At 30.8% G+C, this 57,671-nt stretch carries 55 protein-coding genes; 45 read left to right on the top strand and 10 right to left on the bottom strand.

All coding sequences use genetic code 11. The features are described from left to right. Window positions 1–126: 126 nt before the first annotated feature. Window positions 127–1,728 (bottom strand): ABC-F family ATP-binding cassette domain-containing protein, encoded by a 1,602-nt coding sequence (locus tag AC5EAH_RS01290; RefSeq protein ID WP_493492937.1) that lies wholly within the window; start codon window positions 1,726–1,728, stop codon window positions 127–129. A 152-nt stretch (window positions 1,729–1,880) separates the two neighbouring features. On the opposite strand from AC5EAH_RS01290, the gene AC5EAH_RS01285 reads away from it, so the two are divergent. The 3 genes from AC5EAH_RS01285 to AC5EAH_RS01275 all read left to right on the top strand — a co-directional run bounded on the left by AC5EAH_RS01285 (window position 1,881) and on the right by AC5EAH_RS01275 (window position 3,628). Beyond that, window positions 1,881–2,357 (top strand): DUF1836 domain-containing protein, encoded by a 477-nt coding sequence (locus AC5EAH_RS01285; protein WP_493492936.1) that lies wholly within the window; start codon window positions 1,881–1,883, stop codon window positions 2,355–2,357. Continuing rightward, a complete protein-coding gene (gene trhA, locus AC5EAH_RS01280) occupies window positions 2,344–2,991 on the top strand; it encodes a PAQR family membrane homeostasis protein TrhA (protein WP_493492935.1) in 648 nt (215 codons plus the stop codon). The genes AC5EAH_RS01285 and trhA overlap by 14 nt, the downstream gene beginning before the upstream one ends. Before the next feature lie 427 nt (window positions 2,992–3,418). Beyond that, window positions 3,419–3,628 carry a hypothetical protein gene (locus tag AC5EAH_RS01275; RefSeq protein ID WP_493492934.1) on the top strand — a complete coding sequence of 70 codons (210 nt, stop codon included), beginning with the start codon at window positions 3,419–3,421 and terminating at the stop codon, window positions 3,626–3,628. 138 nt (window positions 3,629–3,766) lie between these two features. Here AC5EAH_RS01275 and AC5EAH_RS01270 read toward each other — a convergent pair whose 3' ends face one another. Then, the gene (locus tag AC5EAH_RS01270) at window positions 3,767–3,892 is read right to left on the bottom strand and encodes a hypothetical protein (RefSeq protein WP_493492933.1); all 126 of its coding nucleotides are present in this window, start codon (window positions 3,890–3,892) and stop codon (window positions 3,767–3,769) included. Between the two features lie 70 nt (window positions 3,893–3,962). Continuing rightward, window positions 3,963–5,159 (bottom strand): enoyl-ACP reductase FabV, encoded by a 1,197-nt coding sequence (gene fabV / locus AC5EAH_RS01265; RefSeq protein WP_493492932.1) that lies wholly within the window; start codon window positions 5,157–5,159, stop codon window positions 3,963–3,965. A 128-nt stretch (window positions 5,160–5,287) separates the two neighbouring features. On the opposite strand from fabV, the gene AC5EAH_RS01260 reads away from it, so the two are divergent. The 13 genes from AC5EAH_RS01260 to AC5EAH_RS01200 all read left to right on the top strand — a co-directional run bounded on the left by AC5EAH_RS01260 (window position 5,288) and on the right by AC5EAH_RS01200 (window position 18,448). Beyond that, a complete protein-coding gene (locus AC5EAH_RS01260; RefSeq protein WP_493492931.1) occupies window positions 5,288–5,719 on the top strand; it encodes an acetyl-CoA carboxylase biotin carboxyl carrier protein in 432 nt (143 codons plus the stop codon). 4 nt (window positions 5,720–5,723) lie between these two features. Continuing rightward, complete coding sequence (accC, locus tag AC5EAH_RS01255; protein WP_493492930.1) at window positions 5,724–7,070, top strand: acetyl-CoA carboxylase biotin carboxylase subunit; 1,347 nt, start codon at window positions 5,724–5,726, stop codon at window positions 7,068–7,070. 2 nt (window positions 7,071–7,072) lie between these two features. Then, the gene (accD, locus tag AC5EAH_RS01250) at window positions 7,073–7,930 is read left to right on the top strand and encodes an acetyl-CoA carboxylase, carboxyltransferase subunit beta (protein ID WP_493492929.1); all 858 of its coding nucleotides are present in this window, start codon (window positions 7,073–7,075) and stop codon (window positions 7,928–7,930) included. A gap of 3 nt (window positions 7,931–7,933) precedes the next feature. Next, on the top strand, window positions 7,934–8,716 hold the full coding sequence (locus AC5EAH_RS01245) for an acetyl-CoA carboxylase carboxyltransferase subunit alpha (protein ID WP_493492928.1): 783 nt from the start codon (window positions 7,934–7,936) through the stop codon (window positions 8,714–8,716). Window positions 8,717–8,772: 56 nt separating this feature from the next. Further along, window positions 8,773–9,753, top strand: coding sequence for a 3-oxoacyl-ACP synthase III family protein (locus tag AC5EAH_RS01240; protein WP_493492927.1), 981 nt, complete (start codon window positions 8,773–8,775; stop codon window positions 9,751–9,753). A 25-nt stretch (window positions 9,754–9,778) separates the two neighbouring features. After that, window positions 9,779–10,009, top strand: a complete 231-nt coding sequence (locus tag AC5EAH_RS01235; RefSeq protein WP_493492926.1) for an acyl carrier protein — start codon at window positions 9,779–9,781, stop codon at window positions 10,007–10,009. Window positions 10,010–10,111: 102 nt separating this feature from the next. Beyond that, on the top strand, window positions 10,112–11,041 hold the full coding sequence (locus AC5EAH_RS01230) for an ACP S-malonyltransferase (RefSeq protein ID WP_493492925.1): 930 nt from the start codon (window positions 10,112–10,114) through the stop codon (window positions 11,039–11,041). Then, window positions 11,035–11,781: a 3-oxoacyl-[acyl-carrier-protein] reductase gene (gene fabG / locus AC5EAH_RS01225; protein ID WP_493492924.1), complete on the top strand. Its 747-nt coding sequence runs from the start codon at window positions 11,035–11,037 to the stop codon at window positions 11,779–11,781. The genes AC5EAH_RS01230 and fabG overlap by 7 nt, the downstream gene beginning before the upstream one ends. Window positions 11,782–11,802: 21 nt before the next feature. Next, window positions 11,803–13,035 (top strand): beta-ketoacyl-ACP synthase II, encoded by a 1,233-nt coding sequence (gene fabF / locus AC5EAH_RS01220; RefSeq protein ID WP_493492923.1) that lies wholly within the window; start codon window positions 11,803–11,805, stop codon window positions 13,033–13,035. A 2-nt stretch (window positions 13,036–13,037) separates the two neighbouring features. Continuing rightward, entirely contained in the window at window positions 13,038–13,466 is a 429-nt protein-coding gene (fabZ, locus tag AC5EAH_RS01215) for a 3-hydroxyacyl-ACP dehydratase FabZ (RefSeq protein ID WP_493492922.1), read from the top strand. A gap of 76 nt (window positions 13,467–13,542) precedes the next feature. Further along, window positions 13,543–15,903 carry an SF1B family DNA helicase RecD2 gene (gene recD2 / locus AC5EAH_RS01210; RefSeq protein WP_493492921.1) on the top strand — a complete coding sequence of 787 codons (2,361 nt, stop codon included), beginning with the start codon at window positions 13,543–13,545 and terminating at the stop codon, window positions 15,901–15,903. A gap of 101 nt (window positions 15,904–16,004) precedes the next feature. Next, window positions 16,005–16,931 carry a 50S ribosomal protein L11 methyltransferase gene (gene prmA, locus AC5EAH_RS01205; protein ID WP_493492920.1) on the top strand — a complete coding sequence of 309 codons (927 nt, stop codon included), beginning with the start codon at window positions 16,005–16,007 and terminating at the stop codon, window positions 16,929–16,931. Between the two features lie 20 nt (window positions 16,932–16,951). After that, on the top strand, window positions 16,952–18,448 hold the full coding sequence (locus AC5EAH_RS01200; protein WP_493492919.1) for a helicase HerA-like domain-containing protein: 1,497 nt from the start codon (window positions 16,952–16,954) through the stop codon (window positions 18,446–18,448). A gap of 47 nt (window positions 18,449–18,495) precedes the next feature. Here AC5EAH_RS01200 and AC5EAH_RS01195 read toward each other — a convergent pair whose 3' ends face one another. Next, entirely contained in the window at window positions 18,496–20,664 is a 2,169-nt protein-coding gene (locus AC5EAH_RS01195; RefSeq protein WP_493492918.1) for a transglycosylase domain-containing protein, read from the bottom strand. A 200-nt stretch (window positions 20,665–20,864) separates the two neighbouring features. On the opposite strand from AC5EAH_RS01195, the gene AC5EAH_RS01190 reads away from it, so the two are divergent. The 5 genes from AC5EAH_RS01190 to AC5EAH_RS01170 all read left to right on the top strand — a co-directional run bounded on the left by AC5EAH_RS01190 (window position 20,865) and on the right by AC5EAH_RS01170 (window position 24,647). After that, window positions 20,865–22,046, top strand: coding sequence for an MFS transporter (locus AC5EAH_RS01190; RefSeq protein ID WP_493492917.1), 1,182 nt, complete (start codon window positions 20,865–20,867; stop codon window positions 22,044–22,046). Continuing rightward, window positions 22,046–22,906 (top strand): metallophosphoesterase, encoded by an 861-nt coding sequence (locus AC5EAH_RS01185; protein ID WP_493492916.1) that lies wholly within the window; start codon window positions 22,046–22,048, stop codon window positions 22,904–22,906. The genes AC5EAH_RS01190 and AC5EAH_RS01185 overlap by 1 nt, the downstream gene beginning before the upstream one ends. A gap of 4 nt (window positions 22,907–22,910) precedes the next feature. Beyond that, entirely contained in the window at window positions 22,911–23,108 is a 198-nt protein-coding gene (locus AC5EAH_RS01180; RefSeq protein WP_493492915.1) for an NETI motif-containing protein, read from the top strand. Window positions 23,109–23,166: 58 nt separating this feature from the next. Then, window positions 23,167–23,778 carry an SDR family oxidoreductase gene (locus tag AC5EAH_RS01175; protein ID WP_493492914.1) on the top strand — a complete coding sequence of 204 codons (612 nt, stop codon included), beginning with the start codon at window positions 23,167–23,169 and terminating at the stop codon, window positions 23,776–23,778. A 137-nt stretch (window positions 23,779–23,915) separates the two neighbouring features. Further along, window positions 23,916–24,647, top strand: coding sequence for a gamma-glutamyl-gamma-aminobutyrate hydrolase family protein (locus tag AC5EAH_RS01170; RefSeq protein WP_493492913.1), 732 nt, complete (start codon window positions 23,916–23,918; stop codon window positions 24,645–24,647). A 17-nt stretch (window positions 24,648–24,664) separates the two neighbouring features. Here the strand turns inward: AC5EAH_RS01170 and lplA are convergent, their stop codons facing one another. Then, window positions 24,665–25,660 carry a lipoate--protein ligase gene (gene lplA / locus AC5EAH_RS01165; RefSeq protein WP_493492912.1) on the bottom strand — a complete coding sequence of 332 codons (996 nt, stop codon included), beginning with the start codon at window positions 25,658–25,660 and terminating at the stop codon, window positions 24,665–24,667. A 173-nt stretch (window positions 25,661–25,833) separates the two neighbouring features. On the opposite strand from lplA, the gene AC5EAH_RS01160 reads away from it, so the two are divergent. The 11 genes from AC5EAH_RS01160 to AC5EAH_RS01110 all read left to right on the top strand — a co-directional run bounded on the left by AC5EAH_RS01160 (window position 25,834) and on the right by AC5EAH_RS01110 (window position 34,233). Continuing rightward, window positions 25,834–26,841, top strand: a complete 1,008-nt coding sequence (locus AC5EAH_RS01160; RefSeq protein ID WP_493492911.1) for a DUF1002 domain-containing protein — start codon at window positions 25,834–25,836, stop codon at window positions 26,839–26,841. Window positions 26,842–26,975: 134 nt separating this feature from the next. Next, window positions 26,976–27,683, top strand: coding sequence for a cytochrome c biogenesis CcdA family protein (locus AC5EAH_RS01155; protein ID WP_493492910.1), 708 nt, complete (start codon window positions 26,976–26,978; stop codon window positions 27,681–27,683). 12 nt (window positions 27,684–27,695) lie between these two features. Beyond that, window positions 27,696–27,860: a hypothetical protein gene (locus tag AC5EAH_RS01150; RefSeq protein WP_493492909.1), complete on the top strand. Its 165-nt coding sequence runs from the start codon at window positions 27,696–27,698 to the stop codon at window positions 27,858–27,860. A gap of 11 nt (window positions 27,861–27,871) precedes the next feature. Then, entirely contained in the window at window positions 27,872–28,411 is a 540-nt protein-coding gene (locus tag AC5EAH_RS01145) for a redoxin family protein (protein WP_493492908.1), read from the top strand. A 22-nt stretch (window positions 28,412–28,433) separates the two neighbouring features. Beyond that, window positions 28,434–29,543 (top strand): peptide-methionine (R)-S-oxide reductase MsrB, encoded by a 1,110-nt coding sequence (msrB, locus tag AC5EAH_RS01140; RefSeq protein ID WP_493492907.1) that lies wholly within the window; start codon window positions 28,434–28,436, stop codon window positions 29,541–29,543. Window positions 29,544–29,562: 19 nt separating this feature from the next. Then, window positions 29,563–30,321, top strand: coding sequence for a response regulator transcription factor (locus tag AC5EAH_RS01135; protein ID WP_493492906.1), 759 nt, complete (start codon window positions 29,563–29,565; stop codon window positions 30,319–30,321). Beyond that, complete coding sequence (locus AC5EAH_RS01130) at window positions 30,314–32,014, top strand: cache domain-containing sensor histidine kinase (RefSeq protein WP_493492905.1); 1,701 nt, start codon at window positions 30,314–30,316, stop codon at window positions 32,012–32,014. Before AC5EAH_RS01135 ends, AC5EAH_RS01130 begins: the two co-directional genes overlap by 8 nt. 72 nt (window positions 32,015–32,086) lie before the next feature. Further along, window positions 32,087–32,548 (top strand): low molecular weight protein-tyrosine-phosphatase, encoded by a 462-nt coding sequence (locus tag AC5EAH_RS01125; RefSeq protein WP_493492904.1) that lies wholly within the window; start codon window positions 32,087–32,089, stop codon window positions 32,546–32,548. 179 nt (window positions 32,549–32,727) lie between these two features. Further along, on the top strand, window positions 32,728–32,988 hold the full coding sequence (locus tag AC5EAH_RS01120; protein ID WP_493492903.1) for a hypothetical protein: 261 nt from the start codon (window positions 32,728–32,730) through the stop codon (window positions 32,986–32,988). Further along, window positions 32,988–33,899: a YihY/virulence factor BrkB family protein gene (locus AC5EAH_RS01115; protein ID WP_493492902.1), complete on the top strand. Its 912-nt coding sequence runs from the start codon at window positions 32,988–32,990 to the stop codon at window positions 33,897–33,899. The genes AC5EAH_RS01120 and AC5EAH_RS01115 overlap by 1 nt, the downstream gene beginning before the upstream one ends. After that, a complete protein-coding gene (locus tag AC5EAH_RS01110; RefSeq protein ID WP_493492901.1) occupies window positions 33,892–34,233 on the top strand; it encodes a phage holin family protein in 342 nt (113 codons plus the stop codon). The genes AC5EAH_RS01115 and AC5EAH_RS01110 overlap by 8 nt, the downstream gene beginning before the upstream one ends. Window positions 34,234–34,327: 94 nt before the next feature. On the opposite strand, the gene AC5EAH_RS01105 is transcribed toward AC5EAH_RS01110, so the two are convergent. Together AC5EAH_RS01105 and AC5EAH_RS01100 are read right to left on the bottom strand one after the other, a co-directional pair. Next, window positions 34,328–35,803 carry a glycoside hydrolase family 32 protein gene (locus AC5EAH_RS01105; protein WP_493492900.1) on the bottom strand — a complete coding sequence of 492 codons (1,476 nt, stop codon included), beginning with the start codon at window positions 35,801–35,803 and terminating at the stop codon, window positions 34,328–34,330. 48 nt (window positions 35,804–35,851) lie between these two features. Next, a complete protein-coding gene (locus AC5EAH_RS01100; protein WP_493492899.1) occupies window positions 35,852–37,336 on the bottom strand; it encodes a sucrose-specific PTS transporter subunit IIBC in 1,485 nt (494 codons plus the stop codon). A gap of 166 nt (window positions 37,337–37,502) precedes the next feature. Between AC5EAH_RS01100 and AC5EAH_RS01095 the strand changes: the two genes are divergently transcribed. The 10 genes from AC5EAH_RS01095 to cydC all read left to right on the top strand — a co-directional run bounded on the left by AC5EAH_RS01095 (window position 37,503) and on the right by cydC (window position 49,865). Next, window positions 37,503–38,498 carry a LacI family DNA-binding transcriptional regulator gene (locus AC5EAH_RS01095; RefSeq protein ID WP_493492898.1) on the top strand — a complete coding sequence of 332 codons (996 nt, stop codon included), beginning with the start codon at window positions 37,503–37,505 and terminating at the stop codon, window positions 38,496–38,498. A 1-nt stretch (window position 38,499) separates the two neighbouring features. Further along, window positions 38,500–39,453, top strand: coding sequence for a carbohydrate kinase family protein (locus AC5EAH_RS01090; RefSeq protein ID WP_493492897.1), 954 nt, complete (start codon window positions 38,500–38,502; stop codon window positions 39,451–39,453). Window position 39,454: 1 nt separating this feature from the next. Beyond that, the gene (locus tag AC5EAH_RS01085) at window positions 39,455–40,207 is read left to right on the top strand and encodes a metallophosphoesterase family protein (protein ID WP_493492896.1); all 753 of its coding nucleotides are present in this window, start codon (window positions 39,455–39,457) and stop codon (window positions 40,205–40,207) included. 193 nt (window positions 40,208–40,400) lie between these two features. Then, window positions 40,401–40,667, top strand: coding sequence for a phosphocarrier protein HPr (locus AC5EAH_RS01080; RefSeq protein ID WP_493492895.1), 267 nt, complete (start codon window positions 40,401–40,403; stop codon window positions 40,665–40,667). A gap of 1 nt (window position 40,668) precedes the next feature. Continuing rightward, on the top strand, window positions 40,669–42,387 hold the full coding sequence (gene ptsP, locus AC5EAH_RS01075) for a phosphoenolpyruvate--protein phosphotransferase (protein WP_493492952.1): 1,719 nt from the start codon (window positions 40,669–40,671) through the stop codon (window positions 42,385–42,387). Window positions 42,388–42,501: 114 nt separating this feature from the next. Further along, complete coding sequence (locus AC5EAH_RS01070) at window positions 42,502–43,824, top strand: MFS transporter (RefSeq protein ID WP_493492894.1); 1,323 nt, start codon at window positions 42,502–42,504, stop codon at window positions 43,822–43,824. 201 nt (window positions 43,825–44,025) lie between these two features. Continuing rightward, window positions 44,026–45,417 carry a cytochrome ubiquinol oxidase subunit I gene (locus tag AC5EAH_RS01065; RefSeq protein ID WP_493492893.1) on the top strand — a complete coding sequence of 464 codons (1,392 nt, stop codon included), beginning with the start codon at window positions 44,026–44,028 and terminating at the stop codon, window positions 45,415–45,417. Between the two features lies 1 nt (window position 45,418). Then, a complete protein-coding gene (gene cydB, locus AC5EAH_RS01060; RefSeq protein WP_493492892.1) occupies window positions 45,419–46,441 on the top strand; it encodes a cytochrome d ubiquinol oxidase subunit II in 1,023 nt (340 codons plus the stop codon). Between the two features lie 3 nt (window positions 46,442–46,444). After that, on the top strand, window positions 46,445–48,169 hold the full coding sequence (gene cydD, locus AC5EAH_RS01055; RefSeq protein ID WP_493492891.1) for a thiol reductant ABC exporter subunit CydD: 1,725 nt from the start codon (window positions 46,445–46,447) through the stop codon (window positions 48,167–48,169). Continuing rightward, window positions 48,159–49,865: a thiol reductant ABC exporter subunit CydC gene (cydC, locus tag AC5EAH_RS01050; RefSeq protein ID WP_493492890.1), complete on the top strand. Its 1,707-nt coding sequence runs from the start codon at window positions 48,159–48,161 to the stop codon at window positions 49,863–49,865. The genes cydD and cydC overlap by 11 nt, the downstream gene beginning before the upstream one ends. Before the next feature lie 39 nt (window positions 49,866–49,904). On the opposite strand, the gene AC5EAH_RS01045 is transcribed toward cydC, so the two are convergent. The 3 genes from AC5EAH_RS01045 to AC5EAH_RS01035 are packed head-to-tail and all read right to left on the bottom strand — an operon-like array spanning window position 49,905 to window position 52,227. Beyond that, entirely contained in the window at window positions 49,905–50,762 is an 858-nt protein-coding gene (locus AC5EAH_RS01045; RefSeq protein WP_493492889.1) for an RluA family pseudouridine synthase, read from the bottom strand. Between the two features lie 9 nt (window positions 50,763–50,771). Then, a complete protein-coding gene (locus tag AC5EAH_RS01040) occupies window positions 50,772–51,326 on the bottom strand; it encodes a thioredoxin domain-containing protein (protein WP_493492888.1) in 555 nt (184 codons plus the stop codon). Next, entirely contained in the window at window positions 51,316–52,227 is a 912-nt protein-coding gene (locus AC5EAH_RS01035) for a cation diffusion facilitator family transporter (protein WP_493492887.1), read from the bottom strand. The genes AC5EAH_RS01040 and AC5EAH_RS01035 overlap by 11 nt, the downstream gene beginning before the upstream one ends. A 236-nt stretch (window positions 52,228–52,463) precedes the next feature. On the opposite strand from AC5EAH_RS01035, the gene AC5EAH_RS01030 reads away from it, so the two are divergent. From AC5EAH_RS01030 to AC5EAH_RS01020, 3 genes are all read left to right on the top strand, one after another. Further along, window positions 52,464–55,463, top strand: coding sequence for a type I restriction endonuclease subunit R, EcoR124 family (locus tag AC5EAH_RS01030; protein WP_493492886.1), 3,000 nt, complete (start codon window positions 52,464–52,466; stop codon window positions 55,461–55,463). 15 nt (window positions 55,464–55,478) lie between these two features. Then, window positions 55,479–57,077, top strand: a complete 1,599-nt coding sequence (locus tag AC5EAH_RS01025) for a type I restriction-modification system subunit M (protein ID WP_493492885.1) — start codon at window positions 55,479–55,481, stop codon at window positions 57,075–57,077. Then, the coding region (locus tag AC5EAH_RS01020) for a restriction endonuclease subunit S (RefSeq protein ID WP_493492884.1) at window positions 57,074–57,671 on the top strand (598 nt) is incomplete at its 3' end. The genes AC5EAH_RS01025 and AC5EAH_RS01020, both read left to right, overlap by 4 nt.

Here is a 57,671-nt window from a genome sequence, read left to right as displayed (position 1 = left end):
GTATTGCCTGTGATTAAACCAATAGATATAAGTTTTCAAGTCAACTGTAACAAATAAAATAAGTAAGGGTAGACCCCATAGTGCTAATTGTACTAAATAAAATTTTAAAAATTTCATAAAATTCACCTATTTTAAAATACCTGACCAATGTAAGTATTCTTCATAAGTCATTTCTTTATTAATTGTTTCGCCAGCATCTTTTAATTCAATAACACGATTAGCAATTGTATTAATAAATTCAAAATCGTGAGATGTAAATAAAATAGAACCTTTAAAAGCAATTAAACCGTCATTAACTGCAGTAATTGATTCTAAATCTAAGTGGTTAGTAGGTTCATCTAATAATAATACATTAGCACCAGATAACATTAATTTAGATAGCATACAACGTACTTTTTCTCCCCCAGATAATACAGAAGCTTTTTTAAGTGCTTCTTCTCCTGAAAATAACATACGTCCTAAGAATGATCTTAAATAACTTTCTGTTTGCTCTTCTGGTGGTGCATATTGACGTAACCATTCTACAAGTGTTAACTCGCTACCTTCGAAATAGGCACTATTATCTTTTGGTAAATAGTTTTGAGACGTTGTAATACCCCATTTATAGCTACCACTATCTGGTTCTAATTCACCAGCTAAAATTTTTAATAATGTTGTTTTAGCTGCTTCTTCACCTAAGAAAATAACTTTATCATTTGGGTTAATTGTGAAGCTAACATCATCTAGTACTTTAACACCATCAATCGTTTTTGATAAGTTAGTGACTTGTAATAAATCATTTCCAATTTCACGATCAGGTTTAAAACCAACGAATGGGTAACGTCGACTAGATGGTTTAATATCATCTAATGAAATTTTATCTAACATTTTTTTACGACTTGTCGCTTGTTTTGATTTAGAGGCATTAGCAGAGAAACGTGCAATAAAGTCTTGTAATTCTTTAATTTGCTCTTCTTTTTTCTTATTAGAATCTTCTGCCATACGACGTGCAAGTTGGCTAGATTGATACCAAAAATCATAGTTACCTACATATAATTCAATTTTACCAAAATCTAAGTCGCAAATATGTGTACAAATATTATTTAAGAAATGACGGTCATGAGATACAACAATGACAGTGTTTTCAAAATTGATTAAAAAATCTTCTAACCAAGAAATTGCTTGGATATCAAGACCATTGGTAGGCTCATCTAATAGTAATACATCAGGATTACCGAATAGTGCTTGTGCTAATAATACCTTTACTTTTTGAGAGTTATCTAATTCACTCATTAATTGATCATGTAAAGTAGCATTAATACCTAAACCCTCTAATAATTGAGCGGCATCACTTTCAGCTGTCCAACCATCCATTTCTGCAAATTCACCTTCTAATTCAGCTGCACGAATACCGTCTTCATCTGTAAAAGGTTCTTTCATATAAATTGCATCTTTTTCATGCATCACTTCCCATAAACGTTCATAGCCTATTAACACAACATCCAATACTTTTTTATCTTCAAATGCAAAGTGATCTTGTTTTAATACGGCTAAACGTTCATCAGGACCCATAGATACGTGGCCATCTTGTGATTCAATATCACCAGCTAATACTTTAATAAATGTAGATTTTCCGGCACCATTGGCACCAATCAAACCGTAACAATTACCTGGTGTAAATTTAATATTAACGTTTTCAAATAGTTTACGATCACCAAATCGTAAACCTAAATTAGTTGCTTGTAACATTATTGTCCTCCATAGTTCTAAATTTCTTTCATAAGTATAACATATCTCATATATTATTTGTTGAAAGAAGATAATTATTGATAAAAAATTAATTGTATTATATAATCTAGTTATCAAGACTAGATTATATAATGATTATAAAATGGAGGGTTATGATTAAATTACCAAAATGGCAAACATTGCCAACATTAGAATTATATTTAGATCAAGTATTAATTTTTGTTAATCAACAATTAACACCTTTATTCCCACAACAGGAAACTATTTTAACTGCGTCAATGATTAATAATTATGTAAAACAAGGTTTAATTCCTAAACCAACTAAGAAAAAGTATAATCAACGACATTTAGCTTATTTAATTTCTATTACATTATTAAAAACAGCTTTTAATATTCATGATATATCGAGTGCGATGCAACATATTTCAGCACAACATGGGTCAGAACAAAGCTATAATGATTTTGTTGATTTTGTTGAATTAATTTTTAATAATCAAGAAATTACAGACATATTACCTAAAAATCAGCAATTAATTTATAATGCTTGTCGCACAGTTTATTTACATCGTCAATCTTTAATATTGTTAGACGAATTAATTAATGAGGAGAGTTATCATGAAAACATTTAAGCAAACAGTTCAACTACCTTTCGGAGAAGAAGTAGGTAATGCTGTCTCGCATGCCATAGGTGCCACTACCATGTTAGTTTTATTACCTATTTGTGCGGTATATAGTTATATTTATTACGATATAACGCAAGTAGTAGGCATTTCTATTTTCATTATTAGTTTATTTTTAATGTTTCTATCATCAACGATTTATCATACGATGGCGTACGGTTCAACACATAAATATATTTTAAGAATTATTGATCATAGTATGATTTATATCGCGATTGCTGGAAGTTATACACCTGTTGCACTGACAGTAATTGGTGGCTGGTTAGGTTATACAATTATTGTCTTGCAATGGGGAATTACTATTTTTGGTATTTTATATAAAATCTTTGCAACACATGTAAATGAAAAGTTTAGTTTAACTTTATATATTATTATGGGGTGGTTAATTATTTTTATTATGCCTAAATTAATAAAACAAACTTCTGCTATCTTTTTATTATTAATGGTTATAGGTGGTGTTTTATATACTATAGGTGCCTGGTTTTACGCACAAAAAAAACCATATTTTCATATGATTTGGCACTTATTTATTCTAGCGGCAGCTATTGTACAGTTTATTGCTATAGTGTTTTATATGCGATGATAATGTTATGTTTTAACAGAAGAACCAAGTGTAGCGCAGTAGTATGGGCACCAATAAAATATTGACACTATTAATTGATTATAAATTATTTACTAAAAAAGAATATTCTGTATAATCAAACTATTAAATAAAAGGATAGGTGTTGTTATGAAATTTAAAAATATCATGGTTTAGGTTGTTTATCATTAGTCTTAGTAGCTTGTAACAGCAGGAATGATGAATATGAGGGCGTTAAACATGAAACAAAAGTAAAAGAAACTAATAAAATTGATGAAATCGAAGATAAAAAAGAAGCAACTGTAAAACAATTAAGTTTTGAGACATTTGTAGATGAGTTTGTGACAGATATGTCGGATGTTGAAGAGGTTCATTATAATGAAGCAATAAGACATTTGTTATCAAACCTACAAACGGAGATGTAAACAATGTGCTACTTGGTATAGCAACTAAACAAGATGGAGCAAAAGAGGCATGGCAAACTATTACTGATAATGTTGTTAAAATAAGTAATCAAGTTAATGAAAATTTTGGTTCGGGTTATTCGTTTGAAGTATTAAACCCATTATCAGAAGATGAACGTGTTATTCTTCAAGTAGAAGATGGTAAAATCATTTACGATATAGCAAATGATCATTAAATAGCAGTGTAAAATGTAGATCATTTTAAAAAGACATTATTAATTTTTAATGTAGTTGTTGTAGCTTGTTATTTTTTCTGATATATAAAAAACGGCTTAATGCTAAGGACTTTACCTGTTAGTATTAAGCCGTTTGTATTATCCCCAAAAATAATAAATGATAGCACAGATAACACCTATTAAAATGACGAATTCATATAATTTAGGTTTTCTTGTTTCCCAAGTTATTGTGACATGTTCATTAGGTTTGTACATACCTTTCATTAAAGCTACCTCTATTTCACTAGAATTGATAGATTTATTTTACAATATAAATTGGATGAAACCAACTATTTTATTGTTTTAATTGTTCAATTAAAGCATCAATATCGATTTCTTTTTGATAATCAACGTCATCTAAGGCAAAACCATTTAATTGCATGAAATCTTGTTGAATACCTTTAAAGTCAGTCAATTCATGTAAATTTTCTTCGGTAATTTGATCTAAAATTTGTTGAACTTGTTGTTGGATTTGTGGTGCAAGTTCATATTTATCAATACGATAACGCAAATCATTATCTAAATCTGTTGTAGGTGATTGGGCTAGTTGTGCAAAGAAATGATACATATGTTCAATTGGTAATTCTTCTGTGCCTGCTTGGGTCATTACTTTTTTTAGAGCTGCGGCATATAATGGGAAATTAGGAATCACTGCGCTAGCTTTAGTCATTACAGCTTTACAAACAACAGTTGCTGCGCTACCACCTAATTGATTAGATAGTAGTTGATTTAAGTGATCTGCAGTTTGTTCTAAATGTGTTTTAGCACGACCGATAGTACCGTGACGATAAATTTGTTCTGTACTTTGTGCCCCAATATAAGTATAAGCTAATGTTTGTGCATTTGGTGCAAGTAATTGCTGCTCTAATAGATGATTGATCCATAGTTGCCAATCTTCACCACCCATCACCTTAACAGTATGTTCAATTTCTTGAGGTGTAGCTGGTTCAATAGTTTGTTCTGCAATTTCACCAGTTAAAATACGTACTGTTTTGCCTGTAAATGCTTGGCCAATTGGTTTAAGTGCTGAAGTGTAAATTTCTTTTGTGATTGGATCTTGGCGTTTAGGGGAAGCCAATGAATAAATAACTAAATCAATTTGGCCTAAAGTGTCTTTAATAAATTGAAGTGCTTGTGTTTTAAATTCTGGTGAAAAAGCATCACCACTTAGTTGATAAGTTGTTTTTCCTTCTGTTTTAGAAAAATTTTCAAACCATAAATTATTCCAATAACCTGCAGTACCAGTACGTTTACCACTTGGGCCATTTGAGCGACTGATTGATATGATTTCTGAATCACTACCGAAAGCTAGCGCTATACGTGAAGCTAATCCATAGCCTGTAGAACCTCCGATAATTAATACTTTTTTTGGCCCTTGAAATGTAGGTTGTTGTTTAACATAGTTGATTTGTTGTTGTATGTGTTGTCCAAGACCTACAGGGTGTGTTGTTAGTGCGATATTCATTTTAACAATGGGATTAATTTTAACCATATATTACGACTCCTTTAATAAAAAAATATGTTTTGAGTATAAAAGTATTTGACTTTATATATTAAATTATATAACATATTAATTAAAATTAATAGTTTGAATTTCCAAATATTTAAAGTGAGGTTATTATGACAAAACAATTACTACAACAAATTATGGCATTGTATGAAAAATCAAGTGCTTCTGAAATGGAAGTGACAACAAAAGATTTAACAATAAAGTTAAAAAGACAGAATAATAGTTCAACAACAAATATAAATGAAATAGTTACAACAGACAGTCAACTAGAAATTAGTGATGAAAAAATGGAAACAGAGACAATAAAAATAAAATCGCCATTAGTCGGTGTTTATTATGAAGCTAAAGCACCTGGTGAGGCACCATTTGTTAAAATAGGTGATCGTGTACAAAAAGGACAAATTTTAGCAATTGTAGAAGCTATGAAAATTATGAATCATATTACAGCGACAGATGATGGTATCGTGACTGCGATTCATGTGAATAATGGTGACATTATAGAATTTGATCAAGTGATTGTAGAATTGACAACAGAAGGGTGATAACATGAAAATTTTAGTAGCTAATCGTGGAGAAATTGCGGTAAGAATTATTCGTGCGTGTAGAGAATTAGCAATTCCTACTGTGGCTATTTTTGCTAAAGGAGAAGAACAAGCCTTACATGTGCAATTGGCAGACCAAGCCATTTGTGTCGGTGATAAATTAGCCAAAGATAGTTATTTAAATATGACTAATATTATTAGTGCAGCAATTGCTAGTCAATCGACAGCCATTCATCCAGGATTTGGTTTTTTATCAGAAAATGCTGAATTTGCTCAACGCGTGACTGAATGTGGTTTGATTTTTATAGGTCCTAAAGCAAGTATGATAGAACAACTTGGTGATAAAGCACGTGCAAGAGAAATTGCAGAACAATGTCATATTCCCATTGTTCCGGGGAGTTCTCAACAGTTTGATGATGATGAGCAATTATTAGCCACAGCACAAAATATAGGATATCCTTTATTGTTGAAAGCGGTCAGTGGTGGTGGTGGAAAAGGTATGCGTATTGTACATAATGATGAACAATTATTAACAAGTTATGCCATTGCCAGTCAAGAAGCGTTGGCTAATTTTGGAGATGAACGATTATATTTAGAAAAATTCATTGTAGAACCACATCATATTGAAGTGCAAATTATTGCTGATCAACATGGTCATATTGTGCATTTAGGTGAGCGTGAATGTTCGTTGCAACGTAATTATCAAAAAATTATTGAAGAATGTCCTTCACCTTTTATTAGTGAAGAGTTAAGACAACAATTAGGTGAAGCAGCGATTAAATTAGCGCAATATTGTCAATATGATAGTGTAGGTACGGTAGAATTTTTAGTAGATAAACATCAAAATTTTTATTTTATTGAAATGAATACACGTATTCAAGTTGAACATCCTGTTACTGAAATGGTTACAGGAATAGATATTATTAAAGAAATGATTCAAGTAGCGCATCATCATCCTTTATCTTTTACGCAACAACAAGTTCATTTACAAGGTCATGCAATTGAATGTCGTATTAATGCAGAAGATCCTGATCATCATTTTGCGCCTTGCCCAGGTTTAATTAAGCAATTAATTGTGCCAGGAGGTCCAGGGATAAGAATTGATAGTGCTGTTTATCAAGGATATAAAATTTCACCATTGTATGATGCAATGATTGCCAAAGTGATTGCTTATGGTAAAACAAGGGAAGAAGCACGCCTGAAAATGGTGAGAGCATTAGAAGAATTATTGATTATGCCAATAACGACAAATATTGATTTTCAATATGATTTAATACATCATCCTGTTTTTACATCAGGAAAATATACAACCAACTTTATTAATACATTTATTAAAGAAAGAAGTGAATAGTTGTGAAATTATTTGATTTAGCTAAACAAAGAAGAAAAAAATTTATACAAGCTACGGAAGTAGAGAAAGTAGTATTACCTGATGGTTTGTATAAACAATGTGAGCAATGTAAACAATTAATTTATTCTCGTGAGGTAGTGGAACAACAATGGTGCTGTCCACATTGTCATCATTATTTTAGAATGCATGCAAAACATCGAATTCAATTACTTGTTGATGCTGGTAGTTTTAAAGCTTTGAAATTTGATGCTTCAAAAGTAATGTGTAATCCTTTAGAATTTCCACAATACGAGGAAAAACGTTTATCTTTACAGAATAAATTACAATTAGAAGAAGCGGTTGTATGTGGTACAGCAATTATTAAAGGAAAATCTTGTGTACTCTGTGTTATGGATTCACATTTTTTAATGGGTAGTTTAAGTAGTGAAGTAGGTGAACGTTTAACACAAGCAATTGAATATGCAACCTTACACAAGCAATCCATTATTATTTTTTGTGCGTCCGGTGGTGCTAGAATGCAGGAAGGTATTTTTTCATTGATGCAAATGGCTAAAGTATCTATGGCATTAAAAAAACATTCAGATGAGGGACAATTGTACATTTCTGTTTTAACGGATCCGACTACTGGTGGTGTGACAGCGAGTTTTGCGATGTTAGGTGATATTATTATTGCTGAACCGAAGGCTTTGATTGGATTTGCTGGGCGTCGTGTCATTGAACAAACGATGCAAACAGAATTACCAGAAGATTTTCAACAAGCTGAGCAATTGATGGCACATGGTTTTATTGATTTAATCGTTGAACGTAAACAATTAAGAACAACTTTAGCCGATTTATTAATATTACACGAAAGAGAGTAAATCATGAATAAACAAGTATGGGATTATGTAACTTTAGCTAGAGAGATAGAAAGACCTACAGCTACTTATTATATTGAACAATTAATTCATCAATTTTATGAATTAAAAGGTGATAGATATTTTGCTGATGATCATGCAATTATTGGTGGTATAGGGTATTTAGGTCATCAAAAAGTAACAGTTATTGCTATTGAAAAAGGAAGAGACACTGCTGAAAGAATTCATAGAAATTTTGGTATGGTTATGCCAGAAGGCTATCGTAAGGCACTACGTTTAATGAAACAGGCTGAAAAATTTAATCGACCTATTATTATTTTGATTGATACAGCGGGTGCTTATCCAGGGGTAGAGGCTGAAGCTAGAGGTCAAGGACAAGCGATTGCTAATAATTTATTTGAAATGTGTGCGATTAAAGTGCCTATTATTTCAGTAATTATTGGGGAAGGCGGCAGTGGCGGTGCTTTAGCTTTGGCAGTAAGTAATCAAGTATGGATGCTTGAAAATGCCATTTATTCTATTTTATCACCAGAAGGTTTTGCAACAATTTTGTGGAAAGATGGTTCGCGTGCTAAAGAAGCAGCTGAATTAATGAAATTAACAGCACCTGAATTATTACAATTAGGTATTGTAGATAAAGTTTTTTATGAAAAAAATAAAGATTTTAAAAGTGTGGCGATTAGATTAGCAGATGCATTAGAACGTACACTTAAAGATGAAATGAAGAAATCACCAAAAGTAATTTTAAAACAAAGGCAACAAAGATTTAGAAAATATGGTTTATTATAAAAATCAGTTTGCATTCCAAAGTAAAAGTGGTATAATAAAAAAGGAGATGAATCAAATTGTCAATTCAACTCGTAGCATCAGCCTATCATTTAGGCGAAGTATCAGTAACTAATCAGCAATTTGCAAATATTATAGATACCAATCACGATTGGATCGTACAAAGGACAGGTATCGAACAACGTTGTTTTACTAATCAATCAGCAGCAGAACTAGCAACTATTGCAGCTCAAAAAGCATTACAACAATGTAATATGGTAGCTAATGATATTGATTTAATTATCGTTGCAACATATAGTTCAGAAGATATTATGCCTAACTGTGCGTCAATTGTAAAACGTAATTTATCCATGTTGAACCAGGCACCTACTTTTGATATCAATGTAGCTTGTTCAGGATATGTTTATGCTATTGAAATGATGACAGCTTTAATGCAATATCATAGTCACTATCGTACTGTGATGGTAATTGGTACAGAAACACAATCAAGATATTTAGATTTTTCAGACAGAAGTACAGCAATTCTTTTTGGTGATGGTGCAGCAGCTACGATTTATCAAATGAATTTAGATGACGAAACGACAGGTATACGTTATACTAAAGTAGGTAACATGATAGATGAGCAGCAAGCATTAGTATTAAAAAATACAACATTAGCACAATCACCTTTTCATGATATTGTCTCTGCATCTGGATTTATCGAAATGAAAGGTCAAGAAGTATTTAAATTTGCTGTAAGAATTTTAGTCAAATTAATTAAAGATACTTTGGAACATCTAAAATTATCGCTTGACGATATTGATTATATTGTGCCACATCAAGCCAATACACGAATTATACAAGCAGTACAACATAAATTAAATATTAGTAATGATAAAATGATTGATGATATTGCTTTATCTGCTAATACTTCAGCAGCAAGTATTCCAATTGCATTAAGTAAACATTTATCATGTACAACAAAGGCTGAACCGAAAACTTATTTATTAATTGGTTTTGGTGCAGGTTTAAATTACGGTATCAATGTTATTGATATATAAAATTATAATTTAAGGAGAAATAAAAATGACAACATTTGAACAAGTACAAGAAATTTTAATAGAGCAATTAGGTGTTTCACCAGAAGCGGTAGTAGAAAGTGCAAAATTACAAGATGATTTAGGCGTTGATTCTTTAGGTGTTATGGATATTATTATGGATATTGAAGATAAATTTAACATCACTGTGCCAGAAGAAGCAGCAAGTGAAATTATTACAGTTGCAGATTTAGTAACAAAAATTGATGCATTAAAATAATAAATGAGATAGGGATAACGATTATTTAATTATTATAGTTAAATAAAGCTATCCCTTTGCCTTAATACTATACTTTGAATATAAAACAATTAGGAGGTAAAGTTGAAAACAGCATTGTTATTTCCAGGTCAAGGTGCACAATTTATTGGTATGGGTCAAGAAATTATTAAACATAATGAAGCAGCAGCGAATATCTTTAATAAATTACCGCAACAATTACGCGAATTGATTTGTGAAGGTTCAATTGAAGAATTAAGTGATACACGTTATACACAACCTGCTATTTTTGGTGTATCTATGGCTATTTTAGCTACAGTAGATCAAACAAAATTAAATATTCGTGGTGCAGCTGGTTTAAGTTTAGGTGAGTATAGTGCTTTATGTGCAGCAGGTGCTATCTCTTTTGAACAAGGATTAACTTTAGTGACACAACGTGCCAAATTAATGCATGAATCAGTGCCTGATATTGCAACAGCAATGTTAGCAGTTATCGGTCAAGAAGCAACACAATTAGAACAAATTATTTCTGATTTTATGACGCAATATCCAAAGTGTAAAATTATGATTGCTAATTATAATACAGATAAACAACAAGTTGTCGCAGGAACAACTGATGCAATTGACTTTTTTAAAAGTTATTTAAGACAACAACGTATTAAAAGTGTTGTATTGAAGGTAAGTGGTCCTTTTCATACCTCATTACTATCACAAGCAAGTCATCAATTTTTAGGTTATTTAGAACAGATTAATTTTGAAACATTAAATTATCCAGTATATAGCAATGTTACTGCCCGTGCTTATACTGCTCATACGAATTTTAGTGAACAATTAGCCAATCAAATTTCTTATCCTGTTTATTTTTATCAAATGATTCAACAAATGATTGATGATGGTTATCAACGCTTTATAGAAATTGGGCCAGGAACAATTTTATCTAAGTTTGTTAAACAAATTTCACCAAATACTGCAGTTATAACAATTAATAATTTAGAAGATTTAAAACAACTGATAGAAGGAGACATAACATGTTAAAGAATAAAGTCGTTTTAGTAACAGGTGCTTCAAGAGGTATTGGTTTATCTATTGCACAGACACTTGTAGATCACGGTGCGCAAGTTGCATTTATTGTGAATACAGATAAATCATATCAAACAATGTTGCCAATAATTGATCGATTATCACAACAAGGTGCTAATGTATTATTGTTACAAGCGGATGTATCTCAAAAAGCACAGTGCCAAGAAGTTGTTAAGAAAGTTATTGATCAGTTTGGTCAATTAGATGTATTAGTAAATAATGCTGGTATTACTAAAGATGGTTTATTTGTAAGAATGTCAGAAGAAAATATTCATCAAGTATTACAAGTTAATTTAGTCGGTGCTATGTATATGTCACAGAGTGTACTACCAATTATGATGAAACAAAAACAAGGTAAAATTATTAATATTGCCTCAGTTGTTGGTTTAATGGGTAATGCAGGACAAGCTAATTATGCTGCATCAAAAGCTGGTTTAATTGGTTTTACTAAATCATTAGCTAAGGAATACGGTGCTAGAAATATTATGGTGAATGCTATTGCACCAGGATTTATTAAATCTGATATGACGGCACAATTATCTGAAGAGATGGCTAATCATATTCAAAGTCAATTACCGACTAAACGCTTAGGTGAACCGCAAGAAGTAGCCAATGTTGTATTATTTTTAGCAAGTTCTCTTTCATCTTATATTACTGGAGAAGTAATTAAAGTTGATGGTGGGATGTATATTTAAAGTGAGAAAGGAAGTAATATTGTGAAAAGAGTAGTTGTAACAGGTTTAGGTGTAATTAGTCCTGTAGGGAATGACGTTTCAACAATGTGGCAAAATATTTCACAAGGTCAATCTGGTATTAGTTTAATTGACAAATTCGATACGAGTGACATGAAAACAAAAGTAGGGGCTGCTGTTAAAGATTTTAAACCATTAGAGTATATGACAGCGATACAAAGTCGTCGTTTTGATTTGTTTTCTCAATATGCGTTAGCAGCAAGTAAACAAGCATTTGAAGATGCAAAATTGTCAGATGTTGAATTTGATGCAAGTCGCTTCGGTATTATGTTAGGGAGTGGTATCGGTGGTGCAGATACTTGGGAACAACAAATGCAACGCTATTATCAAAAAAATGGTAAAATGATGCCAACATTTTTAACGAAAGTATTATCAAATATGGCCTCAGGTAATGTAGCAATTGATTTAAATGCACAAGGTCATGTAGCTACAATTGTTACTGCTTGTGCCTCTGGTACGCATGCCATTGGTATGGCTATGCGTGAAATTCAAGTTGGTGCAGCAGATATTATGTTAGCGGGTGGTAGCGAAGCGGCATTAAATAAAATGGCTGTTAGTGCTTTTGAATCTATGACTGCATTAAGTTCAAGCCAAGACCCTAACTACGCTTCTATTCCGTTTAATAAAAATAGAGATGGTTTTGTTATGGGTGAAGGTTCAGGGATGTTAGTTTTAGAAGAATATGAACATGCTGTGAATCGTGGTGCAGTCATTTATGCTGAATTAGTAGGATTTGGTGCAACTTGTGATGCTTATCATATGACAACACCTAGAGAAGATGGTGTAGCAGCTGCTAATGCCATCAAACAAGCCATGGCGCAAGCAAATATTACTGCTGATAAATTAGGATATATTAATGCACATGGAACAAGTACACCATTTAATGATTTATATGAAACGAATGCAATAAAACTTGCATTACAAGATATGAGTTATCATGTACCAGTAAGTTCAACTAAATCTATGACAGGTCATTTGCTAGGTGCTAGTGGTGCATTAGAAGCTATTATTACTATTAAAAGTTTAACAGATCAGTTTGTGCCACCAACGATTAATTTAGATTGTGTTGACGAAGGCTGTGATTTAGATTATGTAGCTAATCAAGGAAGAGAAGTAACGAATATGAATTATGCTTTATCAAATTCATTAGGTTTTGGTGGGCATAATGCTTCAATTATATTTAAAAGGTGGCAATAGTAATGTTATATAATAAAGTGCAAATAGAAGAAATTTTACCGCATAGATATCCGTTTTTATTGATTGACCGCATTGAAGAAATTAATGAAACGAATCAAACAATTATTGGGACTAAATGTGTGACTGCTAATGAATATTTCTTTCAAGGTCATTTCCCTAATTATCCAGTGATGCCTGGGGTCTTGATTGTTGAGGCATTAGCACAAACAGGGGCTGTTTATTTACTATCACAATCTGAAAATAAAGGAAAATTAGCTTTATTTGCAGGTATTAATAAAGTGAGATTTAAAAAACAAGTGATACCAGGGGATGTTTTAACATTGACAGTAACAATGATAAGACAAAAAGCTTCTATTGGAGTAGCAAAAGTTGAGGCTAAAGTAGGAGAACAACTTGCTTGTCAAGGTGAGATATTATTTGCTTTACAATAATGAAAAACGAGAGTCAAGCTTAGCTTTGGCATCTCGTTCTTTTTATTATATAATAGTAAAAAAAGGGAGGCTAAAGGTGGAAAATAATTTATTTAACCAAATCTCAATTGAAGCAGAAATTGGCTACACGGTGTTTAGAAATGCAGATAATATGTATTCTATTATTAAAGTGCATTTGGATGAACCAAGCGAACATTTCGAAGATTCGACAATTACGATTACAGGCTACCTTCCAGAGTTAGATGAGGATAGTCATTATGTTTTTCGTGGTATGATTAAAACACATCCTAAATATGGTGTGCAGTTGGCAGTCGAGAGTTTTGAAAAGATTCTACCTAAAACAGAAGATGGTATCGTTCAGTATTTATCCAGTCATTTATTTAAAGGTATAGGTAAAAAAATTGCACAAAGTATCGTTGATACTTTAGGTGTAAATGCTTTGAAATTAATTGCCGCTGATCGTCAAGCATTAGATAAAGTACCAAAATTATCTACGAAGAAAAAAGATGATATCTATCATTTAATTAGACAAAATCAAGCTTTAGAGCAAGTTATGGTAAAATTAGCTGAATGGGAATTAGGTCCTAAAGTAGCAATGAGAGTTTACCAATTATATAAAGAGCAAACATTAGAAAAAATAGAAGAGAATCCTTATAGATTAATTGAAGATGTTGAAGGTATTGGTTTCCAAAGAGCTGATCAATTAGCCATGCAATTAGGGATGTCTGAAGATTCGCCGTATCGTGTGCAAGCAGCTATTTTATATATTATCAATATGTATTGTAATAGTGAAGGTCATACGTATATGAACAAAATAAATTTACAATCCATTGTATTATCACTTATTAATAAAAATCTGCATCAATCTTTACAAGAATCATTTGTCGAAGAACAATTAGATAATTTAGTATTACAAGATAAATTAATTTGTGTAGATGATAATTATTTTATACCTAGTTTGTATTATGCTGAATTGAATGTTGCAGAAAATATTGTAAAAAGACTAACTCAAGATCATCTACCAACGATTGAACAATCAGATTTTTTATTAAATCTAGGTGAAATTGAAGAACAATTATCTGTTAATTATGCTGCGAAACAACAAGAAGCTATTAAAATGGCGATAGAAAATCCTATTATGATTTTAACGGGTGGACCGGGTACGGGTAAAACGACGGTCGTCAAAGGTATTCTAGAAATGTATGCTAAAATACATGATGTATCACTCAACTATCAAGACTATCATAAACAAGATATTTTTCCTATTTTGTTGGCGGCGCCGACAGGTCGCGCAGCTAAACGTTTAAGTGAAACAACGAATATGCAAGCTACGACTATTCATCGCATGATAGGGTTAGGTCTTGGTTTAGAAGAAGTTAATACAGAGATTGACATAGAAGCTGATTTAATTATTATTGATGAAACTTCTATGGTTGATTGTTGGTTAATGAATCATTTATTGAAGATCGTGCCGATTACGACACAAATTATTTTTGTTGGAGATAAAGATCAATTACCTTCTGTTGGACCAGGTCAAATTTTAAAAGATATGATTATGAGTGAACGTATACCGACTGTTGAATTAGATACTGTTTTTAGACAAGCAGAAGGTTCTTCAATAGTTCAGTTGGCCAATCAAATCAAACATCATCAGTCTATTGATATGTTAACTAAACAATCAGATAGAGTATTTATTCCTTGTGATAATCAACAAATTCCACTAGTTATTAGTCAAGTAGTAAGCAGTGCGATTAATAAAGGTTATGATAAACAAGATATTCAAGTGTTGGCGCCAATGTATAAAGGGCCAGCAGGTATTGATTTTTTAAATCAAGAATTGCAAAAAATATTAAATCCTGATGCCAAAAAAACAATTGAATTTATGGATAAAAAATATTTTATTGGGGATAAAGTATTACAATTAGTTAATCGTCCGGAAGATAATGTATTTAATGGTGATATCGGTGAAATTATTGCGATTAGTTATGCGAAAGAAAATACAGATAAAAAAGATTTAATTTATGTAGATTATGAAGGTAATGAAGTTGTCTATAGCAAACAAGAGTTAATAGAAATTAATCATGCTTATTGTTGTTCGATACATAAATCACAAGGGTCAGAGTTTCCTATTGTTATTTTACCTATTTCAAAAAGTCATTATCGTATGTTAAGAAAAAATATTCTATATACAGCTATTACTCGAGCTAAAAAATCATTAGTTTTATGTGGTGATATTAGAGCTTTTGAACAAGGTATTGTTAATGTTGATAATATAGAACGTGCAACGCAATTGATTAATTATTTAATGACAAATCATCAAGACACGGTGAAAACATACCAACAACCAGATAATTTAACGCTTAATAATATGCATCTTATTGATCCGATGATTAATATGGGCGATATAACACCCTTTGATTTCTTAGATGAGGGCTAAAATACATTGCAATTGTCATATGCGTTTTAATTATGTTAAAATAGATGAGAATTGACGCATTGATCTTATCAATGCGTTTTAATAAAGAAGAGGTAAAGTATATGAAATGGATTGAATTAGCAGTTCACACAACACATCAATATCAAGAACTAGTTGAATTAACTTTAAATGATAATGGAACAAATGGTGTGACTATCGAGGATAGTCGTGAAATATGGATAGAAAGAGATGATCAATTCGGTACTATTTATGAATTGAAGGGTGATGATTATCCGCAAGAAGGGGTAACTATTAAAGGTTACTTAAGTGAAGTTAATTTTAATGATACGGTATTAGAAAAAATAGAGACTGAACTTGCTCACTTTATTAACGAAGAAGGTGGTTTTTCTATTACTTTTACTGAAATGGATGAAGAAGATTGGGCCAATGAATGGAAAAATTATTTCCATCCTATTCGAGTGACAGAACGTTTTACGATTGTTCCGTCATGGGAAGATTATCAAAGTGATAGTGAAGATGAAATTCAAATTGAATTAGATCCGGGTATGGCTTTTGGTACGGGTACTCATGCAACTACAAGATTATGCTTAGCTGCAATTGAAAAATATTATATGCCCTATTACTCATTAATTGATGTAGGCACAGGCTCAGGTATTTTAGCAATTGCTGCTAAGAAAATTGGTGTACCAGAAGTTGCAGCTTTAGATTTAGATAATATGGCTGTGCAAGTCGCTAAAGAAAATTTTGAAAAAAATAATGTTTTAGATAAGATTGATGTTTTTACAGGTAATTTATTACAAGGTCAAACAGAAAAAAAAGATATTATTGTTGCTAATATTTTAGCACATATTATTGAACAAATGATCGATGATACTTATCGTTTATTGAATGATAAAGGGTTGTTTATTACATCAGGTATTATAGAATCAAAAGCACCCGAAATTATTTCTCAATTAAAGCAAGTAGGTTTTACAATTATTGATACGCAAATTGAAGAAGAGTGGGTAGTTATTATTGCTCAAAAATAGTTAATAAAAGGAGAATTAGTATGATTTATTTTGCTAAAAATGATCAAAAAGCAATAGGGATGTATTTAGATAAATTAAATCGTCATGGTTTAATTGCTGGGGCAACTGGTACGGGTAAAACAATTACTTTAAAAGTTATTGTAGAACAATTGAGTCAACAAGGTATACCTGTTTTTCTTGCTGATATTAAAGGTGATTTAGCCTCATTAAGTCAACAAGGACAATTAGAAGGAAAAGTAGCGGAACGTGTCACTGAATTAGCTATTTCAGATTTTAAACCTCAAAGTTATCCGGTGCGTTTATGGGATATTTTAGGACAACAAGGTACACCAATTCGTGCAACGATTTCAGAAATGGGACCATTACTGTTAGGTCGTTTATTAGAATTGAATAACACACAAATGGATATTTTAAATATTATATTTAAAATTGCCGATGATGAAGGTATGTTGTTAATAGATATGAAAGATTTACGTGCACTAATTCAAGAAGTTGCACAAAACAGTTCAAATTATTCATTAAAATATGGTAATATCGCTAAACAATCTATTGCAGCTATTCAACGAAGTTTAACCACTTTAGAACAACAAGGTGGAGAAGACTTTTTTGGTGAACCAGCATTAGATTTAATGGATTTTATTCAAACAACACCAGATGGTTATGGCTATATTAATATTTTAATGGCGCAACAACTGTTTCAATCACCTAAATTATATTCAACATTTTTATTATGGTTATTATCTGAATTGTTTGAAGTGTTACCAGAAGTTGGTGATTTATCAAAACCAAAAATGGTATTTTTCTTTGATGAAGCACATTTATTATTTAATGATGCACCAAAAGTGTTTGTTGATAAAGTGGTTCAAGTTGTACGTTTAATTCGTTCTAAAGGTGTAGGGATTTATTTTATTACACAAAATCCATCTGACTTACCTGAAGATGTATTATCACAATTAGGTAATCGTATACAACATGCTTTACGTGCGTATACACCAAAAGAAATAAAAGCTGTTAAGATGGCAGCAACTTCATTTAGACCGAATCCACAATTAGATACAGCTCAAGTAATTACTGAATTAAAAGTAGGGGAAGCATTGATCTCTTGTTTGAATAATGAAGGGCAACCTGAAATTGTTGAACGTGCATTTATTTATCCACCACAGTCTTTAATGGGTACAGTGACTGAACAACAATTTGATCAATTAAAACAAAGTTCTTCATTAGATAATAAATATCGTCATGTAGTAGATAGAGAATCAGCCTATGAAATTTTACAACAAAAATTATTACAGCAACAACATCAAGAAGATATGTTAGCACAGCAACGTGAGTTAGAAAAACAAAGAATAGAATTAGAAAAAGAGCGTGAACGCCAGTATAAAGCAAATACATCTCGTACAACGAGAACAAGAAAAACGATGACTGAAAAAGCAACTGATAGTTTTATTTCGACAGTGACAAGAACATTAGGACGCGAAATTATTAGAAGTATTTTCGGCACAGCAAGAAAAAGATAAAAAAGATGTTGGAGGATACAATTAAGTTTTCTCCAACATCTTTTTATTTAATTATTATTACGTCCACTAAAATTATTAAATAAATTAGTCAAAATATTACCTTGTTCAGGTATTTCGTTAGAACTATCTGGATATAATTCACCATTCACTTCAACAACACTATTAGGTTGTTCGAATGCAGATGTATCTACATTTGATGATATATTTGCCATTAGTTCAGAAAAAATCATTTGTGTTTGCGTCGTATTACTTGGTGATAAATAGTCATCAGCATCGTCTATTTTATCAAAACCTTGCCATACACCAATAGTATAATTAGTAGAATAACCAATAAACCATGAATCTTTAGCAGCATCATTAATATCGAAACCGTATTTTAATGCAATATCATTGTCAAAAGTTGTTGTACCAGATTTTCCAGCTAAATCTAAACCAGGGACAGCCGCATTTGGTGCAGTACCATTATAAGATAATACGCCACGTAGCATATCTGTTAAAATATAGGCTGTTGAATCTTTCATTGCTGTATGACTATCTTTTGAACCGAAGCCTGTAATTTCTTCATCATGAATATTAACGACTTTATTAATAGCGAATGGTTGATGATATTCACCACCATTACCAAAAGATGTGAATGCAGCAGTAGCTTGTAAAATAGAGAAAATATCTTCACCACCACCAATTGCTGAAGTCACACCATCATAAGTCATATTAATACCTAATTGACTACTGAATTTATTAGCTTGTTCAAAACCAACTTGTTCAAAAGTACGAATAGCCGGTAAATTTAATGATTGTTGTAAAGCATAACGAATAGAGACATTACCATGATTTAATCTATCCCAGTTATAAATCTCAATATTTGTACCTGCAATTGTATAAGGTTCATCAGAAACTTGATGATCTGTGCCCCATGATAAATATTCTATAGCAGGACCATAATCAAGAATAGGTTTAATGGAAGAACCCATTTGTGAGTTTCCTTGAGTGGCAAAATTGAAATTACCATATTGATAATTTTTACCACCACCTAATGCCAAAATAGCACCTGTTTTAGTATCTAAAATAGCGACACTTGCTTGTGCGTTTGGATTTAATCCATAACTATCATCATTTAAAATTGTAGCAATATTTTCTTGAGCAAGCACATCTAAGTTAGTATATACTTTTAATCCTTGATTTAACACATTCGTTTCATCTTTTAAATTATCATTAGCTTGTAATTCTTTAACAACTTGATCAATATAAGCAGCGTGACGCGCATCAAATTTATTATCGGCAATAAAACGATTACTTTCATCACGTGGCACTAAGCCTGTTTCAATAGGTATGTTTTTTGCTTCTTCTGCTTGTTGTTCAGTAATTTTTCCAAATCTTACCATAGCATTAATAACTGTGTCACGTCTTGTTTTAGCATTATCTGGATAATCATAAGGGTTATAATTATTAGGACTTTGTGGAATACCAGCTAATAAGGCCATTTCAGCTAAAGATAATTCATCAACATTTTTATCGTAATAGTATTTAGCAGCTGTTTGTAAACCATAAACACCATCAGAATAATAAATTTTGTTGACATACATTGTAAAAATAGCTTGTTTACTATAATTTTGTTCTAGCTGAAAAGATAAATAAGCTTCTTGTGCTTTACGTTCTAATGATTTTTGAGTTGTTAAAAATGATAATTTAACAACTTGTTGTGTAATAGTAGAAGCACCTTCTGAACCAAAACCTTCAGTTAAATTAGAAATAGTTGCCCCAGCTAATCGTTTAAAATCCAAACCATTATGTTCAAAAAATCTTGCATCTTCAATAGAAGTAATGGCATCTACAGATAAATCAGGAATATTTTCATAATTGATCACTTCACTAGTTGTTGCACCAATTTCTGCGACTAAAGCACCATTAACATCATAAATTTGAGTTGGTCTAGCAATGTTTAATTTTTCTTCATCAAAAGTGGGCGCATTAATTGCATAGTACATGAATAAAGAAGCACCAGCAATAAATGTTGCCATAAACAGATAAAGTCCAATTAATAATAATGTTTTCCACCATACTCGTGGTCGTTTAGTAACTTTATTGTTTCGTGATGTAGAAACATTATCTATATCAGACTTATCTTTTTTAAGTTTATGTCGCCACTTTATGAATAGACGTTTAAGCTTATTTTTTTTAGCTAAACGTTTGGAACGGGAATATTGTTCTTCACTCATTTTTTCTCACTTTCTTTTATTTATGTTGAAATATTATAGCGACTATGTTATAAACAATATGCACTAAGCATATTATAACAAACAATTTCTTAAAATAAAAATAATAATTGTTACAATAGATTTTCATTATTACTATTAAAGTCATGTTTGTCTATAAATGAATTGCATAAAATTTATAGAATTAAGTATTGGAGGAAACAATGGTAAAACATCAAAATTTCATCATTTTTGTTTTTATTAGTATTATGTTCGTTGTATCTAATATGCGTGGACCTATTGCGGTATTAGGGCCATTAGCTAATCATATTCAACAACAGCTAACATTATCAAGTGGACAGATAGGCTTATTAACAAGTAGCACTTTATTTATCTTTGCCATATTTTCACCTATAGTTCCTAAAATAGTTGAGAAATATTCATTGATTACAACAATTAATTTATCTACGATATTAATAGGTGGAGGTTCTGCTTTAAGATTTGTTAATCACTTTTCAACATTATTAATAGGTACAATGATTATAGGTATGGGTATCGCGATTTGTAATGTTATTTTACCAACAATATGTAGAGAATATTTTCCAAATATAGTAGGAAAAATAAATGGTTTTTTTATTACTTTTATGGTAGCAGCTTCAGCAATTATTTCAGCTTTTGCCTTACCAATAACAGTCGCATATAGTTGGCAATTAGCTTTAGGTTATGCTGCATTTCCATCAATCATTACGTTAATATTATGGTTAATTATTCAACGTAAAACACCTGTTAAAAAGCAACAACAAGTCAAGACACAAGTAACTAATAAAATAAAAATAAATTTATTAGTGTTTGCGATGGCTGGCTTTATAGGTGCACAATCATTTGTTTTTTATGCCTTATTAACGTGGTTACCCGCAATGTTACAAGATTTTGGCTATAGTGATATTACTAGTGGTTTATATTTATCTTATTTTCAGTTAGTTTCATTACCAACCTCTTTATTGGCACCTATGATAGCAGAAAAGTATCGTCAACAAGTAGGTATTGCTAGTATTATAGGTGTTGTACTTATCGTAAGTTTATTAGGACTATTACTATTCCCACAATATGCTTTATTATGGATAATTATTTGTGGTTTAAGTTGTGGTGGTGCATTTTCATTAGCGATGTTATATTTTATTTTACGTACAACTTCTGCTTCTGAAACAACACAAGCTTCGTCAATAGGACAAGGTATTGGTTATGCGATAGCTGCTTTAGCACCATTCATTATTGGTCAACTTTATGATATGACGTCTAATTGGACAATGGCTTTATTGGTGATCATTATATTTGCAATCATCAGTATGTTATCAAGTATATATGCAGGTATGAATAAAAAAGTACAGGTAAGTGAGGATAAATGATGAATAAATTACTAGGTTTTATGGGTATAGTTATGGCAGGTGGTGCTTATTTATACCATCAAAATAAACATATTGAAATGACACATCATACAATAAGTCATCCACAAATTCCTATTGAATTTGATAATTATAAAATTTTGCAGTTTTCAGATTTTCATAATAAATTTGTAGGTTATTATCCTAGTCAATTAATAGATAAAATAAAGCAAGCGTCACCTGATATAATCGTGATTAGTGGCGATCTAGTCGACAGTTATCACCCGAATTTCGATTATGCTAAAAAAATAGTTGAACAATTATTACAAATTGCACCAGTTTATTATGTTACTGGTAATCATGAATGGCGCATGCAACAAATCACTACAGAATTTATTCATCAATTAGTAGACTTAGGTGTTGTTTTCATGGATAATCATCATGTAATATTAAACCATCGAGACGCTAATATTGATTTATATGGTGTACCTGATTTGAATTATATTATTGATGCGGAAACATCACATGATAGTGGCTATGACAAAGAATATTTGAAATATATTGAGCCATTAATTAACTCAAATGATCATTATAAAATATTATTAGCACATCGCCCTGAGATGTTTGAAGTTTATCAACAATTACCTATTCATTTAGTTTTCACTGGACATGCACATGGTGGGCAATGGCGTGTTATAGGTACAGAAGGCTTATACGCACCAAGTCAAGGAATGATGCCTAAATATACTTCAGGTAAGCATCAACAAAATGATACCACAATGATAATTAGTCGTGGTTTAGGAAGTAGTTCGTTTCCTATCAGATTGTGGAATTATCCAGAATTAATAGTCGTGACATTAAAACATCAATCTAGTAAGGAGTAAATCATTGAAAAAACGAAAAATAATTTTTGAAGTAAATGAAAATGAAAGTATTGCATCATGTTTAGAACGCATAAAAAAAGAAGGCTATCGTCCAGTAAGAAGGATTGAAGAACCAATTTTTATTGAACGTGATAATGGTGAAATCGAAGTTTATAGACAATATATTAGATTTGAAGTAGTAGCTGAACAACAAGAGAAATAAGTTTAACTAATTAGCAATATGTGTTAAATTAAGAACAAATAGAAAGGTGGTTACGTATATGAAGTTAGCAATTATAGGTGGTAGTGGTTTAGTTGGTCAAGCTTTAATTCAACAAGCAATTTCTCAAAATATTGAAGTACAGTACGTTGCAAGACATGAAGGTCAAATTAGACATCCTTTAGTTGAATATATCCAAGGAGATATTTTTGCACCTGAACAATGGGCACATCAATTAAAAGACATCACTGTTTTAATTCATTTAGTTGGCGCTATTGATCCAAGAACTGATTTATATCGAATGAATGTCGAAAGTACAATGAATGCAATTAAAGTTTGTCAGCAGTGTCAAATAAATAAAATAGTTTATTTATCAGCAGAACATGGTCCTAAAAAATATATGGCAACTGTACATCAAGGTGAAGCGATTGTTAAAGAAAGTGGTTTACAATATTTTATTATTCGCCCAGGTTTAATGTACGATGAAAGTAAAAAAACTTCTTTAATAAATTCCATTTTATTAGATAGTGTTGAACAAGTACCATTCCTTAAAGAATTTACTTATCGTGTTAAACCATTACCAGTAAAATATGTTGCTGAATACATTATGTACTGCTTATTAAATGAACCAACTAGAAAATATTTAACTTTAACACAATTAAGGGTATCATAATGTATACGGTTGGTTTAATTATTTTTATTAGTTTAGCATTAATTAGTTTTTTTAGATCAAATGATAATTATAAGAAAAAATATCATCATCAAACATCGTTTGATAGATGGTGGAATAAAAATAAGAGGTAATTAACAATGAAGCCTTTAATAGGTATAACAGGAAATGATACTTCCTTAGAAAGAAATTACGAAGAATTTCAAAAAGACTATACACCGCATGGGTTTCCATATGCTGTTAACAAAGCAGACGGCTTAGCAATGATTATTCCGATTCAAGATCATGATAGTGTGGAAGATTATATTAACAGTATTGATGGTTTATTAGTGACTGGTGGACAAGATGTTACACCTATCTTATATGGAGAAGAACCACATCCAAAATTAACGGGTAATTATATGAAACGTGATGAATGGGAAATTAAATTAATTAAAGCAGCTATGGTAGCAGGTAAGCCTATTTTAGCTATTTGTCGCGGTTTTCAATTAATTAATGTCGTTTTAGGTGGTACATTATACCAAGATGATAGTTTAAGACAAAAACGTTTTGTACAACATACACAACAAAGTCGCATGGTAAAAGGCCATCATCATGTTAAGATTAAAGAAAATAGTATTTTATATCCAATGTTTGGTGATAAGTTATTTGTCAATAGTTATCATCATCAAAGTATTAAACAAATATCAAAAGAATTATTGCCTATTGCTTGGTCTGATGATGATTTAATTGAAGCATATCAAGATCAACAAGGTACAATTTTAGGTTTACAATGGCATCCAGAAGTTATGTTATTTGATAATGATGAAATGTTACCTTGTTTTACATGGCTAATAGAACAAGCTAAAAAACAAAAAGGAAGCGAGTTGTAATTCGCTTCTTTTTTTGCTTAATAAATTAAACTGTAAAAATCTTCAGCCGTTACTTTACCGAAGTAATAGGCTAAGTCGATATCTTTTAATGCTTCTTGAATAGCTTCTTTTGTAAATGTAATATTGATTAGACGCTCTTCAATATCTTTTACTTCTCCCATACCGAAAAAGTCGCCGAATATTTTTATATCTTTGATAACACCTTTGGCAACATTTAAACGTAATTCTAATGTACCACCATTAAATCTAGCTGAACGAATTGTTTCAAAAGCAGGTGATTTACCATAATTCCAATCCCATTGCATGTAACGAGAATCAGAAATTTCTTTAATACGTTTTTTATCTTGTTCTGTTAATACATATTCCTTAACATCTTTAATATCATTGACATTAAAAATATCTAATAATAATGTTTCTTTAAATTGTTCTGTTGTGATTTTGTCTTGTAAGTGATCTGAAATGTTAACGATACGACTACGCACTGATTTAATACCTTTTGATGCCATCTTTTCTTTACGAGGTTTTAATGCATTTGTGGCATTGTCTAAATTTAAATCTAGCATTAAAGTACCATGTGAAAACATTTTACCACGTGTAGCAAATTGTGCATTACCAGAAAACTTTTTACCATCAATTAATAAGTCATTACGACCTTGTAATTGTGCATTCACACCCATTTTTTGTAAAGCATTAATAATAGGTTGAGTAAATTTAGCAAAATTATTAAAAGATTCACCATCATCTTCAGTTAAAAAGCTAAAGTTTAAATTACCTTCGTCATGATAAACTGCACCACCACCAGATAAACGGCGTACAACGGTAATATTGTTATCTTCAACAAACTGTGTATTAATTTCTTCAACTGTATTTTGATTACGTCCGATAATAATTGAAGGACGATTAATGTAAAAAAGTAAAACAGGCTCATCTAAGTTTAATTCTGTTAAAATATATTCTTCTATAGCTAAATTGATACGTGGATCAAGTTCGCCTTGGTTATTAATATAATACATGTTATTCTCCTTTTAAATAGGTAGTTATACCTCTTAATGATAGGATATTATCCTAAAGTTATTATAAATGACAGACGATACTGCTTCAAGTAATCGGCATTATATAGTATAATCAAGTTTAAGAAATTTTTAAGCACGATTTAATATATTTAATGTGACTAAAGGAGGTCAAAATGAAAAATTTATTTAAAAAAATAACAACGATGACAATGACGTTAGGGATGACGACTGCATTATTAATGCCTACAAATGCTTATGCAGAAAAATCTGATGCGACTGTCACAGAAGAAGCTTGGGCAAATGCAGTAACTGTTTATGGTGGTGCATTACAAAATAATCAACAATTACTAACACAAACGCAACAATTATTACATGGTAAAAATAGTGATAAAACTGCTTTTGTCGATGCTAATGATGTTTTAAAATATTTAAATTTGAATTCAGATACCAATGTATTATATTCATCAATTAGAATTCAAAAATTAGCACAAGGTAAAGGTTTGAGTGTAACAATTGATCAAACAGAAGGAAAAATAACAAAAGTCACAGAATTAATGTATAAAAATGCGTTGATTTCAGCTGGTGTAACAGACGCTAATGTTGAGATTGCCTCACCTGTAGATGTAACAGGAGAAAGTGCTTTAACGGGTATTTATGTAGCATTTGAACAACAAGGTGTTGCTATTGATCCAGTAGTAGCACAAGCAGCACAAGATGAATTGTCGACAGTTGCTACAATTAATGAAGAAAATAAAGCTGTTCAAGGTTATGATGAGAGTGCATTTAATAAAGCTATTGCTGAAATTAAAGCAGAATTAGCTAATAAAGATACTGCTAATTTATCAGTAGATGAAGCAACAAATATTGTGCAAGATACTATTAATAATAATGGTTTAGGCGATATTATTAATCAAGGTCAAATTAATAATTTAGTTAATGTTTATTTGAACTTAAATAATAATACTAATATTTTTAATGGTGATAATGCACAACGTGTAAAAGAAGCCACAGCAAATTTAGTGACTTCAATTACACAAAGTCCTGAATATGATAAAGCAAAAGATAAATTAATAGATTTAGGACAAAATATTTCAGATACAATTCATAGTGAAAGTTTTTGGGATAAAGTAAAATCTTTCTTTAATAGTATTATTGATTTTTTCAAAAATCTGTTCACTTAATAATGAGCGCCACAACTAATAGGTTTAGTTGTGGTGCTTTCTTGTTAAATTCAAGTTTTATCCTAGTAGATTATATATTTATTTTCATAAGCGTAGTCTATACTAAACTTATCAATCTAAATGGAGGTGATAAAATGAGTGAAAGTTTTAATTTAGTTTTTGTATTAAGTGTTTTTGGTGCCGGTGTACTTTCTTTTTTCTCTCCTTGTATTTTTCCATTATTACCTGTTTATATGGGGGTATTATTAGATGATACAGGTGACAAATCTATATCGATTTTTGGTATAAAAATTTATTTGAAACCTTTATTAAAAACATTAGTATTTATTGCAGGTATTTCCTTTGTATTTATTAGTTTAGGATTTAGTGCAAGTTTATTAGGAAATTTAATTACTTCTCAATATACACCATTTATTATGGGTATTATTGTAGTTATTATTGGTTTGCATCAATTGGAATTTATTTCTATTAATTTATTCCATAGACAGAAACAGTTACAAATAGGTAAAAAACAAGAAGGTTATTTAGGCGCTTTATTATTAGGTTTTAGTTTTAGTTTTGGTTGGTCACCTTGTATAGGGCCAGTGTTAGGTGCTGTACTTGCTGTTTCAGCCAGCAGTGGTCAGCAAGCGATTTTTGGTGCAATATTAATGGCAGTCTATGTGCTAGGATTAGCGATACCATTTATTATTATTGCAATTGCTTCGACAGTATTAATGAAACATTTAACTCGTATGCGTAAGCATATTGTCACAATGAAAAAAATTGGTGGCATTATCATTATTATTATGGGGTTATTACTTATGTTCGGTCAGTTTAATTTTTTAACAACATTATTTTAAAGGAGAATAACAATGAAAAAATTATCAATTATTATTACATGTGTATTATCTGTAACGCTACTAGGCGCATGTTCTAATGCGATGGATAAAGAAGAAATGCCATCTAAGATGGAGGATAAAGAGATGATGTCTGTGGATGAAATGAACAATCAAGAAGAGATGTCAAAAAATAAATAAGGAGGGATAACATGCGTCAATTAAAATTTATTATACCAAGTATGCTTACTATTGCTGTATTAGCTGGTTGTCAAAATAGCACAATAAAGTCGACAGAAAGTACTTCGCAATACATACAAGAAAATAATTCACAAACGATGGCACCCAATTTTAAATTAACAGATGTTAATGGCAAACAATATGATTTATCTAATTTTAAAGGTAAAAAAGTTTATATTAAATTTTGGGCATCTTGGTGTTCAATTTGCTTAGGTGGTTTGCAAGAAGTAAATGATTTAGCAGCTAATCAGCAAGATTTTGTTACTTTATCAATTGTTGCACCTAACTATCAAAATGAAAAAAATAAACAAGATTTTACAACATGGTATCAAGGTTTAGAATATAAAGATTTACCAGTTTTATTAGACATTGATGGTCGAATTGCTCAAACATATGGTGTGAGAGGCTATCCAACATCTGCATTTATTGATAGTGAAGGTCATTTAATTAAAGTACAAGCAGGACATTTAAATGAAAAACAAATTATAGAAATTATGGCAAATTTACCGTAGAAAGTATAAAGAGGTAATTGATATGACTAAATATTCAATTTTAGCGATGATTATTGTGGCACTACTTGTGCTATCTAGTTTTATTTATTACAAGAATCATCAAACAGTTAATACACCAGCAGATAAAGTTGCAGAAATTATTGCAAGAGATGCTCAAACAAAACAACGTAATCATTCTCAAGAAAAACCAAAACATTTAAAAGAAATTTATTTAGCTGGTGGTTGTTTTTGGGGTGTTGAAGAATATTTTGCGCGTGTAGAAGGCGTTTATGATGTAACAGTAGGTTATGCTAATGGTAAATCAGATGTAACAAATTATCATTTGATTAGTCAAACTGAACATGCTGAAACAGCACATATTCAATATGATGCAGATAAAATTAATTTAAGAGATATATTATTGCATTATTTTAGAATTATTGATCCAGTTAGCGTTAACAAACAAGGAAATGATCGAGGGAAGCAATATCGTACAGGTATTTATTACAAAGATGATAGTGATTTATCAATAATTAATGCTATAATGAAAGAACAGCAACAAAAAATAGGTAAAACTTTAGCCATTGAAGTTGAACCATTGCATAATTATATTTTAGCAGAAGAAGAACACCAAGATTATTTACAAAAGCATCCAGATGGTTATTGTCATATTGATGTCAATCAAGCGAGCGTACCAGTGATTGATCCTCAACAATATCCTAAACCATCCGATGAACAATTGAAAAAAATATTAACAACAGAACAATATGCTGTCACACAATTAAATGAAACAGAACGTGCTTTTTCGAATGAATATTGGGATGATTTTTCACCAGGTATTTATGTTGATGTGACGACTGGTGAACCACTATTTTCTTCTAAAGATAAATTTGATTCAGGGTGTGGGTGGCCAAGTTTTACTAAACCGTTAAATAATGAAGTGGTGACTTATAAAGAGGATCATAGTTTTAATATGACAAGAATTGAAGTGCGTAGTCGTAGTGGTAATGCACATTTAGGTCATGTTTTTGATGATGGTCCGAAAGATAAAGGTGGATTAAGATTTTGCATTAATAGTCTGTCTATAAAATTTATTGCTAAAGATGAGATGGCTGCAAAAGGTTACGGCTATTTATTGCCATACGTTAATTAATAAGAAGGGAGCTGATGAGATGTATTCTATTTTAATTGTTGAAGATGAACCTTTAATTAGAGAAGGAATTGTCGCATTAGTGCCTTTTGAAGAATTAAATATTACGCAAGTTTTTCAAGCAGAAAATGGTCAAATGGCTTTAGAGCTTATTCAACGACAGCCAGTTGATATTTTATTAACTGATATTAATATGCCTAAATTAGATGGTATTGCTTTGGCACAACAAGTTAAAAGAATTTTGCCAGCTACACATATTATTTTTTTAACAGGTTATGATTATTTTGATTACGCTTTATCAGCAGTTAAATTAGGTGTAGATGATTATGTATTAAAACCAATTAGTAAAAAAGATGTGATAGAAATGCTTACTAAAGTGATAAAAAAAATAGATCAGAAGAAAATGATGCAAGATGTTCAACAGTTATTGCAACAAAAGCAACAAGCAACGCAATCATTAGTGACAATTATTGAAGACAATTTACATAATACAGAATTTTCTTTAACTACTTTAGCACAAATATTAGGGTATAGTACACCGCATACAGGCACATTAGTCAAAAAAGAATTAGGTATTAATTTTCAAGATTATATCATTCAACAACGTATAAATAAGGCTAAGTTATTATTGTTAACGACACAAAATAAAATTTATGAAATTGCCCAACAAGTAGGTTATGATGATGTTAATTATTTTTCGACAAGATTTAAACAAATTGTAGGTGTGACGCCGAAAAAATTTGCACAAGGGCAGCAATTATTGGAGAACAAATATGATTAAAAAAGGTTCTTTAGTACGACAAATGTTAATTTATTTTATAGTGGCAACGATTATTATTTTATCGACTGTTAATATGATTAATTATAAAATGAGTACCAATACAGTGATGACAATGACCGAACAATCAACAAATGATGCACTTAAAATAACAACAAAATATATTGAAGAATATATAAAAAAATTAGAAACTACAGCGTCATCCTTAGCACAACAATCTGTTATTAGAGATTATATAGAACATAATCAACCACAAAGTAAGCAACAAAGTTTGGCTTTAATTAATGCAGTTTTAGCAACAGATGAGAATTTAGTTTCCGCAGTATTGATTACTAAAGATGGACGTATTATTTCCAATGAATCAACTTTAGAAATGAAAATGTCTAGTAATATGATGGAAGAAGCTTGGTATCAAGAAGCAATTCATCATAGTCAAACACCAAAACTGTTATCTACAAGAAAAGAATATTTATCAGATAAAAAAGAAACATGGGTAATCTCAGTTACACAAGAAATTACTGATAAACAAGGACATAATTTAGCTATTTTAAGAATAGATATTTCATATAAAGCGATTGAAAATTATTTACAAGAATTAAAATTAGGGCAACGAGGTTATGCTTTTATTGTTGATAGTAAAAATCAAGCTATTTATCATCCAAATGAATTAGTTTTTTATGATAATAAAGCACAACAACAATTATCGACTATTGTGACACAAGCAGATGGTTATTTGAAGCATGATTTTTACAAAACACATGCTAATATTTCAAGTATAGGTTGGCAAATTGTTGGAATTGCTTCTTTAGATGATTTAGCGATAATTAATCGAAAATTATTAATCTCATATTTTATTGTTGCTAGTTTATCAATTGTAATGAGTGTTTTAGCACTATGGTGGATGATAAAAAAATGGACGCAACCTATTTTAGCTTTACAACAAACTATGCAAGCTGTGGAACAGGGCGATGCAACTATTCGTGCACAAGAAATTGGAGTAGAAGAATTAGCTAATTTATCAAAACATTTTAATCGTATGCTAGATAATATAGATCAATTGATGAGCAATATTAAATATCAAGAACAAGCGATTAGAGAGTATGAATTGAAAACATTGTCTAGTCAAATTAATCCACATTTTTTATACAATACATTAGATACGATTATTTGGATGGCAGAATTTAATGACAGTGAAAAAGTAGTAGAAATAACTAAATCTTTAGGTCAATTTTTTAGGTTGTCACTTAATCAAGGTCAAGATGTGATTCATTTAGCGCAAGAAATTGATCATATCAGACAATATTTATTTATACAAAAACAAAGATATGGTAATAAATTAGATTATGAAATTGAAGAATTACTTTCAGCTCATCATTTTAAATTACCTAAGTTAGTATTACAGCCAATTGTAGAGAATGCTATTTATCATGGTATCAAAGAAAAAGAAGGTATAGGTAAAATTAATATTAAAGTGACTGAAGATGAACACTATCTATTTATTAGCATTAAAGATAATGGTGTTGGTATGAGTTATAACCAATCATCCTCTAAGAAATTAGGTGGTATAGGAATGAAAAATGTAGATGAACGTTTGAAAATTTATTTTGGTACATCTTATAAAATGATCATCCATAGTGAAATAAATCAATATACAGAAGTAATTTATCGATTTAAAAAACAATCTTCAAAACAATGATTTTGGAGATTGTTTTTTAGTGTAGTCAATATTAAGATATGGTAAACTAAGGATATGATAGGAGGAATTAATATGATTAAAGTTGTTTTCGTTTGTTTAGGTAATATTTGTCGTTCGCCTATGGCTGAAGCGGTATTTAAAAAAATGGTATGTGAAGAACATTTACAAAATGAAATAACTGTTGATTCAGCTGCGACGAGTTCATGGGAACAAGGTAATCCTGTCCATCATGGGACAGTCAAACAACTAGCACAAGTTGGTATCACAACAGAAGGTATGTATTCACGTCAACTAAATGAGAAAGATTTAGACGCTGATTATATTATTGCAATGGATGAAAGTAATCTTAAAAATATAAAAAAATTTGCCGAAGCGCGTACACATGCAGAAATAAAGATGTTATTATCTTATGCAGAAATTGATAGAGGCATTGCTGATCCATGGTATACAGGTGATTTTTTAACAACATATCAAGATGTTGTGGTGGGCTGTCAAGGACTTCTGGCACAAATAAGAAAAAGATATAGTATATAATTTATTTGCTTGCTTTCATTGACTATTATTTGTATGATGAAAACGTAATAAAATTTTGGAGGCGATATATATGAAACTATTTAAAAATATTTTTAGAACGATCAGTATTATTTTAACGATAATATCACTAATTAAAGCAGGTAAAGAATTATTTAAAGAGCTAGAAGGGGAATAATATAATGCTTAAAAATTTATTAAAACATAGAAAGAAACTTGCCATGTTAAGTTTAGCAGTGATGGCTTTTAAATCTTTTGATAAATCAAAAGATGAGGATGAAGAAATTGTTCAAGCTAAAAAAATATTAGCAGAAAAAGGTTATAAAGTCTCAAAAACGAATAAAGCGATAGGTAGTGTAAAATATGCACAACAATTTTATCAAGAGAATCCACAATTAGTGAATCAAGCTTTAAACATTATCAAAAAGCTAGGTAAATTCTAATGTTGATGCCAAACAAAACGATAAATTGTTATGAACAATCGCCTTATGGTAAACTAACGATGCGTAAATTTTCTAAAGAATTTATGGGTCGTTTACAAAATGATGAAATATCAGGTTTAGCAGCACAACTTGCTTTTTATTTTATTTTTTCAATGTTTCCTTTAATGATTTTTTTATTAACACTAACACCTTATTTGAATATTGATCAACAATATGTTCTACACTTAATTCAAAGTAATATTCCAGGTAATATAGGTGATGTCATTTTTCAAACGATTAGTGAAGTGTTAAATAATCGTAGTACAACTTTACTAGCCTTTAGTTTATTAGCTGCTTTATGGTCAGCCTCTACGGGTGTTTTTGCTTTAATGGGTGCCTTTAATATTGCTTTTCGTCATGAAGAACATAGAAATTGGCTAATAGTAAGGACATTAAGTGTATTTTTTACATTAGTTTTATCTCTAATGTTTATTATGATGCTTATCTTATTAGTATTTGGTAAGCAATTAGGTGAATTAATTTTAAATTATTTACCTGAGGATACAGATTTCAGTTTTATTTGGGAAGTTATTCGTTTAGGTTTACCACCTATTGTTATCATTGTAATTTTAACTTTTTTATATCGTTTAGCACCTTCTGTAAAAACAAAATTTATTTCATCAGTACCTGGTGCTATATTTGCTATGCTAGGTGGTTTAGTTGTTACATCATTATTTAGTTATTATGTAGGTAATTTTGGTAATTATTCTAAAATGTATGGTTCTATAGGTGGTGTGATTGCCATGTTATTTTGGCTATACTTAATGGGATTCATTTTAATTTTAGGTGCTGAGATTAATGCAATTTTTCATAATTATTATCCTAAAAAAAGATGGATAGCAGAGCAAGAAAGTGAGGGGCATCATGTTTAATTGGTTATTTAATGTTATTGTTCGTGCAGTAGCAGTTGTTATATTTGGTTATTTTTTCCCGAGTTTATTTATAGTACAACCTGATTCACATAGTAGTGTAATTGGATTTATTATTTTAATTTCAATAATTAGTGGTACGATCGGTATTCTATTGAAATTTATTTCGGCACCATTTAATTGGTTAACATTCGGATTGATTAATTTCTTAATTAATTTATTTGTAATTCATTTAGCAGATAATTTTGTGGATGGTGTTGAAGTAAAAGGATTTTTAGGTTACATAGGTATTGCCTTAGTTTTATCTTTAGTTATTAAAAAAACAAAAAATAAATAAGTAAAACAATAGCTTTATTTCTGATTTTAACAGAGTAAAGCTATTGTTTTTTTAAATAATTACATAGTGGTGTTTTTAGTCGCTTAATGAGATATTAATCATTTTGATTATTGAACGATTGTAAATCATAAATCGTATAGTCAAAATGAGCTGTACCATTATGGCTATATAATCTTAATTCAGATTGATTGTCGAGTGGAAAGACACGTGAAGTCGCTACAGCATCACCATCACCTACGAAAATTTCAATAGAAGAATGATCTACGAAAATACGACATGCTGTAATTGCATGTGGCCAGTTGATATGGCGTGTTGTGCCATATTGTTCATTAATCGGTGTTTGTGACTGATGACGGTCGATAATTAATTGTGACTGGTCAACACTTAATATTAATTCACAATGTTGTCCGTTGGCAAAAAATTGAATGCCTGCTTGTTGACAGTGCTGATGATCAATCGTTATTTCTAATTCATAAGCCTGTTTATGGTGTGCAATAGATAAATTGTCATCTGTTATAGTGACTTGGTCACGATGTTGATTTTGTCTTAATGATGTTAAAGAGGCAATTGGAAATTGTTTTAATTGATTATTAATTACACGCAATTCTCGTGGTAATGTTAAACAGTGAGCCCATCCTTCATTATCTGTTGGATAATGTAATTCTGGTAAGCCTAACCAAGCAATTAATATTCGTTTTCCATCAGGTGTATTAGTTGTTTGTGGGGCATAAAAATCAAAACCAAAATCTAATTCTTGAAAATCTTGATGTTGAAAATGAGTATCTGGCAACGTTAACTGATTCCCAATTAAATAACCACTTTGATAAATATTGGGGTACTGTGACAAGCCTTGTGGTGAAAAAATAAATACACCATAATGATCTAATTCAAAATAATCAGGGCATTCCCACATATAACCGAAATTATGAGGTAATTGTGTATGTAATTCATCAAGTAGATGCCAATTGTTACCAGTCGTTGATTGATAAATTAATGCTGTACCAGTTAAATCTCGACGCTGTGCACCAACAATCATGTAATAATGCTGATGAGATTGCCAAACAATAGGATCACGAAAATGTGAGGTGTAACCTTCAGGTTGCTGCCTAATTAAAGGTTGTATATTATCAACAAATTGTCCCTCTTTAGTTAACAGAGTTTCAGCTTGTACACTATGGCGTTGACCATCTTCGTCTCGATGATTTCCAGTATAATACAAATGAAGGTGATCATTAATAACATACCCACCACCAGAATAAACGCCGTGAGAAGAAAAACTATCATTAGGACTTAAAGCTAAACCTTGATAGTGCCAAGTTGCTAAATCTGTCGATGTCACATGATACCAATGTTTTAAACCGTGAACAGGGCCAGCTGGAAACCATTGAAAAAATAAATGATACTGCCCATTAAAATAACAAAAGCCATTAGGATCATTTAATAAACCGTAAGGTGGTTGAATATGATAATTAAAACGCCATAAACCGGGATTCTCTTGTAAGTTTTGAATTTTTTTGTTAATGCTATGCCAATCAATTGGTGCATAACGCATTTCAGTTGTCCAATTCATAAGTTGTCTCCTTATAAATGAAGAGGTGACAGATCGTCACCTCTTTACTTAATTTTCAGTGTTCAATTTACTATTTTTTGAAAAGATAAAAGTTAAAATAAAAGCAGTGCTACAAGCTAATGCCATACCAATACCATAGTTTAACCATTGCCCATTTTCAATAGAAATGAAACCTGGCAATGCAGCAGCACCTAAAGTTATTGCATGTACTTTCGTTAAACCGATATATGCAGCACCTACAGCGGCACCAATAATGGCAGCATAAAATGGATATTTTAATTTTAAATTAACACCAAACATCGCCGGTTCTGTAATACCTAAAACAGCTGATAAACCAGCAGCTGATGCTAAACCTTTTGTTTTAGCGTCTTTACTTGTAAATAATGTTGCGAATGTTGCACCACCTTGTGCCATATTACTCATGGCTGCAATTGGAAAAATAAATGTCCAACCATTCGTAGCGATAAGTTGTGTTTCAATAGCAATAAATGATTGATGCATACCAGTAATAACAATAGGTGCATAAAAGAAACCGAAAATACCGGCACCAATAAACCCACCATGCGTATATAGCCATTCTAAACCTGTACCTAAAGCTGTACCCGCTTCACGTAGAACTGGTCCCATACCAGCAAAAGTGATAAAACCAGTAATAAATAATGATAATAAAGGTGTTGTTAAATTATCTAACCAAGAAGGTGTGATTTTACGTAAGTTTTTTTCGATAATTGATAATAAGTAACTAGCAGCTAAAACTGGTAAAACAGTACCTTGATAAGCTACTTTTTCAATGTTCAATCCAAAAATGTGCCAATAATTCAATGATGTGACACTTTGTAAACCATTAACGACTTGACCTTGTGCATTAATGATATTTGTTACAGGCTCTGTTAATGTATGTGTTAATGTATCTAATTTACCATACACATAGAAATTCATTAAAGCTGGATGTACCATTAACATGGCTAATGCAGCCCCTAAATAAGGATTACCACCAAAACGTTTAGTAGCTGAAAATCCAATTAATACAGGTAAAAAAACAAAGGGTGCATTCGCAAAAGTATCAATCATACTATATAAATCAGCATATTGTGGATAAGCTTCAATAATTGATTGACCGTCAACAAATAAATCTTTAGCTGTTAATAAATTACCTAATCCCATTAATAAACCACCTGCAACAATTGCGGGAATAATAGGCACAAAAATTTCACTTAACATTTTAACGAAACGTTGTAATAAATTACCTTTTGGTGTGTTAGTTGTAGGGGTAGGTTGTTTAGATGAATCTAATAATTTTGCAAATTCACTGTAAACATTATTTACTAAACCAGCACCAATAATAATTTGATATTGACCATTTGCTAAGAAAGTACCTTTGACAGCAGACATCGTATCTAATTCCGTCTGATTAATTTTACTTTCATCAGCTAAATTAATACGTAAACGTGTCGAACAATGTGCAGCATTAACGATATTTTCTTTACCGCCTAATGCTTGTAAAATTTCTTTTGATACTTTTTTAAAATTCATTGTAATCCTCCTAAAATAAATATAAAATGTGGTATTGATTCCACAATGATTATAGTCCTTGTTATAAATGTTTGTCAATATCAAAATCATGAAACGAGTTGAAAGCTATTGACCACTTAATAAAATAATTATAAAATTAATGTGGGAATGGTTTTAGGAGGATATTATGTCAAAAATTACGATACAAGAAGTTGCTAAATTAGCCAATGTTTCGAAAAGTACCGTATCTCGATATTTGAATCATGGCTATGTTAGCGATGAAGTCAAAAAAAAATTAGAAAAAGTCATTAAGCAAACGGGCTATCAACCGAATAGACAAGCACAATTATTAAAATCGAAAGCCACTAGACAAATTGGAATTATTTTTCCGAGATTAGATTCGTATGCTTCAACTCAAACCATTATGGGCATTGATAGTTATTTAAAATCTCAAAAATATGAAGCTATTATGATTAATACCTTTGAACAATCGACTAATGAATTAGAAGCAATAAATACATTAATTAATAATAATGTTGAGGGTATTATTTTTTTACCGAGTACTTTTACAAGTCAACATATTGAAAGACTAAAAGATAAAACGATTCCAATCGTATTAGTTGGACAAGAACATAAACATTTAACATCTATTGTTTATAATGATTATGAGGTAAGTCAACGTTTAGCTCAATTATTACGTGACAAAGGTCATCAAAAAATTTGGTATATAGGTGTGGATGAAAGTGATTTTTCAGTAGGTGTCGAACGTAAAAGAGGTATTATTGACGTATTTGGTCGAGATTATGTCACGGTGATAAAAACCACTTTTGATAAAGAAATTGCGGTTGGATTAATGACTGAAAAATTAACTGCAACGACTGAATTACCTAGTGCTATCGTTTGTGCAACAGATAATATTGCTTTAGGTGTTAAACGTGCATTACATCTTCGTGGGATTAAATGCCCAGAACAAATATCAGTGACCGGTTTTGGTGGTTATGATTATATGAAATTTACAGTGCCGGCACTGACAACCGTTGAAATACCTTTTAGAAAAACAGGTGAATTTGCAGCTAAAACAATATTAGAACTCATTTCACAACAGATTGTTCCGATTAAACAAGTCATTGATTGTGAAATTTATCTAGGTGAAACATTAAGTTATAAACAAAAGGAGAATTAATATGAAAAAATTTGTCGCTTTTGGTGAAGCCTTAGTTGACTTTATACCATTAGAACAACGAAATAGCTTTGAACAATGCCCAGGTGGTGCGCCGGCTAATGTTGCGGTAGGTGTGGCTTTACAACAATTGCCAGCAATGTTTATTGGGAAATTAGGTGCTGATGTTATTGGTGATTTTGTCATCACTAGTTTGCAAAAGTATGGTGTAATGACGCAATATGTCCGTCAAACAACTGATTATAATACTAATGTCGTGTTTGTTACTTTAGACGAACATAAACAAAGACAATTTAATTTTTTTGTTGCTGATAGTGCAGATAAGCATTTTCAGATAACAGATTTTGAACTAACTGTATTTCAAGATATTGGTATTTTTCATTTTGGGTCTATTTCATTAGCAGATGAACCAATTAGAAGTTCACTATTATATGCTATTGAACAAACGAAACAACAAGGTGGTTTGATTTCATTTGACCCTAATATTCGTATGGCTTTTTGGAAAAGCGAACAACGCTTACAAGAAGAAATTATCGCTCGATTATCACAAGTCGATATTCTTAAAATTTCAGATGATGAAATTACGTATTTAAGTCAACAATCAACGATTGAAAAAGCTATTGAATGGTTAAAACAATTTAATATTCCATTAGTGGCAGTTACTTTAGGTGATAAAGGTGCCTATTTAATTTATAATGATGAGCTACATTATTTTAAAGGAATTACTTCTAATCAATTGATAGATACGACTGGTGCAGGAGATGCTTTTATGTCAGGCTTAATTACTGGTGTGATGTTATTAAATAAATCATTATTAACAATGACAACACAAGACATTAATTACATTGGACAATTAGCTAATCATGCTGGTGCTTTAGCTACAACAGCAGCAGGTGCGATGACAGCATTACCAACTAAGCAACAATTAGTAGAAAAAGGATTGCGCAAGGAGGAGTAAAATGAAATTTGCAGTTTTAACAGATATTCACGGTAATATTGATGCATTAAATGCCGTTTTAAATGATATTGATCAACGAAATGATATCACACATATTTATAATTTAGGTGATTTGATTGGCTTCGGTCCCTTTACAAATGAAGTATTAGCACGTGTATTTGCTAGAGATGATATGACCATTATTTCTGGTAATCATGATGAAGCGGTAGTGGCTTTAATTGATCAATTACCTTATCCGCAGTCGATTGCTCATTTACAACCACATCATGAATGGATAGTTCAACATCTTGATCAACAATATTTACCACGATTACGTACCTTACCGAGAATTATTGATAAAATGATTGAAGGTAAACGTATTTATATGACACATTATCATATTGCTAATCAAAAATTACATCAACCGATCGGTAACGAACCATTTAGTGCAATTCAAACACATGATAATACAACTATTAAAACATTATTCAATGATATAGGACCAGTGGATTTGGTATTATTTGGCCATCATCACCCACAACAATATTATACAAATGAACAGACTATTTATTGTAATCCATCGTCAGTAGGTTGTCAGTCAAGCGGTATCGCACCTTATGCGATTGTTGATATTACGGCAACTGAAATAAAGATTGAAAATATTCATGTGCCATATGATGACAAACCATTTTTAGCAGCATTTGAAAAACACAATGTACCACTTACAGAATTAATTTTTGAAAAATTCTTAATGAGAACGCAAAAAAATAATTAAAAATGAAAAAAAGTGAAAACAAACCATATCAAGGCTTTTAAACTATTACAGCGAAATAAAGAAAAAAAGTCATTTATTTCATTTTAAAATAGTTGAAACAATCGCTTTCATGTGTTAGAGTTATTTATGTAAAGTCCACCGTTTTATAGACTTTCAATATAATATATTACTTCTAAAAGGAGAGAAAATAATCATGGCAAACAAAAAATTTATTATCGTAGACGAAACAGGTATTCACGCACGTCCAGCAACTTTATTAGTTCAAACAGCATCTAAATTTGAATCTGATATTACTTTAGAGTTCAATGGTCGTAGTGTTAACTTAAAATCAATCATGGGTGTTATGTCTTTAGGTGTTGGCAAAGATGCAGAAATCGTTATTGCAGCAGAAGGTGCAGACGCAGATGCAGCATTAACAGCATTAGAAGAAACATTAACTAAAGAAGGGTTGATTGGTTAAAATGACAAAAGCGCTAACAGGTATTGCTGCATCACAAGGTATTGCAATAGCAAAAGCATATTTATTAGTTGAACCAGATTTAACAGTAAAAGAAACAAAAATTTCAGATGTAGCTGCAGAACAAGCGCGTTTTGAAGAGGCAGTCGCAACTTCTAAGAAAGAATTAGAAGCAATTAAAGTGCATGCTGAAAAATCATTAGGCTCAGACAAAGCAGCAATTTTTGAAGCACATTTATTAATTTTACAAGATCCAGATTTAATTGGCGCAATTTCACAAGATATTGAAAATAAAGAAATTAATGCAGAAGCTGCATTAAAAGAAACATCTCAAATGTTTATTTCTATGTTTGAAAATATGGATAATGAATATATGCGTGAACGTGCTGCTGATATTCGTGATGTATCTAAGCGTGTATTATCGCATTTATTAGGTGTGACATTGCCAAATCCAAGTTTAATTGATGAAGAAGTTGTAGTTATTGCTGAAGATTTAACACCTTCAGATACGGCACAATTAAATCGTCAATTTGTTAAAGGTTTTGCAACGAATATTGGTGGACGTACATCACACTCAGCAATTATGGCGCGTTCATTAGAAATTCCAGCAGTAGTAGGTACAGGTTCAATTGTTGAAACTGTTAAACACGGTGATTTAATTATAGTTGATGGTTTAGATGGTAATGTATTTATCAATCCAGATGAAGCAACGATTGCTGAATACCGTCAAAAAGCTGATGAATTTGCAGCTAAAAAAGTTGAATGGGCAAAATTAGTAAATGAAAAAACATTAACTAAAGATGGTGTTCATGTTGATTTAGCAGCAAATATCGGTACACCTAATGATTTAGTAGGTGTTATTGAAAATGGTGCAGAAGCAATTGGTTTATACCGTACAGAATTTTTATACATGGGTCGTGACTCATTCCCAACAGAAGAAGAGCAATTCGAATCATATAAAGCTGTATTAGAAGGTGTTAAAGGTAAACCAGTTGTTGTACGTACATTAGATATCGGTGGAGATAAACATTTACCATACTTAGATTTACCTGAAGAAATGAATCCATTCTTAGGGTATCGTGCTATTCGTTTATGTTTAGTAGAACAAGATATGTTCCGTACACAATTACGTGCTTTATTACGTGCGTCAGCATTCGGTGAATTATGTATCATGTTCCCAATGATTGCAACAATTCAAGAATTCCGTCAAGCAAAAGCACTATTATTAGAAGAAAAAGCAAAACTTCAAGCAGAAGGCGTAACAGTTTCAGAAGATATTCAAGTAGGTATCATGGTAGAAATTCCAGCTACTGCAGTATTAGCTGATATGTTTGCTAAAGAAGTTGATTTCTTCTCAATTGGTACAAATGATTTAATTCAATATACGTTTGCAGCAGATCGTATGAGTGAACGTGTATCATATTTATATCAACCATATAATCCAGCAATTTTACGTTTAGTTAAAAATGTAATTGATGCTTCTCATAAAGAGGGTAAATGGACAGGTATGTGTGGTGAGATGGCCGGTGATTCATTAGCTATACCATTATTATTAGGTTTAGGTTTAGATGAATTTTCTATGTCAGCTACATCAATTTTACAAGCACGTTCACAATTAAAAGGTTTATCTAAAGCAGATATGGAAGCATTAGCTGAAAAAGCCTTACAATGTGCAACAACTGAAGAAGTTTTAGCTTTAGTTGAAGCTGCAACATCAAAATAATTAATTAAAGTCCTATGAAGCATTATTAGATGTTTCATAGGATTTTTGTAGATAATCATTATTTTGTTTGGTATAATTAGATATCCAAAATAATAAGGAGGATCTATTGAAATGATGTCTTTTGAACAGGGACGAACGACAAAGCAATTGTTATTATCATTACCTATATTCGCGTGGATTGTTTTTGACTTAACATTAACAGCTTATTCATCTAATGTAGTAACGATATTTTTTCCAAGATATATTACTGAAGTATTAGGTACAGAAGGTAATATGGCTAATATAGGAAGTACAGTTATTTCTTTTGCTAATAGTTTGACAAGTTTATTATTTGTATTATTTTCGCCATTATATGGTATTTGGATAGATAATAGTGGTAGAAGAAAACGTTTCATCGTATTCTTTTTATTGATAACAATTATTAGTGTAACGATGCTAGGATTAGTAGGTGGTGTAACGAGTACACATCTTATTTATGGTTTACCTAGTACTGTTTTCATCATGATTTTATTATTTGTTATTAGTAAATTTAGTTATACGTCAATTAATGTTTTTTATGATTCGATATTACCAACATTAGGTAATCGTCGAGAAATTCCATTAATATCAGGCTTTGGTATAGGGAGTGGGTATATAGGTACTATTTTATCATTATTAGTGATTAATTATTTCATAGGTGATCAAAGTGCTTATCATGCATTTATACCCATTGCGATATTATTAATAGTATCGTCAATGCCTTTAATTTTATTTTATAAAGACCCTGCAATGACAGCTAAACAAAAACAACAAGCACATGCATTTAGTGTTAAATTAGGTTATCAAGAAATATTTAAGACATTTAAAGAAATGAAACAATATCGTCAATTATTTTTATTTATGGCAGCTTATTTTTTTATTAATGATGCTTTACAAACAGCAATTGCGATGATGAGTAATTATGCGATAACAGTGGTGGGGATGTCTAATCAAATTTTTCAATTTGTTTATATTTGTGCAACATTATTTGCTATCGTAGGTGCTTATGCTTTTGGATATATTACGAGACGTATTGGTGCCAAAAATTCATTAACGATTATTACTGTAATTTTATTAATTGCGTTAATTTTAGCAGCCTTGCCATTACATAAATATGCCTTTTTCTGTGCAGCTTCTTTATTTGGTATAGCGCTAGGATCAACTTGGGTAGCGAGTCGTACTTTAATTATTGAATTATCACCTGAAGATAAACAAGGTCGCTTTTTCGGTTTATTTGCTTTTTCTGGTAAAGTATCAGCAATTGTAGGACCTTTTATTTATGGTATGATTACTTTACTTTTTAAAGATTATGGTACACTAGCAAGTCGATTAGCTATAGGTAGTTTATTTATTATGGCTATAATTGGCTTATATTTTCATTCAAAAGTTAAAATATCGCAATCAAATGAAGCTGAATAATCAATGATAATATAATGTCAATGAATAAATTGTGAAAATAGCACTCCATTTGTGTCAAAAATATGAACAAAGAGGGGCAAAATGACAAAAAGATAGTATAAATTAGAATTAGTATAGTGAAAAAATAAAAATAATAGCTTAAAATATAAAAGAACAGGTTACTGTGTAAAATTTTATTTAAGAAAGGGAGCTGGTTTAATTATGTTAGATCAACTAATTTTAGCACGTTTACAGTTTGCATCAACAACTGTATTCCACTTTTTCTTTGTACCAGTTACCATTGGAATGACGTTTTTATTAGCGATTTTAGAGACATTCTATGTTCGCACAGGTGATGAAGATTACAAAAAAGGGGTTAAATTCTTTAGCCACTTATTCTTAGTTAACTTCGCAATCGGTGTTGTAACAGGTATTCTTCAAGAATTCCAATTTGGTATGAACTGGTCAGAGTATTCTCGATTTGTAGGGGATGTATTCGGTCCATCATTAGCAGTTGAAGCATTATTAGCATTCTTCTTAGAATCAACATTTATTGGTTTCTGGGTTTTTGGATGGGATAAATTGCCTAAAAAACTTCACTGTATGAGTATTTGGTTAGTCGCAATTGGTACATGTTTATCTGCTTTTTGGATATTAACAGCTAACTCATTTATGCAACATCCAGTAGGTTTTGAAATTGTAGATGGTCGTGCAAGAATGACAGATTTCTGGGCGATTATTACAAACGAATATGTATGGCATCAATTTCCACACGTTGTCGCATCAGCATGGGCAACAGGTGCATTTATTATAGCAGGTATTTCTGCTTGGAAAATTTATAAAAATCACGAAGTACGTGTGTTTACGAAAATTTTCAAACCAGCTATCGTAGTATGTTTACTTTCATCATTAGGTGTATTAGCAGTTGGACATACACAAGCACAATATTTAATTAAAGAATATCCAATGAAGATGGCGGCAGCTGAAGCACAATGGCAAGATTCAGGTGATTCAGCACCATTTACAATTTTAGCAACAAATATTGATCAAGAAAAACATGTTACTGAAGGGGAATTACAAGTTCCTGGTGTGTTAAGTTTCTTAGCTTACGATAAATTCGAAGGTAAAGTTAAAGGGATTGAAACAGTTGCAAAAGAAATGGAAGCTAAATATGGTAAACAATTTAATTTAACAGCTGAAGACTTTATTCCAAACGTACCATTAATGTTCTGGAGTTTCCGTTTAATGGCTGGTATAGGTACAGCAATGTTTATTGCTTCATTATTAGGTACTTATTTCGCTTTCCGTAATAAAGTACATCAAGTAAAATGGTTCCAATTATTAATGTCAGCAACAATCGTATTCCCGATTTTAGCTAACTCATTTGGTTGGATTATGACTGAAATTGGTCGTCAACCATTTATCATTTTTGGTGTAATGCCTACAGCTTCGGGTGTATCAGTGTCAGTATCAGCAGAAAGTGTCTTATTCTCATTGATTACATTCTGTAGTTTATATGGTATTTTAGGAATTATTCAAATTGTGTTATGGACACGTATGGCAAAACATGATCATACAGCAATTATTCCATTAGAATTAAAGGAGGCCAAATAATATGTTCGGATTATCATTAGGAGACATTTGGTATGTCCTGATTACAGTGTTATTCACAGGTTTCTTTGTTTTAGAAGGTTATGATTATGGTGTCGGTGTATTAGCAAGATTTTTAGGTAAAACAGATGAAGAACGTCGAATTTATTTAAATACGATTGGACCATTTTGGGATGCCAATGAAGTTTGGTTACTAACAGCAGGTGGTGCCATGTTTGCAGCATTTCCAGCTTGGTATGCTTCAATGTTTAGTGGTTTTTACATTGCTTTAGTATTAATGTTAGTTGCATTAATTTTACGTGGTGTGTCATTTGAATTCCGTGGTAAAATTGATCACCCAACATGGAAAAACACATGGGATTGGGCAGCAACAATTGGTAGTGGTTTAGCTGCAATTCTTTGGGGTGTAGCTGTTGCTAATTTAATGACAGGTATTCAATTAGGTGAAAATCATTTAATGCAAGGTTCATTCTTTACATTATTAACACCGTTTACTATTTTAGGTGGTGTGATGATGTTACTAATTATGTTAACACATGGTGCGCAATTCATTATTTTACGTACAACAGGTGAATTAAGAGAACGTGCACAAAACTTAACATATAAATTAGTACCTATAACAATTATTGCAATGTTAGTTTTTGCTTTATGGGCTTTATTTACAACAGATATTTTTACAAATCATGGTGTATTTTGGTTCGCATTACCAGTGTTTGCAGTAATTACAATGGCTAGTTCATTATTCTTTAACAAACAAAATAAAGATGGTTCTGCATTTGCAATGACAGCTTTAACTTTAGTATTTTTAGTTATTTCTGTATTTGTAGGTATGTTCCCACGTGTACTAATTAGTTCACTAGATCCTAAATTTTCATTGACGATTGCCCAAGCAGCATCTGGTGATTATACATTAACATTAATGACAGTAATTTCATTAACTTTATTACCATTTGTATTAGGTTACACAGTATGGTCTTACTATGTATTCCGTCAACGTATTTCAACACCAGATCAATTAGAGTATTAATTAATGACAAAGAGAAGAAAAGGGCTTCCCAATTATCCAGGAAGTCAACAACTTTACTTAACTCTTGGAATATTAACAATGATAGAAGCGGCTTGTATAATCATGCAAGCCGTCTTTTTATCTAAGACCATTGTTATTTTTTTTGAGAAACAACCATTAAACAATAGTTATTTACCATTAACTTTATTTTTAGTTGGTTTTGTAGGACGACATATTTTTCAGCAAATAGGTTTATATTTAACTGAACGTTTTTCAATGAGGACAGAGCAAGAATTACGTCGTCGTTTAATTCATGCTTACTTAAATTTAGGACCACATTTTACTGTGACAGAAGGTACAGGAAAACTAGTGACTTTAGCTATTGAAGGCTTAACAAAAGTGAAAGCCTACTTTGAATTATCTATTCCTAAAATGATTCGTTCAATGATTGTACCAACAGCTGTGATTTTAACAATGGCGTATTATAATTTATTTTCTGCCATCATTGCAGTCATTATGATTCCAATTATTGTATTATTTATGATTTTATTAGGTTTAACAGCACAAGCCTTAGCAGATAAACAGTATGATACTTATCGACAATTATCAAATCATTTTGTAGATACTTTAAAAGGTTTAGAAACATTAAAATTTTTAGGACGTTCTAAAAATTATGATGAGGAAATTGCACAAACTAGTGAATCTTATCGTAAAGCAACAGTTAAAACATTGTCGATGGCTTTCACCTCATCATTTGCATTAGATTTCTTTACAACTATTGCCATTGCATTTGTTGCTTTAAATCTTGGTGTGAAATTAATAGATGGTGATATACATTTGTATCCAGCATTAACGATTTTAATAATGATTCCAGAATTTTTCTTGCCGATTAAACAAGCAGGTGCAGATTATCATGCAACATTGGATGGGCAAGTAGCTTTGAACGAAGTAGAACAAATTATTCATCAATTAGATGATTTACCACATCTTGAACAACATCAGCAATTACAACAAATTGAGCAGATTAAATTAAATCAGATAGATTATTGTATAGATGATGCACAATTATTAACGAATATTGATTTAACGATTAAAGCTGGTGAACATCTCGCTTTAGTAGGTGCTAGTGGTGCAGGTAAATCTACTTTAATTCAGTTAATCGCAGGTTATACTGTGCCAACATCTGGAAATTTTGAAGTGAATGATCAAATGATGCCACATTTATTACGTAGTGATTGGTTGCAACACGTAGCTTATATTCCACAACAACCTTATATTTTTCCATTATCGTTAAAAGATAATATTTTATTTTATCAACCTGATGCATCAATCGAGCAAGTGATACAAGTCATTGAACAAGTTGGTTTATCTGCATTAGTTGCTAAATTACCACAAGGCATGGAGACATTAATTGGTGATGGCGGTCAACATTTAAGTGGTGGACAAGAACAACGTATTGCAATTGCACGTGCGATGTTGAGTCCTAAATCAATTATTATTTTAGATGAGCCAACAGCACATTTAGATATAGAAACAGAGTTTGAAATTAAACAAAATTTATTAACTTTATTTAAAAATCGTACAGTAATTTTGGCAACACATCGTTTACATTGGTTAAAAGATATGTCGAGAGTAGTCATTTTAGAGCAAGGTAAGATAATAACTGATGATAGTTACAATAATTTAAAAGGTGCAGGTATTTTAGATGAGTTAAATAAAAAAGTAGGAGGTCATACAGATGCTAGATAAATTGATTATTAATCAAATAAAATCACATAAAAAATATATGGCAGCAGCTGTATTACTAGGATTTTTTGGTTTAGCTTGTGGTGCTGCATTAATGTATACTTCAGGATTTTTAATTTCTAAATCAGCTTTGCAACCTGAAAATATTATGTTAGTTTACGTACCAATTGTCTTAACACGTGCTTTTGCTATAGGTCAAGCCGCATTTTTATATTTACAACGTATTGTTGGACATGATTTAGTATTACGTATTATTGCTAAAATGAGAGTTAATTTATATCGAACTTTAGAACCTGCTGCATTACGTTTTAAAGCAAAATATAAAGTAGGTGATTTGTTAGGTTTGCTATCTGAAGATATCGAACATTTACAAAATTTATATTTAAAAACTATTTTTCCATATTTAACTTCATTATTGCTGTATGTCATTTTTGTTGTCGTGATTGGTCACTTCACTTGGCAATTTGCTTTATTAGCTACATTACTTTTACTATTTGTTGTTATCGTTATTCCAATAATTTCTTTATTTAAATTATCATCTTATTTTATTGCTGTAAAAAATAGTAAAAATCAATTATATCAATTATTCACAGATACAGTCTTTGGTATTACAGATATTATGGCTAGTGGGCGTCAACAAGCAACGATGAAGCAATATCAACACTATGAAAATAAAATGCTAGTTGCTGAAAGTAAAAGTAAAATCATTATTCATATTAGAGAAATTATTTTATCTATTTTTGGTGGTTTGTTAGTTATCATTATTTTACTATGGACAGGTCAAGCTGTTCAAAATGGTCAACTATCTAAAGTATTAATTGCTGCTTTTGCATTAATGACTTTATCTATTGTTAATAGTTTATTGCCAACTTCACAATCATTAGAGCACAAACCTTCTTATGATAGCTCAATAGTTCGTATTAATAATGTTGAACGTTATACAGAACAATTTGAGCATGAGGTAGAATCATCACAAATCAGTCGTGATTATATTGATATTCATGATATGGCTTTTAGTTATCAAGATACAATGATTTTTAAAAATTTTTCATTAACTATTAGTCGTGGTCAAAAAATCGCTTTATTAGGACGTAGTGGTGCAGGAAAATCTACTTTAGTTAAAATTTTAACTGGAACTTATCCAGTTAAATCCGGCGTTGTGATGATAGATGGTCAAGTTTGTGATGAACAATCTCTTGGTAACAAAGTCGCAGTATTAAACCAAAAACCACATTTATTTGATAAAACCGTTTTAGAGAATATTGTTTTAGGTGTAGATGATTATACCGAAGCACAAGTATGGGAAGTTTTAGAACAAGTACAATTAAAAGATTTAATTGCTTCACTACCACAACAGTTAAACACACCAATGTATGAGATGGGTCAACGTTTTTCAGGTGGTGAACGTCAACGTATTGCCTTTGCACGTACTTTATTACAGAAAACACCGATATTAATATTAGATGAACCTACAATTGGTTTAGATCCAGCTACAGAACGAAAATTATTATCAATGTTTTTTGAACTTTCACAAGATAAAACAGTGATATGGGTTACGCATCATTTGAATGCCATTGAACAAATGGATAGAATTGTATTTATTGCAGATGGTCAAGTTGAAATGGATGATACCCCACAAGCTTTATATGATACAAATAATAAATATCGTAGATTATACGATATGGATAGATTAATATAAAAAATAGCGTGACACCTTAAAGAAGCTGTCACGCTATTTTTATTTTAATAAACGATCTTGATATGAAAATGTAATTGGTGTTTGAGCGGAAATCATTTTTAAAGTAATTGGATGTACAAAATCAATTTTATAACTAATTAATTTTAATTCAACACCACGTGGTAATGGATTATATAATCTATCACCGACAATTGGATGACCAATATGAGATAAATGGACCCTAATTTGATGTGTTCGACCAGTTTCTAATTCTAATTCGATAATTGAATATTTACCATTATTATCTACTTTAACAATGTGCGTAATCGCTTCTTGTCCTTTATAATCTGAAACACGTCTTTTATTGGCAAAACTCCTGTCTTTACCTATAGGGGCATTAATCGTCATTGTTTCTTCAATAATACCATCTACCATCGCTAAATAAGTTCTTTTAATTTTTCTTTCAGCTAACATATAATCTAAAATAGCTTTCATATATGAATTTTTAGCAATTAAAATGACACCAGAAGTATCTTTATCTAAACGATGCACAGGTTCTAAATAATCACAATTACATTGATCAATTAAATAATTTAACAATGTATCATGCTCATCAGGTTCATTAGGATGTGTTTTCATACCATAAGGTTTAACAACAATTAGGCAATCATTATCTTCATACAATACGTCAATAAATTTACTAGCATTAGGTTGATAAGATGACTTGATATCTGTTACAGGTAAAGTTAGGAAATCATCAGTTTGTAATGAATAAGAAAAAGGAACAACTTGATCATTAATAGTAATAGTTTTATCCATTCTCAATTGATGTATTGTTTTTCTTGGTAAATGTAAAACATCTCTTAAAAATGCTTCTAAAGACAAATCTTTAAAATCTTTATTAATTGTAATATACATAAATACTCCTTATTTAGTAGGGTTTGTTAAAAATTGTTGCATCTCTTCTTTACTATGTGTACCAATCATTTTATTTTTGATGATACCGTCTTGATAATACACAATAACCGGTGTTGAAGTAATACCTTGATTACTTGAAAAGTCAGGATATTCTAAAACATTCAATTGTTTAACATCGACTTTTAGTTGTTTCGCTAAAGGAACTAAAATCGGTGCTTCGATACGACAATGTGTACAAGTCGGTGACCAGTATTGTACAAAACCTGTACCTTTGTTATCTATAAATGCTTGTAAGTCAGTTGCTGTAATTTGATTTTGATAATATTCATCAGATAGTAATTGATAAGATAAATCATTAACACTATCTTTATTTTTATCTGTGTAAGGTTGGTAAGTACTTTCTTTTTTATTTTTGTCTGCTAAGGCCTTGTTTAGTGACATATCAGGCAATTGTGAAGTGATTTTTTCTGGTGTTGTTTCTTTAGATTGCGTGTTATACCAAAATAATGCACCTAAAGCGACAATAATGATAGTCAAAATAATATAAAATAATTTATTTTTCATTGATAGATTCTCCTTGATAGTTAAATTTTTCTGAAGGTTCTAAATGAACCAATGTTTCGATTGTTTGAAATTCGTTTTGCAGTGCTTGTTCAATATTAACAGTAATATCATGACTTTGAATAACATTAAGATACGGATTAACTGTAACTGTCACATCAATAAAATGCATTAAACCATGTGTACGTCCTTTAATCGCTTTTATATCAATAACCTCATCAATACTAGATACAATATAAGTAACTTTATCTATCGTTGCCGTATCAATACCATCAGTTAAAATATGTGTTGCTTCTAAAAAGATTTTAATTGCAGTATAACTAATAATACAACCTAAAATAATCGCAGTAATAATATCAGCGTAACTAAAGCCTAACCAAGTAAAAATAATCCCTAATAATGTACCTAATGATACGAGTGCATCACTTAAATTATCAAAAGCAGCAGCTTTTAATGACGGACTACCTATTTTTTGTGCCAGTCTTTTATTATAAAGAAAAACAAGATACATACAAAGTGCTGAAATTGTCGCAACAATTGCACTTAATAATGACGGCTGTTCTACATTATAAAAAATAATTTTTTTAATCGCATAAAAAACAACTTGAATTCCTGCATAAAGCATAATAAAAGCAGCAATTAAGCTAGAAATTAATTCTGCTCTAAAATGACCATATAAGTGATCGTGATCAGCAGGTTTTTTAGAAATTTTTAAACCAATCAAGACACAAATAGAAGCCATAACATCAGTCGCATTATTAATACCATCAGCAAATAAACCTGACGAAGCATAAAAATAACCGATAAACAATTTGAAACTAGACAAAATTAAATAAGCAATAATGCTAATACGTGCACCTTTTTCTGCTTGCCGAATATTATCATATATAAGTTGATTGGACATTATACACAACCTTTCATTATCATATAAAATATAAGTATAAACTTACTACCCCAACAATACAAGTAATTATCTGTAATGTCATATTTTTGTGATAATAAAATAAAGTTAAGTAATTTAAATATTTTTATTAAAGTAAAGTAAGAAAGTTATTAATTATGGTATAATTAACAAGTATTTATTGAATTTAGACTTACGATATAATAAAGTGACAGTTTTAAATAAGGAAGGTTAGATAAATGAGTATTAATTATACAAGTGAAGAAGAAATTGAAAAACAATTAATTGATCAGTTAACAAGTGGCAAAAGTCAATGGGACTATCGTAAAGACTTAAAAACAGAAGAAGCTTTATGGCAAAATTTCTTTGATATATTAGAAAAAAATAATCAAAGTATATTAAATGATTGTCTTTTAACAAAGCAAGAAAAACAACAAATCATTAATCAATTAAATTTTAATAATTACTATGATGCTGCTAAATGGTTAGTGGGAGAACGTGGTATTGCTAAAGTAGAAGTTCAGAGAGAAGATGCTAAATTAGGAACTATAAGATTAGAAGTATTATGGCGTGATAATATTGCCGGAGGTAAGTCTAGTTATGAAGTAGTTAACCAAGTGGTTCGTAAAGATGTGACTGGTAAAGATAGAGATAGACGTTTAGATGTGACATTATTAATAAATGGCTTACCGATGATTCATATTGAATTAAAAAATCGTTCACAAAGCTTTATGGATGCTTTTAGACAAATTAAAAAATATGATGATGAAGGTAAATTCCGAGGTATATATTCAACATTACAAATGTTTGTAGTCTCTAATGCAAATGAAACACGTTATATTGCAGCGGCAAGAGCGACAAAAATTAACGACCAATTTTTAATAAAATGGGTAGATGAACATAATCAACCACAAATTTGTTTAAATGATTTTGCAGAAGAAGTTTTATCAATTCCACGAGCACATCAAATGGTAATGCAATATTCAGTTATTGATGAAAATCGAAAAGCATTAATGTTATTACGTCCATATCAAATTCACGCAATTGAAGCGATTAAAAAAGCAAGTAACATGCAACAATCTGGTTATGTTTGGCATACGACAGGAAGCGGTAAAACATTAACGAGTTATAAAGTGGCACGTAATTTATTACAGGTACCTGCAATTGAAAAAACAATTTTTGTAGTTGATAGAAAAGATTTAGATGAACAAACAACGTCTACTTTTTTATCTTATGCTAATAACGATATTATTGATATAGATCAAACTGATAATACGCATAGTTTAGTTAAATGTTTATATACGAGTGATAAACGTGTAGTTGTCACAACCATTCAAAAAATTCATCGTATGATGAAACAATTTGCAGATGGCAAATATGAAAGAGAACAAAAAAGAATTAAATCACTTAAGATTGCTTTTGTCGTTGATGAATGTCATCGCGCTGTATCGCCCCAACGTCAACGAGCAGTTCAACAATTTTTTATACATTCTTTATGGTATGGTTTTACAGGCACACCAATATTTAGTGAAAATAAACGTGAACAATTAGGAGATTTAGCACAAACAACTGAAGAACAGTATGGTCAAAGATTACATCAGTATACAGTTAAAGAAGCCATACATGATCGAGCAGTATTAGGTTTTCAGCCAGAATACAAGACAACTATTATTAATGATATAGAAGAAGAAAAAATTGATGATACTATTTATGAAAATGAAGAACACTTACTAGCTGTTATTGATTCAATTATTAATCATTCGCATCGTAAACTAGGTTTTCAAAAAGGTGTCGGTCAAACGTATAATGCTTTATTAACGGTTAAAAGTATTGCAATTGCACAAAAATATTATGAATTATTTAAACAAGTAAAAACTAATCAATCACCAATAAAAATTAGTGAAAAAACAAAACGAGTGTTACCAGACTTCCCTAAAATTGCTATTACTTATTCAATTAGCGAAAATGAAGAAGCCAGCTTAGATAATCAAAAATATATGCAACAAGCAATTGAAGATTATAATAATGAATTTGATTGTAATTTTTCATTAGCGAATATTGATGCTTATAATAGAGATGTTAATGAGCGACTAGCACGTAAAAGTGATAAGTATAAAAAAAGAAGTGAACAATTAGATTTAGTAATTGTTGTTAATAGATTATTGACCGGCTTTGACGCACCATGTTTATCAACATTATTTATCGATCGTAAGCCAATGAAATCACAAGATTTGATTCAAGCATTTAGCCGAACAAATAGACTATATGATAAAAGTAAAGCTTATGGACAAATTGTTACTTTCCAAACACCTAATCTATTTAAAGAAGCTGTTGATAATGCACTACGTTTATATTCAAATGGTGGCGAAAATTATGTTTTAGCACCAAGTTGGGAAGAAGAACGTGCTTTGTTTGATGATAAAGTTAAAGCACTGAAACAAATTGCTGCTACACCATCAGAAGTGCCAGACATCATATCAGCAACAACTGAAGAATTACAACGATTTGCCAAAGCATATCAAGAATTTGATAGATACTTTGCGTCTATTCAAGTCTATTCTGAATATGATCAAGATGATGTCTTAGATGGTGTTGGATTAACTATGACAAGCATTGAAACTTATGCAGGTCATTATGAAAATGTAATTGAAGAATTGAAAAATCGCCGAGAAGGAAAAGAGGAAGATGATGAAATAGAAATAGATATTTTTTATGAGTTATCTTCTGTGCATACAGATGAAATTAATTACAATTATATTTTATCATTAATTCAAACATATTTATCAAATGATAATCAGGTCATAACTCAACCTTCAGAAAAAGATAAAAAAGTAATATCAGATTACATTACAGATTTAAGTAAAACAAATGAAGTATTAGCACATTTAATTGATACGCTATGGTTAGAAATACAATTAGGCGGTAATACATTCCGTGGACAGTCAATTAATTATTTATTAGAACAAAAAATTGAAGAACAAATTGAACAACAAGTGAAAAAATTTGCTGATGAATGGTTTGTGGGGTATAAAGAATTACTCTTTGTGGCAAAAAATTATAAAGAGAATGCGGTAAAACAAAATGGTGAATCAGAATTAATGGATTCACGAAATTATAGTGCTTACAAAGCACATCATCAAGATAAAGCATATAGCTCATTAGTATACAGAAAAGAATTTAAGCAAGCCTACATAAATATGATTAAAAATAAAATTGTACCACTTTTAACTAAAAGATAATGAAGGAGATATATAATGACACAATCAGATAATTCACAAGCACTATATCAAGCATTATGGAATAGTGCAGATATTTTACGTTCTAAAATGGACGCCAATGAATATAAATCTTATTTATTAGGAATAATTTTTTATAAATATCTATCAGATAAAATGCTATTTTATGTAGCTGATGTCATGGAACAACCAACAAATGACTTATCAGAAGCACAAAATATTTATTTAGATACTTATAATGATGAGGCAACTCAAGAAGATTTAATCACCGTATTGAAAGAAGAAGTGAGTTATGTTATTGAACCACATTTAACATTTACTGCGTTAGTGAATCAAGTAAATGTAGGTGAGTTTCAATTAGAATCTTTAGCACAAGGCTTTAGAAATATTGAGCAATCCAATGAAACATTCGAAAACTTATTTGAAGATATTGATTTGTATTCAAAAAAATTAGGTGCAACACCTCAAAAACAAAATCAAACTATTTCTTCAATTATGAAAGAATTAGCAGAACTAAATATTGCAAGACATGATGGTGATGTATTAGGTGATGCTTATGAATATTTAATTGGACAATTTGCCAGTGATTCAGGTAAAAAAGCAGGAGAATTTTACACACCACAACCAGTAGCACAATTAATGACACAAATTGTATTGCATGGTAAAGAAAATAAAAAAGGTTTTACCATTTATGATGCCACGATGGGTTCAGGTTCGTTATTGTTAAACGCTAAAAAATATAGTAATGAAAAAGGTACAATCTCATATTACGGTCAAGAATTGAATACATCAACCTATAATTTAGCACGTATGAATATGATGTTACATGGTGTTGCAGTTGAAAATCAATATTTACACAATGCAGACACATTAGATCAAGACTGGCCAACAGAAGAACCGACCGATTTTGATGGCGTTTTAATGAATCCACCGTATTCAGCAAAATGGACAGCAGCATCAGGCTTCTTACAAGATCCAAGATTTTCATCTTTTGGCGTTTTAGCACCAAAGTCAAAAGCAGATTTTGCATTTTTATTACACGGTTATTATCATTTGAAACAATCAAGTGGTGTAATGGCCATTGTATTACCTCATGGTGTACTTTTTAGAGGTGCTTCAGAAGGAAAAATTAGACAACGATTATTAGAAGAGGGTGCCATTGACACAGTCATAGGTATGCCAGCTAATATTTTCTTTAATACGAGCATCCCAACAACAGTCATTATTTTGAAGAAAAATAGAACACAGCGTGATGTATTATTTATTGATGCTTCAAAAGAATTTGACAAAGGTAAAAATCAAAATACGATGACAGCACAACATATTCAAAAGATTTTAGATGCTTATATCAGTCGTCAAGACATTGAAAAATTTGCTCATGTTGCAAGTTTTGAAGAAATCAAAGAGAATGATTATAATCTAAATATTCCACGTTATGTTGATACATTTGAAGAAGAAGAACCCATCGATATTGTTGCAGTTAGTAAAGAAATCCAAGAAATCAACAAAGAAATTAAACAAGCAGAAAATGAATTTTTATCCATGTTAGATGAATTAGCCATCACACCAGAAACTAAAGATTTAATCGAAGCAACGAAAGGAGTTTTCCGCTCATGATGAAGAAAAACGCACCAGAACTTCGATTCAAAGGATTTATTGACGATTGGGAACAGCGTAAGTTTTCAGATATAATTGATTTCTCAGTTCCAAATAATACTCTATCTCGTGTTAATTTGAATTATGATTTTGGAGAAATTAAAAATATTCATTATGGTGATATTTTAATTAAATTTGATTCAATTGTTGACATTAATAATAAAATTATTCCCTATATAACTAATGGGAAAGTTAAAGATTTCACATCTCATCTTCTTAATAATGGTGATATTATTTTAGCAGATACTGCTGAAGATACAACAACAGGTAAAGCCATTGAAATTACTGGTATTAAACAAAACTGTTATGTAGTATCAGGTCTCCATACAATGGTAGGACGTCCAAATATTAAATTTGCTTCAAAATTTTTAGGGTATTATCTAAACTCGTTATACTATAGAAAACAATTATTAAAATTAATGCAAGGTATCAAAGTGCTTTCTTTAAGTAAACCTAATGTTGCTAAAACTAATATTAAATTTCCTAAAAATATAAAAGAACAAAAACAGATAGGTATATTTTTAAATACTTTAGACAATCTCATCACTCTTCATC

Source organism: Staphylococcus sp. B1(2026), from assembly GCF_058895785.1.
Note: the sequence above shows the minus strand (reverse complement) of the source record. Positions and strands in the feature narration are given on the sequence as shown.

What these genes read in the sequence shown, in the direction of transcription:
- AC5EAH_RS01120 (WP_493492903.1), top strand. Translation starts at nt 32,728, where the DNA reads ATGCTTAAAAATTTATTAAAACATAGAAAGAAACTTGCCATGTTAAGT.
- AC5EAH_RS01235 (WP_493492926.1), top strand. Translation starts at nt 9,779, where the DNA reads ATGACAACATTTGAACAAGTACAAGAAATTTTAATAGAGCAATTAGGT.
- AC5EAH_RS01260 (WP_493492931.1), top strand. Translation starts at nt 5,288, where the DNA reads ATGACAAAACAATTACTACAACAAATTATGGCATTGTATGAAAAATCA.
- AC5EAH_RS01195 (WP_493492918.1), bottom strand. Translation starts at nt 20,664, where the DNA reads ATGAGTGAAGAACAATATTCCCGTTCCAAACGTTTAGCTAAAAAAAAT.
- AC5EAH_RS01040 (WP_493492888.1), bottom strand. Translation starts at nt 51,326, where the DNA reads ATGAAAAATAAATTATTTTATATTATTTTGACTATCATTATTGTCGCT.
- AC5EAH_RS01145 (WP_493492908.1), top strand. Translation starts at nt 27,872, where the DNA reads ATGCGTCAATTAAAATTTATTATACCAAGTATGCTTACTATTGCTGTA.
- AC5EAH_RS01090 (WP_493492897.1), top strand. Translation starts at nt 38,500, where the DNA reads ATGAAAAAATTTGTCGCTTTTGGTGAAGCCTTAGTTGACTTTATACCA.
- AC5EAH_RS01270 (WP_493492933.1), bottom strand. Translation starts at nt 3,892, where the DNA reads ATGAAAGGTATGTACAAACCTAATGAACATGTCACAATAACTTGGGAA.
- fabZ (WP_493492922.1), top strand. Translation starts at nt 13,038, where the DNA reads ATGTTATATAATAAAGTGCAAATAGAAGAAATTTTACCGCATAGATAT.
- AC5EAH_RS01135 (WP_493492906.1), top strand. Translation starts at nt 29,563, where the DNA reads ATGTATTCTATTTTAATTGTTGAAGATGAACCTTTAATTAGAGAAGGA.
- trhA (WP_493492935.1), top strand. Translation starts at nt 2,344, where the DNA reads ATGAAAACATTTAAGCAAACAGTTCAACTACCTTTCGGAGAAGAAGTA.
- AC5EAH_RS01080 (WP_493492895.1), top strand. Translation starts at nt 40,401, where the DNA reads ATGGCAAACAAAAAATTTATTATCGTAGACGAAACAGGTATTCACGCA.
- AC5EAH_RS01170 (WP_493492913.1), top strand. Translation starts at nt 23,916, where the DNA reads ATGAAGCCTTTAATAGGTATAACAGGAAATGATACTTCCTTAGAAAGA.
- ptsP (WP_493492952.1), top strand. Translation starts at nt 40,669, where the DNA reads ATGACAAAAGCGCTAACAGGTATTGCTGCATCACAAGGTATTGCAATA.
- AC5EAH_RS01105 (WP_493492900.1), bottom strand. Translation starts at nt 35,803, where the DNA reads ATGAATTGGACAACTGAAATGCGTTATGCACCAATTGATTGGCATAGC.
- AC5EAH_RS01030 (WP_493492886.1), top strand. Translation starts at nt 52,464, where the DNA reads ATGAGTATTAATTATACAAGTGAAGAAGAAATTGAAAAACAATTAATT.
- msrB (WP_493492907.1), top strand. Translation starts at nt 28,434, where the DNA reads ATGACTAAATATTCAATTTTAGCGATGATTATTGTGGCACTACTTGTG.
- AC5EAH_RS01130 (WP_493492905.1), top strand. Translation starts at nt 30,314, where the DNA reads ATGATTAAAAAAGGTTCTTTAGTACGACAAATGTTAATTTATTTTATA.
- AC5EAH_RS01115 (WP_493492902.1), top strand. Translation starts at nt 32,988, where the DNA reads ATGTTGATGCCAAACAAAACGATAAATTGTTATGAACAATCGCCTTAT.
- AC5EAH_RS01190 (WP_493492917.1), top strand. Translation starts at nt 20,865, where the DNA reads ATGGTAAAACATCAAAATTTCATCATTTTTGTTTTTATTAGTATTATG.
- cydB (WP_493492892.1), top strand. Translation starts at nt 45,419, where the DNA reads ATGTTCGGATTATCATTAGGAGACATTTGGTATGTCCTGATTACAGTG.
- fabV (WP_493492932.1), bottom strand. Translation starts at nt 5,159, where the DNA reads ATGGTTAAAATTAATCCCATTGTTAAAATGAATATCGCACTAACAACA.
- AC5EAH_RS01200 (WP_493492919.1), top strand. Translation starts at nt 16,952, where the DNA reads ATGATTTATTTTGCTAAAAATGATCAAAAAGCAATAGGGATGTATTTA.
- lplA (WP_493492912.1), bottom strand. Translation starts at nt 25,660, where the DNA reads ATGTATTATATTAATAACCAAGGCGAACTTGATCCACGTATCAATTTA.
- AC5EAH_RS01095 (WP_493492898.1), top strand. Translation starts at nt 37,503, where the DNA reads ATGTCAAAAATTACGATACAAGAAGTTGCTAAATTAGCCAATGTTTCG.
- AC5EAH_RS01160 (WP_493492911.1), top strand. Translation starts at nt 25,834, where the DNA reads ATGAAAAATTTATTTAAAAAAATAACAACGATGACAATGACGTTAGGG.
- AC5EAH_RS01245 (WP_493492928.1), top strand. Translation starts at nt 7,934, where the DNA reads ATGAATAAACAAGTATGGGATTATGTAACTTTAGCTAGAGAGATAGAA.
- AC5EAH_RS01035 (WP_493492887.1), bottom strand. Translation starts at nt 52,227, where the DNA reads ATGTCCAATCAACTTATATATGATAATATTCGGCAAGCAGAAAAAGGT.
- AC5EAH_RS01155 (WP_493492910.1), top strand. Translation starts at nt 26,976, where the DNA reads ATGAGTGAAAGTTTTAATTTAGTTTTTGTATTAAGTGTTTTTGGTGCC.
- cydC (WP_493492890.1), top strand. Translation starts at nt 48,159, where the DNA reads ATGCTAGATAAATTGATTATTAATCAAATAAAATCACATAAAAAATAT.
- AC5EAH_RS01150 (WP_493492909.1), top strand. Translation starts at nt 27,696, where the DNA reads ATGAAAAAATTATCAATTATTATTACATGTGTATTATCTGTAACGCTA.
- AC5EAH_RS01175 (WP_493492914.1), top strand. Translation starts at nt 23,167, where the DNA reads ATGAAGTTAGCAATTATAGGTGGTAGTGGTTTAGTTGGTCAAGCTTTA.
- accC (WP_493492930.1), top strand. Translation starts at nt 5,724, where the DNA reads ATGAAAATTTTAGTAGCTAATCGTGGAGAAATTGCGGTAAGAATTATT.
- AC5EAH_RS01285 (WP_493492936.1), top strand. Translation starts at nt 1,881, where the DNA reads ATGATTAAATTACCAAAATGGCAAACATTGCCAACATTAGAATTATAT.
- cydD (WP_493492891.1), top strand. Translation starts at nt 46,445, where the DNA reads ATGACAAAGAGAAGAAAAGGGCTTCCCAATTATCCAGGAAGTCAACAA.
- AC5EAH_RS01185 (WP_493492916.1), top strand. Translation starts at nt 22,046, where the DNA reads ATGAATAAATTACTAGGTTTTATGGGTATAGTTATGGCAGGTGGTGCT.
- AC5EAH_RS01290 (WP_493492937.1), bottom strand. Translation starts at nt 1,728, where the DNA reads ATGTTACAAGCAACTAATTTAGGTTTACGATTTGGTGATCGTAAACTA.
- AC5EAH_RS01100 (WP_493492899.1), bottom strand. Translation starts at nt 37,336, where the DNA reads ATGAATTTTAAAAAAGTATCAAAAGAAATTTTACAAGCATTAGGCGGT.
- AC5EAH_RS01125 (WP_493492904.1), top strand. Translation starts at nt 32,087, where the DNA reads ATGATTAAAGTTGTTTTCGTTTGTTTAGGTAATATTTGTCGTTCGCCT.
- AC5EAH_RS01025 (WP_493492885.1), top strand. Translation starts at nt 55,479, where the DNA reads ATGACACAATCAGATAATTCACAAGCACTATATCAAGCATTATGGAAT.
- AC5EAH_RS01065 (WP_493492893.1), top strand. Translation starts at nt 44,026, where the DNA reads ATGTTAGATCAACTAATTTTAGCACGTTTACAGTTTGCATCAACAACT.
- AC5EAH_RS01070 (WP_493492894.1), top strand. Translation starts at nt 42,502, where the DNA reads ATGTCTTTTGAACAGGGACGAACGACAAAGCAATTGTTATTATCATTA.
- AC5EAH_RS01045 (WP_493492889.1), bottom strand. Translation starts at nt 50,762, where the DNA reads ATGTATATTACAATTAATAAAGATTTTAAAGATTTGTCTTTAGAAGCA.
- AC5EAH_RS01110 (WP_493492901.1), top strand. Translation starts at nt 33,892, where the DNA reads ATGTTTAATTGGTTATTTAATGTTATTGTTCGTGCAGTAGCAGTTGTT.
- prmA (WP_493492920.1), top strand. Translation starts at nt 16,005, where the DNA reads ATGAAATGGATTGAATTAGCAGTTCACACAACACATCAATATCAAGAA.
- fabG (WP_493492924.1), top strand. Translation starts at nt 11,035, where the DNA reads ATGTTAAAGAATAAAGTCGTTTTAGTAACAGGTGCTTCAAGAGGTATT.
- AC5EAH_RS01085 (WP_493492896.1), top strand. Translation starts at nt 39,455, where the DNA reads ATGAAATTTGCAGTTTTAACAGATATTCACGGTAATATTGATGCATTA.